Source organism: Streptomyces sp. NPDC050085 (assembly GCF_044460595.1).
Classification (GTDB): Bacteria; Actinomycetota; Actinomycetes; order Streptomycetales; family Streptomycetaceae; genus Streptomyces.
Map to the genome: position 1 here is coordinate 60,889 of NZ_JBITJZ010000018.1, position 57,092 is coordinate 117,980.

General features: G+C 71.7%; 50 protein-coding genes and 1 pseudogene (1 of these 51 running past the window's edge). 32 read left to right on the plus strand and 19 right to left on the minus strand.

The window, feature by feature from the left end; genetic code table 11:
• Window positions 1-100 precede the first annotated feature (100 nt).
• From ACIBUY_RS38075 to ACIBUY_RS38105, 7 genes are all read right to left on the minus strand, one after another.
• Window positions 101-895, minus strand: a complete 795-nt coding sequence (locus tag ACIBUY_RS38075; RefSeq protein WP_399155085.1) for an ABC transporter permease — start codon at window positions 893-895, stop codon at window positions 101-103.
• The gene (locus tag ACIBUY_RS38080; protein WP_399155086.1) at window positions 892-1,866 is read right to left on the minus strand and encodes an ATP-binding cassette domain-containing protein; all 975 of its coding nucleotides are present in this window, start codon (window positions 1,864-1,866) and stop codon (window positions 892-894) included. Before ACIBUY_RS38080 ends, ACIBUY_RS38075 begins: the two co-directional genes overlap by 4 nt.
• A gap of 48 nt (window positions 1,867-1,914) precedes the next feature.
• Window positions 1,915-2,940 carry an ABC transporter permease gene (locus tag ACIBUY_RS38085; RefSeq protein WP_399155087.1) on the minus strand — a complete coding sequence of 342 codons (1,026 nt, stop codon included), beginning with the start codon at window positions 2,938-2,940 and terminating at the stop codon, window positions 1,915-1,917.
• The gene (locus ACIBUY_RS38090) at window positions 2,937-3,899 is read right to left on the minus strand and encodes an ABC transporter permease (protein ID WP_399155088.1); all 963 of its coding nucleotides are present in this window, start codon (window positions 3,897-3,899) and stop codon (window positions 2,937-2,939) included. Before ACIBUY_RS38090 ends, ACIBUY_RS38085 begins: the two co-directional genes overlap by 4 nt.
• Window positions 3,892-5,418 carry a sugar ABC transporter ATP-binding protein gene (locus ACIBUY_RS38095; RefSeq protein ID WP_399155089.1) on the minus strand — a complete coding sequence of 509 codons (1,527 nt, stop codon included), beginning with the start codon at window positions 5,416-5,418 and terminating at the stop codon, window positions 3,892-3,894. The genes ACIBUY_RS38090 and ACIBUY_RS38095 overlap by 8 nt, the downstream gene beginning before the upstream one ends.
• Before the next feature lies 1 nt (window position 5,419).
• Entirely contained in the window at window positions 5,420-6,526 is a 1,107-nt protein-coding gene (locus tag ACIBUY_RS38100) for an ABC transporter substrate-binding protein (RefSeq protein WP_399155090.1), read from the minus strand.
• A 163-nt stretch (window positions 6,527-6,689) separates the two neighbouring features.
• Window positions 6,690-7,706, minus strand: a complete 1,017-nt coding sequence (locus ACIBUY_RS38105) for a LacI family DNA-binding transcriptional regulator (RefSeq protein WP_399155091.1) — start codon at window positions 7,704-7,706, stop codon at window positions 6,690-6,692.
• A 190-nt stretch (window positions 7,707-7,896) separates the two neighbouring features.
• On the opposite strand from ACIBUY_RS38105, the gene ACIBUY_RS38110 reads away from it, so the two are divergent.
• From ACIBUY_RS38110 to ACIBUY_RS38130, 5 genes and pseudogenes are all read left to right on the plus strand, one after another.
• A complete protein-coding gene (locus ACIBUY_RS38110) occupies window positions 7,897-10,578 on the plus strand; it encodes a PA14 domain-containing protein (RefSeq protein ID WP_399155092.1) in 2,682 nt (893 codons plus the stop codon).
• Between the two features lie 81 nt (window positions 10,579-10,659).
• Window positions 10,660-11,175, plus strand: a pseudogene (locus tag ACIBUY_RS38115) (hypothetical protein); the annotation flags it as partial.
• Entirely contained in the window at window positions 11,112-11,324 is a 213-nt protein-coding gene (locus ACIBUY_RS38120; protein ID WP_399155135.1) for an RICIN domain-containing protein, read from the plus strand. The pseudogene ACIBUY_RS38115 and the gene ACIBUY_RS38120, both read left to right, overlap by 64 nt.
• A gap of 62 nt (window positions 11,325-11,386) precedes the next feature.
• Window positions 11,387-13,747, plus strand: a complete 2,361-nt coding sequence (locus ACIBUY_RS38125) for a GH92 family glycosyl hydrolase (RefSeq protein ID WP_399155093.1) — start codon at window positions 11,387-11,389, stop codon at window positions 13,745-13,747.
• Window positions 13,748-13,903: 156 nt separating this feature from the next.
• Entirely contained in the window at window positions 13,904-15,274 is a 1,371-nt protein-coding gene (locus ACIBUY_RS38130; protein WP_399155094.1) for a wax ester/triacylglycerol synthase family O-acyltransferase, read from the plus strand.
• Window positions 15,275-15,329: 55 nt separating this feature from the next.
• Here ACIBUY_RS38130 and ACIBUY_RS38135 read toward each other — a convergent pair whose 3' ends face one another.
• Complete coding sequence (locus tag ACIBUY_RS38135; RefSeq protein ID WP_399155095.1) at window positions 15,330-15,998, minus strand: NAD(P)-binding domain-containing protein; 669 nt, start codon at window positions 15,996-15,998, stop codon at window positions 15,330-15,332.
• Window positions 15,999-16,135: 137 nt separating this feature from the next.
• Between ACIBUY_RS38135 and ACIBUY_RS38140 the strand changes: the two genes are divergently transcribed.
• A complete protein-coding gene (locus tag ACIBUY_RS38140) occupies window positions 16,136-17,641 on the plus strand; it encodes an SDR family NAD(P)-dependent oxidoreductase (protein WP_399155096.1) in 1,506 nt (501 codons plus the stop codon).
• Here ACIBUY_RS38140 and ACIBUY_RS38145 read toward each other — a convergent pair.
• Both ACIBUY_RS38145 and ACIBUY_RS38150 read right to left on the minus strand, forming a co-directional pair.
• Complete coding sequence (locus ACIBUY_RS38145) at window positions 17,620-18,462, minus strand: SDR family oxidoreductase (protein WP_365574236.1); 843 nt, start codon at window positions 18,460-18,462, stop codon at window positions 17,620-17,622. The two genes, ACIBUY_RS38140 and ACIBUY_RS38145, sit on opposite strands and share 22 nt — an antisense overlap.
• A gap of 97 nt (window positions 18,463-18,559) precedes the next feature.
• Window positions 18,560-19,123 carry an HD domain-containing protein gene (locus ACIBUY_RS38150; RefSeq protein ID WP_399155097.1) on the minus strand — a complete coding sequence of 188 codons (564 nt, stop codon included), beginning with the start codon at window positions 19,121-19,123 and terminating at the stop codon, window positions 18,560-18,562.
• A 126-nt stretch (window positions 19,124-19,249) separates the two neighbouring features.
• On the opposite strand from ACIBUY_RS38150, the gene ACIBUY_RS38155 reads away from it, so the two are divergent.
• From ACIBUY_RS38155 to ACIBUY_RS38195, 9 genes are all read left to right on the plus strand, one after another.
• Window positions 19,250-19,648, plus strand: a complete 399-nt coding sequence (locus ACIBUY_RS38155; RefSeq protein ID WP_365574241.1) for a hypothetical protein — start codon at window positions 19,250-19,252, stop codon at window positions 19,646-19,648.
• 71 nt (window positions 19,649-19,719) lie between these two features.
• Window positions 19,720-20,472, plus strand: coding sequence for a DsbA family protein (locus ACIBUY_RS38160; protein ID WP_399155098.1), 753 nt, complete (start codon window positions 19,720-19,722; stop codon window positions 20,470-20,472).
• On the plus strand, window positions 20,469-21,368 hold the full coding sequence (locus ACIBUY_RS38165) for a cytochrome c biogenesis CcdA family protein (RefSeq protein ID WP_399155099.1): 900 nt from the start codon (window positions 20,469-20,471) through the stop codon (window positions 21,366-21,368). Before ACIBUY_RS38160 ends, ACIBUY_RS38165 begins: the two co-directional genes overlap by 4 nt.
• A 52-nt stretch (window positions 21,369-21,420) precedes the next feature.
• Window positions 21,421-22,200, plus strand: a complete 780-nt coding sequence (locus tag ACIBUY_RS38170) for a DUF4142 domain-containing protein (RefSeq protein WP_365574250.1) — start codon at window positions 21,421-21,423, stop codon at window positions 22,198-22,200.
• Between the two features lie 347 nt (window positions 22,201-22,547).
• Window positions 22,548-22,721, plus strand: a complete 174-nt coding sequence (locus ACIBUY_RS38175) for a hypothetical protein (protein ID WP_399155100.1) — start codon at window positions 22,548-22,550, stop codon at window positions 22,719-22,721.
• 310 nt (window positions 22,722-23,031) lie between these two features.
• Window positions 23,032-25,392, plus strand: coding sequence for an alpha-L-fucosidase (locus tag ACIBUY_RS38180; protein ID WP_399155101.1), 2,361 nt, complete (start codon window positions 23,032-23,034; stop codon window positions 25,390-25,392).
• A gap of 88 nt (window positions 25,393-25,480) precedes the next feature.
• On the plus strand, window positions 25,481-27,346 hold the full coding sequence (locus ACIBUY_RS38185; protein WP_399155102.1) for a family 20 glycosylhydrolase: 1,866 nt from the start codon (window positions 25,481-25,483) through the stop codon (window positions 27,344-27,346).
• Between the two features lie 21 nt (window positions 27,347-27,367).
• Window positions 27,368-28,924 (plus strand): alpha-L-fucosidase, encoded by a 1,557-nt coding sequence (locus ACIBUY_RS38190; RefSeq protein ID WP_399155103.1) that lies wholly within the window; start codon window positions 27,368-27,370, stop codon window positions 28,922-28,924.
• Window positions 28,925-29,091: 167 nt separating this feature from the next.
• A complete protein-coding gene (locus ACIBUY_RS38195) occupies window positions 29,092-29,319 on the plus strand; it encodes a formylglycine-generating enzyme family protein (RefSeq protein ID WP_399155104.1) in 228 nt (75 codons plus the stop codon).
• Between the two features lie 10 nt (window positions 29,320-29,329).
• Here the strand turns inward: ACIBUY_RS38195 and ACIBUY_RS38200 are convergent, their stop codons facing one another.
• Together ACIBUY_RS38200 and ACIBUY_RS38205 are read right to left on the minus strand one after the other, a co-directional pair.
• Complete coding sequence (locus tag ACIBUY_RS38200; protein WP_399155105.1) at window positions 29,330-30,976, minus strand: amidohydrolase; 1,647 nt, start codon at window positions 30,974-30,976, stop codon at window positions 29,330-29,332.
• 46 nt (window positions 30,977-31,022) lie between these two features.
• On the minus strand, window positions 31,023-32,504 hold the full coding sequence (locus ACIBUY_RS38205; RefSeq protein ID WP_399155106.1) for an APC family permease: 1,482 nt from the start codon (window positions 32,502-32,504) through the stop codon (window positions 31,023-31,025).
• Between the two features lie 129 nt (window positions 32,505-32,633).
• Between ACIBUY_RS38205 and ACIBUY_RS38210 the strand changes: the two genes are divergently transcribed.
• Window positions 32,634-33,326, plus strand: a complete 693-nt coding sequence (locus ACIBUY_RS38210; protein WP_399155107.1) for a TetR/AcrR family transcriptional regulator — start codon at window positions 32,634-32,636, stop codon at window positions 33,324-33,326.
• A 198-nt stretch (window positions 33,327-33,524) separates the two neighbouring features.
• On the opposite strand, the gene ACIBUY_RS38215 is transcribed toward ACIBUY_RS38210, so the two are convergent.
• The gene (locus ACIBUY_RS38215; RefSeq protein WP_365574274.1) at window positions 33,525-34,241 is read right to left on the minus strand and encodes a FadR/GntR family transcriptional regulator; all 717 of its coding nucleotides are present in this window, start codon (window positions 34,239-34,241) and stop codon (window positions 33,525-33,527) included.
• A gap of 242 nt (window positions 34,242-34,483) precedes the next feature.
• Between ACIBUY_RS38215 and ACIBUY_RS38220 the strand changes: the two genes are divergently transcribed.
• From ACIBUY_RS38220 to ACIBUY_RS38255, 8 genes are read left to right on the plus strand one after another with little or no spacing between them, the layout of a single operon-like run.
• Window positions 34,484-35,563, plus strand: a complete 1,080-nt coding sequence (locus ACIBUY_RS38220) for a sugar ABC transporter substrate-binding protein (RefSeq protein WP_365574277.1) — start codon at window positions 34,484-34,486, stop codon at window positions 35,561-35,563.
• Window positions 35,560-37,089 (plus strand): sugar ABC transporter ATP-binding protein, encoded by a 1,530-nt coding sequence (locus ACIBUY_RS38225; RefSeq protein WP_399155108.1) that lies wholly within the window; start codon window positions 35,560-35,562, stop codon window positions 37,087-37,089. Before ACIBUY_RS38220 ends, ACIBUY_RS38225 begins: the two co-directional genes overlap by 4 nt.
• Before the next feature lie 25 nt (window positions 37,090-37,114).
• Window positions 37,115-38,152 (plus strand): ABC transporter permease, encoded by a 1,038-nt coding sequence (locus tag ACIBUY_RS38230; RefSeq protein ID WP_399155109.1) that lies wholly within the window; start codon window positions 37,115-37,117, stop codon window positions 38,150-38,152.
• Between the two features lie 32 nt (window positions 38,153-38,184).
• Window positions 38,185-39,540, plus strand: coding sequence for an L-fuconate dehydratase (locus tag ACIBUY_RS38235; RefSeq protein WP_399155110.1), 1,356 nt, complete (start codon window positions 38,185-38,187; stop codon window positions 39,538-39,540).
• Window positions 39,537-40,313, plus strand: coding sequence for an SDR family oxidoreductase (locus tag ACIBUY_RS38240; RefSeq protein WP_365574289.1), 777 nt, complete (start codon window positions 39,537-39,539; stop codon window positions 40,311-40,313). The genes ACIBUY_RS38235 and ACIBUY_RS38240 overlap by 4 nt, the downstream gene beginning before the upstream one ends.
• 5 nt (window positions 40,314-40,318) lie before the next feature.
• A complete protein-coding gene (locus ACIBUY_RS38245; RefSeq protein WP_399155111.1) occupies window positions 40,319-41,323 on the plus strand; it encodes an aldo/keto reductase in 1,005 nt (334 codons plus the stop codon).
• The gene (locus tag ACIBUY_RS38250) at window positions 41,320-41,634 is read left to right on the plus strand and encodes an L-rhamnose mutarotase (protein WP_365574295.1); all 315 of its coding nucleotides are present in this window, start codon (window positions 41,320-41,322) and stop codon (window positions 41,632-41,634) included. Before ACIBUY_RS38245 ends, ACIBUY_RS38250 begins: the two co-directional genes overlap by 4 nt.
• Complete coding sequence (locus tag ACIBUY_RS38255; protein WP_399155112.1) at window positions 41,631-42,503, plus strand: amidohydrolase family protein; 873 nt, start codon at window positions 41,631-41,633, stop codon at window positions 42,501-42,503. The genes ACIBUY_RS38250 and ACIBUY_RS38255 overlap by 4 nt, the downstream gene beginning before the upstream one ends.
• Here ACIBUY_RS38255 and ACIBUY_RS38260 read toward each other — a convergent pair.
• Window positions 42,464-43,870 carry a lipase maturation factor family protein gene (locus ACIBUY_RS38260; protein WP_399155113.1) on the minus strand — a complete coding sequence of 469 codons (1,407 nt, stop codon included), beginning with the start codon at window positions 43,868-43,870 and terminating at the stop codon, window positions 42,464-42,466. The two genes, ACIBUY_RS38255 and ACIBUY_RS38260, sit on opposite strands and share 40 nt — an antisense overlap.
• Before the next feature lie 105 nt (window positions 43,871-43,975).
• Between ACIBUY_RS38260 and ACIBUY_RS38265 the strand changes: the two genes are divergently transcribed.
• Both ACIBUY_RS38265 and ACIBUY_RS38270 read left to right on the plus strand, forming a co-directional pair.
• Window positions 43,976-45,217 (plus strand): DUF6777 domain-containing protein, encoded by a 1,242-nt coding sequence (locus tag ACIBUY_RS38265; protein WP_399155114.1) that lies wholly within the window; start codon window positions 43,976-43,978, stop codon window positions 45,215-45,217.
• Window positions 45,218-45,256: 39 nt separating this feature from the next.
• Entirely contained in the window at window positions 45,257-47,368 is a 2,112-nt protein-coding gene (locus tag ACIBUY_RS38270; RefSeq protein ID WP_365574308.1) for a SpoIIE family protein phosphatase, read from the plus strand.
• A gap of 14 nt (window positions 47,369-47,382) precedes the next feature.
• Here the strand turns inward: ACIBUY_RS38270 and ACIBUY_RS38275 are convergent, their stop codons facing one another.
• Window positions 47,383-48,492, minus strand: coding sequence for a ricin-type beta-trefoil lectin domain protein (locus ACIBUY_RS38275; RefSeq protein ID WP_399155115.1), 1,110 nt, complete (start codon window positions 48,490-48,492; stop codon window positions 47,383-47,385).
• 138 nt (window positions 48,493-48,630) lie between these two features.
• On the opposite strand from ACIBUY_RS38275, the gene ACIBUY_RS38280 reads away from it, so the two are divergent.
• Window positions 48,631-49,494: a DNA-formamidopyrimidine glycosylase family protein gene (locus ACIBUY_RS38280; protein WP_365574313.1), complete on the plus strand. Its 864-nt coding sequence runs from the start codon at window positions 48,631-48,633 to the stop codon at window positions 49,492-49,494.
• 15 nt (window positions 49,495-49,509) lie between these two features.
• Here ACIBUY_RS38280 and ACIBUY_RS38285 read toward each other — a convergent pair whose 3' ends face one another.
• Both ACIBUY_RS38285 and ACIBUY_RS38290 read right to left on the minus strand, forming a co-directional pair.
• The gene (locus ACIBUY_RS38285) at window positions 49,510-49,899 is read right to left on the minus strand and encodes a RidA family protein (RefSeq protein ID WP_365574453.1); all 390 of its coding nucleotides are present in this window, start codon (window positions 49,897-49,899) and stop codon (window positions 49,510-49,512) included.
• Window positions 49,900-49,995: 96 nt separating this feature from the next.
• Window positions 49,996-50,646, minus strand: coding sequence for a zf-HC2 domain-containing protein (locus ACIBUY_RS38290; RefSeq protein WP_365574316.1), 651 nt, complete (start codon window positions 50,644-50,646; stop codon window positions 49,996-49,998).
• Window positions 50,647-50,725: 79 nt separating this feature from the next.
• Between ACIBUY_RS38290 and ACIBUY_RS38295 the strand changes: the two genes are divergently transcribed.
• The 4 genes from ACIBUY_RS38295 to ACIBUY_RS38310 all read left to right on the plus strand — a co-directional run bounded on the left by ACIBUY_RS38295 (window position 50,726) and on the right by ACIBUY_RS38310 (window position 54,655).
• Window positions 50,726-51,475, plus strand: coding sequence for a LytTR family DNA-binding domain-containing protein (locus tag ACIBUY_RS38295; RefSeq protein ID WP_365574319.1), 750 nt, complete (start codon window positions 50,726-50,728; stop codon window positions 51,473-51,475).
• A gap of 86 nt (window positions 51,476-51,561) precedes the next feature.
• Complete coding sequence (locus ACIBUY_RS38300) at window positions 51,562-51,906, plus strand: hypothetical protein (RefSeq protein WP_399155136.1); 345 nt, start codon at window positions 51,562-51,564, stop codon at window positions 51,904-51,906.
• A complete protein-coding gene (locus ACIBUY_RS38305; RefSeq protein WP_399155116.1) occupies window positions 51,903-53,465 on the plus strand; it encodes a cation acetate symporter in 1,563 nt (520 codons plus the stop codon). The genes ACIBUY_RS38300 and ACIBUY_RS38305 overlap by 4 nt, the downstream gene beginning before the upstream one ends.
• Window positions 53,462-54,655: a sensor histidine kinase gene (locus ACIBUY_RS38310; RefSeq protein ID WP_399155117.1), complete on the plus strand. Its 1,194-nt coding sequence runs from the start codon at window positions 53,462-53,464 to the stop codon at window positions 54,653-54,655. The genes ACIBUY_RS38305 and ACIBUY_RS38310 overlap by 4 nt, the downstream gene beginning before the upstream one ends.
• A 5-nt stretch (window positions 54,656-54,660) precedes the next feature.
• On the opposite strand, the gene ACIBUY_RS38315 is transcribed toward ACIBUY_RS38310, so the two are convergent.
• Together ACIBUY_RS38315 and ACIBUY_RS38320 are read right to left on the minus strand one after the other, a co-directional pair.
• Window positions 54,661-55,164 carry a hypothetical protein gene (locus ACIBUY_RS38315; RefSeq protein WP_365574329.1) on the minus strand — a complete coding sequence of 168 codons (504 nt, stop codon included), beginning with the start codon at window positions 55,162-55,164 and terminating at the stop codon, window positions 54,661-54,663.
• Between the two features lie 146 nt (window positions 55,165-55,310).
• The gene (locus tag ACIBUY_RS38320; RefSeq protein ID WP_365574332.1) at window positions 55,311-55,850 is read right to left on the minus strand and encodes a sigma-70 family RNA polymerase sigma factor; all 540 of its coding nucleotides are present in this window, start codon (window positions 55,848-55,850) and stop codon (window positions 55,311-55,313) included.
• Window positions 55,851-56,099: 249 nt separating this feature from the next.
• Here ACIBUY_RS38320 and ACIBUY_RS38325 point away from each other — a divergent pair, with 249 nt between their 5' ends.
• Window positions 56,100-57,092, plus strand: the 5' portion of a protein-coding gene (locus ACIBUY_RS38325; RefSeq protein WP_365574335.1) for a CapA family protein. The gene runs 201 nt beyond the window's last position; only the first 993 of its 1,194 coding nucleotides appear in the window; its start codon is at window positions 56,100-56,102; the stop codon falls past the right edge of the window.

The window sequence follows — 57,092 nt, forward strand, 5'->3', positions numbered from 1 at the left end:
GGGGCGCGGGGGGGGGGGGGGGGGCCGGCGAGGTGAGGGCTTGTTTTCCCCCCCCGGGCCCCCGCCCGGGGGGGGGCGACGGGGGTTCAAAGACAGGCTCTCACTCCGGATCACGGTTGAACAGCGCCGACGACCAGACGTAACCGAGCACCGTCAGGCCGACGCACCAGCCGACCGCGAGCCACCCGCTGCTGCCGATCCCGCTGCCGAGCAGCAGGCCGCGCAGCGTCTCGATGGCCGGCGTGAACGGCTGGTACTCGGCGATGGGCCGGAACCAGCCGGGCATCGCGTCGACCGGCACGAACGCGCTGGAGATGAGCGGCAGGACGATCAGCGGCATCGCGTTGTTGCTCGCCGCCTCCGCGTTCGGGCTGGCCAGGCCGAGCGCCACGGCCAGCCACGTGAAGGCCACGGCGACCAGGGCCAGCAGGCCGAACGCCGCCAGCCACTCCACGGCCGTGGCGTCCGTCGACCGGAAGCCGATGCCCACCGCGACGGCGCCGACCAGCACCACGCCGATCATCGCCTGCAGCACGCTGCCCACGACGTGCCCGATGAGCACGGAGCCGCGGTGGATCGCCATCGTGCGGAAGCGGGCGATGATCCCCTCCGTCATGTCCATCGCCACGGAGATCGCGGTCCCGGCCGGAACCGCGCCGATGGTCATCAGCAGGATCCCCGGGACGAGATAGGCGATGTACGCGGAGCGGTCGGCGCCCCCGCCGCCGATCCCCGCACTCATCACGTCGCCGAAGACGTACACGAAGAGCAGCAGCAGGACGATCGGCGTCAGCAGGATGTTCAGGGTCAGCGACGGATAGCGGCGCGCGTGCAGGAGGTTGCGGCGCAGCATCGTGGACGCGTCGCGGACCGCCAGGGCGAAGGTGGCGCTCATCGGACGGCCTCCTTCGGCAGGGCCGCGCCGCCGGTCAGGGCGAAGAACACGTCGTCGAGGTCCGGGGTGTGCACGGTCAGCTCGTCGGCCTCGACGCCCGCGGCGTCCAACCAGTCGAGGAGGGACCGCAGTTCACGCTGACTGCCGTCGCTGAGGATCTGCAGCGACAGGGTCTCGTCGTCCGTGGCCGCAGGACGCAGGGCGCTCGCCGCGTGCCGGTACGCGGACGGATCGCCGAACCGCAGCCGCACGTGGCCGCCGGGGACCAGCCGCTTGAGCTCGTCGGGGCTTCCCTCGGCGGCGATCACGCCGTCGCTCAACACCGCGATGCGGTCGGCCTGTTGATCCGCCTCCTCCAGGTACTGGGTGGTGAGGAAGACGGTGACGCCGCCGCGGACCAGCTCGCGGATGATCCCCCACAGCGTGTGGCGGCTGCGCGGGTCGAGGCCGGTCGTCGGCTCGTCGAGGAAGAGGACCCACGGGTCGCCGACCAGGGTCATGGCGATGTCGAGGCGGCGCCGCATGCCTCCGGAGTAGGTGGACGCGGGCTTCTTGGCGGCCTCCGACAGGCCGAGGCGTTCGAGGAGTTCGCCAGTGGTCCGCCGTCCTTCGCGCCGCGGCAGGTGGTGCAGGTCCGCCATCAGGAGCAGGTTCTCCTCGCCGGTGATCAGACCGTCCACGGCGGAGAACTGCCCGGTCACGCCGATCAGCGCCCGCACGGCTCCCGGGTCCCTCGCGAGGTCGTGGCCGCCGACGCGCAGATCGCCGCTGTCGGCCCTGATGAGCGTGGAGAGGATCTTGACGGCGGTGGTCTTGCCCGCGCCGTTCGGCCCGAGCAGGCAGAAGACGGTCCCGGCCGGCACCGCGAGATCGATGCCGTCGAGGACCGTCTTCGCCCCGTAGGCCTTGCGCAGCCCCGACGCCTGGACGGCGTAGGGGAGCGGGGTCGATGCAGCTGTGGATGTGGTCATGCCGCGAAGGCTGCGGCACGGCGCACTCAGCGCGGTTTCAGTCCGGTTTCACAGCACCCTGCGGCGCCGCCCGAGCCACGTCTGCGCGATCACCACGACCGCCAGGAACGCCCCGCTGACCACCTGCTGGTACGCGGAGTCCAGCGACCCGATCTGATTGATCACGTTCTGGATGACCTTCAGCAGCAGCACCCCCACCAGCGACCCGCTGATGAACCCGAAGCCGCCCGTCAGGAGCGTGCCGCCGATGACGACCGCCGAGATCGCCTCCAGCTCCATGCCGGAGCCGAGGATCGTCACGCCCGACACCAGCCAGGCCGCGTTCAGCGCACCGGCCAGGCCCGCGCACAGGCCGGACAGCGTGTAGACGCCGATCTTCGTGCGGGCCACGGGCGCCCCCATCAGGGCCGCCGCGTCCTCGTTCCCGCCGACCGCGTACACGTACTGTCCGAAACGGCTGCGGCGCAGCACCAGCGCGCCGAGCACGAACAGGACCAGCGTGATCCACACGGGGAGGCCGACGCCGAGCAGCTTGTCCTGGCCCAGGTCCGCGAAGAACGTGGACTTGTCGACGAGATACGTGTTCGCGCCCTCGTCGGTGATGGCGAGGAGGATGCCGCGCGCGCCGAGCATCGCCGCGAGCGTCACGATGAAGGGCGCCAGGCGGGAGCGGGCGATCAGCAGGCCGTTGACGAAGCCGATCAGGCCGCACGCCGCGAGCGGGAGCAGCAGCGCGACCGCGGTCCCGTACTGCGAGCCCCAGGCGGCGAGCACACCGCCGAGCGCGAACAGCGAACCGACCGACAGGTCGATGCCGCCCGTCACGATGACGAACGTCATCCCGAGCGCGACGACCGCGAGGAACGCGGACGACAGCGCCATGTTCTCCATGTTGGCGCTCGTCAGGAACGTGTCGAAGGAGAACGACGCGGCGATCACCGCGATCACCAACGTGACCAGGGCGCCGTGCTGTTGGGCCAGGGCGCTCAGCCGTTCCGCGCGCGTCGCGCCGAGCGGCTCGTCCTCCTGGGCGGGTCCGGCCGGCTGTACGGCTTCGACGTCGGTCATCGTCATCGCTTCCCCCGTTCGCGTGCCGCGTAGACGGCGAGGACGATCACCACGGCCTGGGCGATCTGCGTCCACGACGGCGGCAGGTCGTGCTTGATGAGCGTGGCCGTGAGCAGCTGGATGAGGACGGCGCCGGCGACCGTGCCGCCGATGCGCACGCGGCCGCCGGTGAGCGGGGTGCCGCCGACGACGACCGCGGTGATCGCGGACAGCTCCATCAGATTGCCGAGCGAGGTCGGGTCGCTCGCGGTGAGGCGCGCGGTGGCCAACACCCCTGCCACGGCGGCCAGTACACCCGACAGGACGTAGACGAGGATGAGGACGCGCCTCACCGGAAGGCCCGCGAGCTGTGCGGCCGGACGGCTGTCGCCGATGGCGAGCAGCCTGCGGCCGAACGTCGTGCGCCGGATGACGAACGCGACCAGGACCGCGAGGGCCGCGGCGATCAGCACCAGGTACGGGACGCCGAGCACGTCGCCGGTGCCGAGGGACCGCAGACCCGGGTCCCGTACGTCCTTCAGCTGCGGCAGCAGCACGAGGGCGAGGCCGCGGCCCGCGACCATCAACGCCAGGGTGGCGACGATGGGCTGGACGCCGATGAACGCGACCAGGGCCCCGTTCGCCACACCCACCAGGGCGCCGCCGATCAGCGCGGCGACCAGCGCGATCCACACCCCGTAGCCGAGGTAGAGGGAGATCAGGGACGTGGCGAGCGCCATCACGGAGCCGACCGACAGATCGACGCCCTCGGTGCCGATGGCCAGCGCCATGCCCAGCGCCACGATGAGGACGGGGGCGACCTGCACGGCCTGCGTACGGAAGTTCTCCGTGGACAGGAAGTGCGGGGTGAAGGCGATGTTCGCGAGGAGGAGGACGGCGACGCCGAGGTAGACGCCGTAGTCCTGGAGCAGGCGCAGCAGCCGGTCGCGGTCGATACCGGCCCTGCCCACAGTCAGGTCAATCAACGGACGTCCCCTCTACGGGAGTTGCGGCGATCGCGCGCATCAGTCGGTCCTCCGTGACCGCGTCTCCGGTGAGCTCCGCGACCACCGCGCCGTCCTTGAGGACGACGACCCGGTCCGAGCCCTCGATCAGCTCCTCCATGTCGGAGGAGATCAGCAGCACGCCGAGCCCGTCGTCCGCCAACTCGTCGATGAGCTTCTGGACCTCGGCCTTCGCGCCGACGTCGATGCCGCGCGTCGGCTCGTCCAGGAGCAGCACCTTCGGGTTCATCGCGAGCCAGCGGGCGAGCAGCACCTTCTGCTGGTTGCCGCCCGACAGCTCGCCGACCTTCTGGTGCGGCCCGGACGCCTTGATGCGCAGCCGCTTCACGAACGTGTCCACGATCCGGTCGATCCGCGCCTCGTCGACGAGGCCGAACCGGGACAGGCCGGGCAGCGCCGCGAGCGCGATGTTCTCCCGCACCGACAGGCCCGGCACGATCCCCTCCGCCTTCCGGTCCTCGGGCAGGAGGCTGATGCCCGCACGGATCGCCGCCGGGGTCGAGCCCGTACGCACCCGGGAACCGGCCACGACGACCCGCCCACCGTCCGTGGGCAGCGCGCCCGCGATCGCCTTCGCGGTCTCGCTGCGCCCCGACCCGAGCAGTCCGCCGAGACCGACGACCTCCCCGGGCCGGATGTCGAGCGACACCCCGTGCAACTGGTGGCGGACCGTCAACTCCTGTGCCCGCAAAACGGGTTCGGCGCCGGTGTCGTGTTCACCGGAGAACTTGGTGAGCCCTTCGTCCTGTACGTCGCCGATCGCGCGGCCCAGCATCAGCGAGACGAGGTCCAGCCGGTTCAGGTCCGCGAGGCGCCCCGTGTGCACGACCTTGCCGTCGCGCAGCACGGTGACCGCGTCGCAGACCTCGTACAGCTCGTCGAGGCGGTGGCTGACGTACACGACGGCGATGCCGCGCTCGCGCAGCATGCGGATCACACCGAAGAGCGTGCGCACCTCGCGCGGCTCCAGCGACGACGTCGGCTCGTCCATGATGACGACCTTCGCGTCGACCGAGACCGCGCGGGCCAGCGCCACCATCTGCTGGGCGCCGACGCCGAGTTCGCGCAGCGGGCGCTGCACGTCGACGCGCATTCCGAGCTCGCGCAGGGCCGCGTCCGCTTCCCGGTGCATCCGCCGGAAGTCGATCAGGCCGAGCCTTCCGCGGGGCTCGCGGCCCAGGAACAGATTGCGGGCCACGCTCATCAGGGGGACGAGATTGACCTCCTGGTAGATCGTGGAGATGCCCGCGTGCTGAGCCTCAAGTGGCGTGGAGAAGCTGACTGGTTGACCGTCGTACGCGATCTCTCCGGCGTCCGGGTCCGGCTGGTACACCCCGGTGAGCACCTTGATCAGGGTGGACTTGCCGGCGCCGTTCTCCCCGATGAGGGCGTGCACTTCCCCGGCGCGCGCGGTGAAGTCGACAGCGTCGAGGGCGCGCACGCCGGGGAACGACTTGCTGAGACTCGTGACGGAGAGCATGTCAGAACGCCTTGTTGAGATCCGACGCAGCGTTGTCCTTGGTGTACGCACTGTCCTTGATAACGATGTCCTGGCCGACCTTGTCGCCCTTGGTGAACGCGTCCAGGGTCTGGAACGCGAGCGGCCCGAAGCGCGGGTTGGACTCGATGACGCCGGAGATCCAGCCGTCGACGATGCCCTGCACGGCGTTGCGCGTGCCGTCGACCGTCACGATCTTCACGGCGCCGGCCTTCTTGCCCGCGCTCTTGAGGGCGTTGACCGCGCCGAGGCCCATCTCGTCGTTCTCGGCGTAGATCCCCGTGATGTCCGGCTTGGACTGGATGAGCTGCTCGGTGACCTGCTGGCCCTTCTCACGGGCGAAGTCGCCGGTCTGCTTGAAGACGACCTTCAGGCCGGGGGCCTTCGCCTTGAGCTGGTCCTCGAAGCCCTTGGTGCGCTCGGTCGTGACGTTGTTGCCCGCCGAGCCGAGCAGGATCGCGATCGTGCCCTTGCCCCCGGTCGCCTCGATCATCCGGTCCGCGGCGCGCTTGCCCTGCTCGACGAAGTCCGAGCCGATGAACGACACGTAGTCCTTGCAGGCCGTCGCGTTGATCTTGCGGTCGACGGTGACGATCGGGATGTGCTTGGCGCCGGCCGCGCGCAGCACGGGCTCCCAGCCGTCGGAGTTGAGCGGCGCGATGACCAACAGGTCCGCGCCCTTGGCCATCAGGTCCTGCACGTCGCTGATCTGCTTGGAGAACTGCGACTGGGCATTGGCGGTGAGCAGCTTGATGCCCCGCTTGCTCGCCTCGGCCTTGAGGGAGGCGGTCTCCGCGATGCGGAACGGGTTGGCCTCCTTCTCGGACTGGGAGAACCCGACGGTGGCGCCCTTCAGATCGAGCTTCTTGCCGCCGTACGCCGAGACGTCGCAGGTCTGGCCGGTCCCGGAGGAGGCCACCTCCTGCCCGGCGTTCGCGTCCGTCGCGCTCGAACTGCCCTTGTCGGTGCTTGAGTTGTCGTCCTCGGACTTGGCGCATCCGGTGGCGAGCGCGAGGCCCGCGACGAGACCGGCGGCGAGCAGGGCCCGGGCGGAGGTACGACTGCGGTGGCGGAGTGCGATCTGCGTCATGTTCAGGTCCCCAAAACGGCACGGCCCGGCGCGTGAACGCGCTGACGGGGTGGATGTGTTCGACCAGTCGGATCGGCGCTACAGGGGAGGTTTTTACATCGTTGGAAGAGGCCTGTAAACCCTTTGCGCAGCGACGGGTCGGCGGGGGAGGACTGACGGGGTGTCACCGGCGGCCCAGCGTGCTCTCCCGCTCGATCAGCCGGTACTCCGCGGTGAGTTCACGCCCCGTGCGCACCTCGGGGTGTTCCAGGCGGTCGAGGAGGGACTGCACCGCCAGGCGCGCGATGGCCTGTTTGTCCGGGGAGATCGTGGTCAGGGTGACCGCGCCGAAGCGGCCCTCGGCTATGTCGTCGAAGCCGACCACCGCCACGTCCCACGGCACCCTGAGCCCCCGCTCGTGCAGCACCCGCATCGCCCCGATCGCGACCAGGTCGTTGTACGCGAACACGGCGTCGGGCCGCACCCCAGCGTCCAGCATCCGCGCCATCGCCTCGGCCCCGTCCCCCCGGTCCCAGCCCCCGGTCGAGCCGACCAGCGTGTCCGGCGAAGGCAGCCCCGCGGCCGTCAACTCCGCACGCCAGCCCGCCAGTCGAAGGTGCGCGGGCTGGTTCGCCGAGTCGGTGCGCGCGCCCAGGTAGGCGATCTGGGTGCGCCCGCGGCCCAGCAGATGGCGCACCGCCGCACGGGCCGCCGCGACGTTGTCGATGGCGATGTGGTCGTAGGGCACGTCGTACTCGCGCTCACCGAGCAGCACCAGCGGGACGTCGTCGTCGTCCCGGCCCCGCAGGTCCTCCGCCTCCAGCTCCAGCGGGCTCAGGATCAGCCCGTCGATCACCCGGGCCGGGAAGCCCTGACTGACCAGGATCTCCTGCTGCCGATCGCCCCGCGTGTGGTCGAGCAGCACCGTGACGTCGTGCTCGGCGGCCGCGTCGATCACGGCCCCCGCGAGCTCCGCGAAGTACGGGTTGCCGAGCTCGGGCAGGGCGAGCGCGATGATGCCCGTACGTCCTTTGCGCAGGTGGCGGGCGGTGAGATTGGGTCGGTAGCCGAGCTCGTCGATCGCCTCCTGCACCCGGGCGCGCATCGCCGGAGTGACGTGCTGGTAGTTGTTCACGACATTCGACACGGTCTTGATCGAGACGCCCGCGCGCTCCGCGACATCCTTGAGGCTCACCCGCACGGAATCTCCTTCGGCTCTGCGTACCCGGTCGCCGGGTGCGTTTGTCATGCCCCTGGACAGCGCGCCGGAAGGCGTGCTGTCATGCCAACTGCCGTTCCTTCCAACGTTGTACAGACGAGTTGTACCGACTCGAGCGGCGAGCCGCCACCCTTCCTCGACGCGTTCCCCGCGTTCCACTCCAGGAGGATCCGTGCGCACCAGACCCACCAGACTCAGCGCAGCCGTCCGTCACCGTGGCCGTCCGCTGGCCCTGCTCCTCACCGCGGCCTTGGGGCTCACCGCGCTCACCGTGGCACCGCACGCCACGGCCGGCACGGCCGATGCCGCCGGGAAGGCCACCGCGAAGACCACCGGCGGGGCCGCGGACGAGCCCGTCGTCCCGCAGGGGCTCAAGGGCGAGTACTACACCCAATCCGCCCCGGGAGCCTTCGACTTCGACCAGTTGAGGGCGACCGGATTCGACCCGAAGATCGACTTCGGCAGCCTGGAGTCCCGGCTGCAGTCCGCGACCGGCAGCGCCGACGACGCCAGCGTGCGCTGGACCGGCAAACTGGTCCCGGAGAAGACCGGCGCGACAACGTTTTCCCTCATCGGCGACAACGGCTTCCGCCTCTGGGTCGACGGGAAGCTGGTGATCGACCACTGGGTCGACGACTGGGACAGGGAACAGACCTCGGCCCCCGTCGAGTTGACCGCGGACAAGGCCGTCGACATCAAGGTCGAGTACTTCGAGCACTTCGGCGGCTCCAACCTCCATCTGCGCTGGACCGAGCCGGGTCAGCAGAAGGAGGCGATCCCGTCGTCGGCGTTCCGGCTGCCCGACGACTGGACGTACGACGGGGCGATCGGCACGACCGTCCTCGGCGACGGCCGCACCCTCAAGCTCGACTTCGCCCAGAAGCTCTCGGCCGTGCCCGCCGAGGTCGACGACCACCTCGCGGCAGTGATCGGCGGGGCCAAGTGGCCGCTGAACAGCGTCACGTCCGACCCGAAGGACCCGCGCGCGCTGCTCGTCGGCCTGAAGGAGCCGGTCGTCGGGAACAAGGCCGGTGACGCCCCCGGCCTCGCCGACGTGACGTACGACGGCAAGGGCGGACTCACCGGCGACGACGGGACGCCCGTCGGCGCCTTCTGGTCCAGTGGCCCGAACCACTCGACGTACCGGCTGAGCACCGAGTGGGGCGACGAGGTCACGCCGGGCAACGCGCACCGCGAGTACCCGAGGCCCCAGCTGACCCGGTCGAACTGGCGGAACCTCAACGGCAGTTGGGAGTTCGCGGCCGCGGACGCCGGCGATCCCGCGCCCGTCGGCAAGAAGCTCGGCGAGAAGATCCTCGTGCCCTACCCGGTCGAGTCCCGGCTCTCCGGGATCGAGCGCCACGAGGACCGCATGTGGTACCGCCGCACCTTCACGGTCCCCGCGGACTGGAAGGTCGGCAAGGGGCAGCGCCTCCAGCTGAACTTCGGCGCCGTCGACTGGCAGTCCGAGGTCTACGTCAACGGCAAGAAGGTCGCCGACCACAAGGGCGGCTACGACAAGTTCGGCGCCGACATCACCGACGCGCTCGAGCCCGGCCGCACCCAGGAGCTGATCGTCGGCGTCTACGACCCGACGGACGCCGCGAACGGCGAGAACCCGCCGATGGGCAAGCAGCGCCTCGACCCCAGCGGCATCTGGTACACCCCGTCCTCCGGCATCTGGCAGACGGTGTGGATGGAGCCGGTCGCCCCCGACCACGTGACCGACCTCAAGCTCACGCCCGACGTCGACAAGGGCCAACTGGCCGTGGAGACCACGGGAGTTCGCGACGGCCTGCCCGTGACCGCGACCGCGTACGCGGGCAAGCGCAAGGTCGCCACCGCGACCGGCACCTCCGGCAAGCCGCTCACGGTCCGGATCACCGACCCGCACCTGTGGACCGCGGACGACCCGTACCTCTACGACCTCAAGGTCACCGTCGGCCAGGACCGGGTCGGCAGCTACTTCGGGATGCGCTCCATCAAGGTCGAGAACGTGAACGGCACCCCGCGCACCGTCCTCAACGGCAAGCCGGTCTTCATGATGGCCACCCTCGACCAGGGCTTCTGGCCCGACGGCCTGCACACGGCCCCGAGCGACGAGGCGCTGGCGTACGACCTGAAGATGCACAAGCAGATGGGCTTCAACTCCGTCCGCAAGCACATCAAGGTCGAACCCGACCGCTGGTTCTACTGGGCCGACAGGCTGGGCCTGCTGGTCTGGCAGGACATGCCGGCGATGACGGCCGGGGTGAACCCGTCCACGGCCGCCCGCGCCGAGTTCGAGCGCGAGATGAAGACCATGATCGACCAGCACTACAACCACCCGTCGGTCGTCATGTGGGTCACGCTCAACGAGGGCTGGGGCCAGTACGACGAGGGGCGCCTCGCCGACCAGGCCAAGTCCTGGGACCCGACCCGCCTCGTCAACGGCATGTCGGGGCTCAACCTCGGCCGTGACGGCGGCGCCGGCGACATCATGGACGAGCACGGCTACCCGAGCCCGGCGCTGCCGCCGCACCCGGACGGCAAGCGGGCCCTGGTCGCGGGCGAGTACGGCGGCCTCGGCCTGGCCGTCCCGGGGCACGCGTGGTCCGTCCAGCAGTCGTACGTCGATGTGGACCCGGCGACGTACACGGACGACTACCTCACCAAGCTCACCGAGGTGCACGCCCTGGCCTGCAAGGGCGGCAACGGCGCCGTCTACACGCAGATCTCCGACGTCGAGGGCGAGTTGAACGGTCTGCTCACCTACGACCGCAGGGTCGTCAAGCCGGACGTGCGGCGTGTGCACGACGCCCAGCAGGCCCTGATCCGCGACGCGTCGCAGGCGACCGTGCAGAACTGTTCCTGATCCCGTACGCCCCTGGGGCGGGCCCGCAACGCCGGGCCCGCCCCGCTCTTTCACGGCCGACGACTTCATGGGGGACAGCTCATGACAGTGACACCACGCGGCGTGCTGCAGGCCGCCACGGTGGTCTCCGCGGCCACCGCGTCCGCCGGTGCGACGGGCACGACGGCCCGGGCGGCAGCCGCACCGGGCCCGGCCGCCGACGCCTTCACCCGCATGCCCGTCGGCAGCATCACCGCCCGCGGCTGGCTCGCCGGGCAGCTGAGGCTCCAACTCGCCGGACTCTGCGGCCGCTACGAGGAGAAGTCCCACTTCCTGGCCATGGCCACCAGCGGCTGGGTCCACCCCGAACTCGGCGGCTGGGAGGAACTCCCTTACTGACTAAGGGGGTTCGTACCGCTGGCGATCGCCACCCGGGACCCCGACGCCCTCGCCACCTGCGAGCGCTGGATCGACGCGATCCTCGCCACGCAGGAGCCCGACGGCTACTTCGGCCCGCGCGCCCTGCGCACCTCCCTGAACGGCGGCCCCGACTTCTGGCCGTTCCTGCCGCTCCTGATGGCGCTGCGCACCTACGAGGAGTACCCGACGGCCACCCGTGGACACCCGAACCCGCCTACCGCCGCATCGCGAACAAGCACAGCGGCAAGGTCCTCGCCGTCGACGGGATGTCCACGGCGAACAGCGCCCAAGTGGTGCAGTTCACCGACAACGGGACGGAGGACCACCTGTGGCGCCTGACGTCTTGACGGGCCATCGGGACGCACGAAGAATGAGCGCGCTTGCTGACAACGTTGTCGAAAGGGTTCCGATGACACCACGCACCCGCCGCTCGTGGCCGCGCTCCTGGGGGGTGCTCGCGGTCGCCGCCCTGCTCGGCACGGGACTCGCGGCGCCCGCGGCCCAGGCCGCCCCGGCCGGATCCGGTCAACTCACCGATCTGGTCAACCCGTTCATCGGCACGGAGAACGAGGGCAACACCTACCCCGGCGCCGCGGTGCCGTTCGGCATGGTGCAGTTCTCGCCCGACACCGGCCACAACACCGGCTACGACTACTCCGAGAACCACATCCGCGGCTTCTCCACCGTCCATCTCTCGGGCGTGGGCTGCGGATTGGGCGGTGATCTGCCGGTGCTGCCGACGACCGGCGACATCACCAGCACCGACTACGCCAAGTACGCGGCGGAGTTCAGCCACGACGACGAATCGGCGTCGCCCGGCTACTACAAGGTCGGCCTGAAGACCGGTATCGAGGCCGAGTTGAGCGCCACCAGGCGCACCGGCGTGCAGCGCTACACCTTCCCGGACAAGGACACCGACAAGGCCAACGTCCTCATCAACGCGGGGCAGTCGCTGCACAAGACCCTGCACACCAAGGTCGAGATCCTCGACAGCCGGACGGTGCGCACCGCCATCACGGGCAGCGGCTTCTGCCAGGACACCAAGCCGTACACGGTCTACACGATCACGAAGTTCGACCGCCCCTTCACCGCGTCCGGCACCTGGAAGGGCGACACCGTCACCGCGGGCTCGACGACCTCGGACGCCGACGCCGAACGCAACGGTGCCTACGTCCGGTTCGACACGAGCAAGGACCGCACCGTCGAGGCGACGACGGCGATCTCGTACGTCGACGCCAAGGGTGCGGCGCTCAACCTCCGTGCGGAGGGCGGCCGTTCCTTCGACGCGGTGCACCGCGCCGCCACGGCCGCGTGGGAGGACCGCCTCGACGACGTGCGCGCCCAGGGCGGCAGCGACACCCTGCGCCGCACCTTCTACTCGTCGCTGTACCGCTCGTTCCTCGCGCCGAACATCGGCAGCGACGTCGACGGCCGCTACACCGGCTGGGACCAGAAGACCCACCGCGCCAAGGGATTCACGTACTACCAGAACTGGTCCCTGTGGGACACCTATCGCACCCAGGCGCAGCTCCTGTCGCTGCTCGCGCCGCGCGAGTCGCGGGACATGGCGCTGTCGGTGATCCAGATCGACAAGGACAGCGGCTGGCTGCCCAAGTGGGGCTACGGCACGGTCGAGACGAACATCATGACCGGCGACCCCGTCACCCCGTTCCTCACCAACGCCTACCAGCAAGGGCTGTTGAAGGGACCCGGCGAGGCTGAGGACGCGTACCGCGCGCTGAAGAAGAACGCGGACGGCGTGCCGCCCGCCGACTCCGCGCCGGTGGGCCGCGAGGCCAACAAGGAGTACATCGCCGAGGGGTTCGCGCCCTACATCAAGGACCGGGCGCACGTGAAGCCCGGTGACTCGGACTACGACCACGGCGCTTCGGCCACGCTCGAGTACGCCCTGTCCGACGCGATGCTCGGCCGGATGGCGAAGGAGCTCGGCCACGCGGACGACGCGAAGCGCTATGCCGAGCGGGCGCAGAACTACCGGAAGATCTTCGACAGTTCGACCGGCTTCTTCCGGGCGCGCGACGCCGCAGGGGACTTCACCGGGCCCGCCGACCCCGCGCAGAGCGAGGGCTTCCACGAGGGCACGTCCTGGCAGTACCAGTGGCTCGTGCCGCAGGACCTGCCGGGGATGGTCTCGCTGATCGGCGGCGAGGACGCGGCCAACCAGCGCCTCGACTCCTTCTTCGCGTACGACCGGCTGGTCGCGGACCCGGCGAGGACGGCGCGCGAGGTGTGGGTCAACGGGCCGTACGACTACTACAACGCGGACAAGTACAACCCGCAGAACGAGCCCGACCTGATCGCGCCGTACACGTACCTGTCGACCGGGCAGCCGTGGAAGACGACCGACGTGGTGCACGCCGCGCTGACCCTGTTCACCGACACGCCGACCGGCATGACCGGCAACGACGACCTGGGCACCATGTCCGCCTGGAACGTCCTGTCGTCCATCGGGATCTTCCCGGTGCAGCCGGGCACGGACACCTGGGGCCTGTCGACGCCGGTCTTCGAGAAGGTCGACGTGACGCTGGACCGCCGGTACTACCCGACGGGCGGACTCACCGTGCGGGCCCCCGGCACCTCGGACTCGGCGCGCTACATCCAGTCGGCGCGGACGAACGGTGCCGCGTACGACAAGACGTACCTGACCACCGACGACCTGCGCGGCCTTCGCGACCTGAGCTTCACGGTGGGCGGCGAGCCCTCGCGGTGGGGGACCGGGGCCGACGCGGCGCCGCCCGCGGTGAAGTGACGTAACCGACAGGTCAGTTGAGTCACACGAGACCCGCCTCTCCCAGAGGGGCGGGTCTTAATCTGTTGTTAACTGTCCGTGCCTAGATCGTACTTGACCGTAATCGGCCGGGGGCGATTGACTGCGGGTTCCCCGTCGTCGACGCGAGAGCACTCCATGACTGCCACTGGCTCGGACCTGCTCGCCCCACTCGACCTTGCGTTCTGGAACATCGAGACCGCCGAACACCCCATGCACCTGGGCGCGTTGGGCGTCTTCGAGGCCGACGGCCCGGGCGCCGCGCAGCACGCGTACGAACTGCTCGCCGCCCGCGCCGCCGGTGTGCCGGGCCTGCGCATGCGGATAGCCGGGGTGCTCGTGCCCGTCGGCGGAGCCGCGCGGGTGCCGGTCGTGCACTTCGACCCGGAGGACCACGTGCGGCTCGCGGAGCCCGTCACGGACTTCCATGGTGCGGCCGGGGCGTTGATGGAGCGGCCGCTGGACCGGGCGCGGCCGCCGTGGGAGGCGCACGTCCTGCCCTCGGCGGACGGCGCCTCGTTCGCGGTGCTGTTCAAGTTCCACCACGCCCTCGCCGACGGGCTGCGCGCCCTGACGCTGGCCGCCGGGGTGATGGACCCCATGGACCTGCCGGCCGCGCGCACCCCGAAGGAGGAGGAACCGGCCCCGCGGCGCGGCCTGCGGCTCCCGTTCCCCGGGATGCGCGAGATCACCCTCGGTGACCTCGACCCGCGGCGCTACCCCGGCCATGTGCGCACCCTGGCGAGCAGCACCACCCGGGCCGTCGCCATCGGCGCCTCCGTGGCCCGCGCCACCTGGGGCGTGCGCACCTCGCCCGCGCTGAGCTCCCGGGCCTCCGGCACGCGCCGCACCGCGGGCGTCGTCCTCGACCTCGACGACGTGCACCGCATCCGCAAGACCGCGGGCGGCACCGTCAACGACGTACTGATCGCCGTCGTCGCCGGGGCCGTGCGACGCTGGCTCGACGAGCGCGGCGACGGCAGCGCCGGGGTCGAGCCGCGCGCCCTGATCCCCGTCTCGCGCCGCCGCCCGCGCACCGCCCACCCGCAGGGCAACCGGCTCTCGGGCTACCTGGTGCGGCTGCCGGTCGCCGAACCGGACCCCACGGAACGACTCCGCGTGGTCCGCGCCGCCATGAACCGGCGCAAGGACCAGGGCCCGAACCGCGGCGCGGGCGCCGTCGCCCTGCTCGCCGACCACGTCCCGCCGCTCGGCCACCGGCTCGGCGGCTCCCTCGTCGGCCAGAACGCGCGGCTCCTGTTCGACCTCCTGGTCACCAGCGTGCCGCTGCCGAGTCTCGGCCTCCGCCTCGGCGGCTGCCCCCTCACCGAGGTCTTCCCGCTGGCGCCGCTCGCCCAGGGCCAGTCCCTCGCGGTCGCCGTCTCCACGTACCGGGGGCGCGTGCACTACGGCCTGGTCGCCGATGCCGAGGCGGTACCGGACCTGGAGCGGCTGGCCCGCGCGCTCACCGGCGAACTGGCGGAACTGCTGGCCGCCTGCGCGCCCTAGACCGGGTCGACCCCGGGCCGTCCGAGGTCCGCGAGGAGGCCGTCGGGCGCCCGCGTCAGGGAAGCGGTGTCGTCCGGGGTGAACCAGGTGGTGCGGATGCGCTCATTGGTTCCTCCCGGCGTCTCGTGGCCGCCCGCGAGCTGCTCGACGGAGCGGGTGTCGTCGGCCAGCGACCGGCCGACGGCGCCGAAGAGGCCGCGGACGTACCGGTCCGCGTCGTCGGGCTGGACGCCGTGGCCCGCCGCCCCTGCGTGAGCGTCGCCAGGTACCGGTAGTGCGAGGCCAGCGTGGACGTCAGCGTCTGGAAGGCGTCGAGCGTCGCCTCGTCCGGGACGGGCAGCGCCCCGCCGAGGCGGTCGAAGAGCGCGTCGACGCCGGGGTGGCCGGGGCAGGTCACGGTGACGGCACGGCGCTCGCGCACGGCGGGCAGCGGGATCGCCCGCACCACGGGCGCACCGGTACCCAGCAGGGCGCGCACCTCGCCGATGCCGACGCCCGCCATGGCGCTGACCACGACCTTGCCGCCCTCCACCCGCAGTCCGGCGAGCGCCTCGGCCCGGTCCTGGGGGCGGACCGCGATGATCACGACGGAGGCGCGGTCGGCGACCTCCTGGTCGTCGGCGCAGACCCGCGCGTTCGCGAAGCGCCGCGACAGCTCGGCGGCCGCCCGGGCGCCACGCGGCGACAGGAAGACGTCCGGCGGCCCCTCGACGCCCTCGCTCACGGCGTGACAACGGCCACTGATCCGGGGTGCGCGACGGAACGGGTTTGGAGAGTTGACCCGCCGCTCCGTAAAATTGCGCCTTTGTGAGCGGGCGCGGTTCGGGCGCGACGCGCGAAACCCAAGGAACGGCTACGGCGATGACGGTGACAGACGACAACCAGGCCCCTGAGGCCTCCGCGGACACGGAGGTCGTGTACGGGCCCGGCATCGACCCCGAGCGCCTCGCCGTCTGCCTCGCCGTCCTGGAGGAGCTCGACAAGCTCGACGTCGACCACCCCGACGCGATCACGGTCCGGCGGGCCACCGCCGGCATCTACCGGACCGTGAAGCAGCGCCGCCGCCAGGACCGCCGCGCCGCCAAGACCGCCCACGACAAGGCCGTCACCGAGGCGACCGCGACCGGGTCCGCGCAGCGCATCGACGACGAGACCGAGGGCCTGCTGCCGTCGTCGCAGACCGAGGAGGGCCGGATCGCCGGGATCCTCCAGCGGCCGCGCTCCTGCTACACCTGCAAGACCCGGTACGTGGAAGTCGACTACTTCTACCACCAGCTCTGTCCCGACTGCGCCCGCCTGAACCGGGACAAGCGCGACGCCCGCGCCGACCTCACCGGCAAGCGCGCCCTGCTCACCGGCGGCCGCGCCAAGATCGGCATGTACATCGCGCTGCGCCTGCTGCGCGACGGCGCCCACACCACCATCACCACGCGCTTCCCGAAGGACGCCATCCGCCGCTTCAAGGCGATGGACGACTCCGCGGACTGGATCCACCGCCTCGAGGTCGTCGGCATCGACCTGCGCGACCCGGCGCAGTCCGTCGCGCTCGCCGAGCAGGTCGCCGCGGCGGGCCCGCTCGACATCCTGATCAACAACGCGACGCAGACCGTGCGCCGCCTGCCCTCCGCCTACGCCGCCCTGGTCGACGGCGAGAGCGCGCCGCTGCCCGCCGGTGAGATCCCCGCGCACTCCGTCATCGGCGCGTTCAACTCGGGCGCGGTCGACGGCATCGCCGCGCTGCCCATCGGCACCAGCGGCCTGGACGCGCAGAAGGTCGCCGACCTCGCGCTCGTCGCGGGCAACGCGAGCATCGAGCGGCACCTCGACGGCACCGCCATCGACGCGGGCGGCCTCGTCCCGGACGTTGTCGACACCAACACCTGGGTGCAGACCATCGACCAGATCTCCCCGGTGGAGCTGCTCGAGACCCAACTGTGCAACTACACCTCGCCGTTCATCCTCATCAGCGCCCTGCGCCCGAGCATGGCCGAGGCCGCTAAGAAGGCGTCGAGCGGACGCGCGTACGTCGTGAACGTCTCGGCGATGGAGGGCGTCTTCGGCCGCGGCTACAAGGGCGCGGGCCACCCGAACACGAACGCCGCCAAGGCCGCGATGAACATGGTGACGCGCACCAGCGCCCAGGAGATGTTCCAGGCCGACGGCATCCTCATGACCTCCGTCGACACCGGCTGGATCACCGACGAGCGCCCGCACTACGACAAGCTGCGCCTCGCCGAGGAGGGCTTCCACGCCCCGCTCGACCTGATCGACGGCGCCGCCCGCGTCTACGACCCGGTCGTGCTCGGCGAGTCCGGCGAGGACGTGTACGGCGTCTTCCTGAAGGACTACGCGCCCGGCAAGTGGTAGCCGTCCGGGCCGGGCGCCCGCGTCCGCAGCTGCCGCTGCACGGCGCCCGCGTCACCCGTCGGTGAGGCGGCACGCACCCGCGTGCCGCCGTCCACCAGCAGGTCGGCGCCGGTGATCCACGACGCCTCGTCCGACACCAGCCAGCGCACCGCCCGCGCCACGTCATCGGGCTCGCCGATCCGCCCGCTCGGCAGCCCGGCCGCCACCGCCTCCTCCGCGCGCTCCCACACGAACCGCGCCATCTCGGTGCGCACGAGGCCGGGGGAGACGGAGTTGACCCGCACCAACGGGCCCAGTTCGCCCGCCAGTTGAGCCGTCAGGTGCAGCAGCGCCGCCTTGCTCGTGCCGTACGCGCCGACGTGCGGGCCGACATGGGCGGCGCCCTCGGTGCACACGTTGACCACGGCGCCGCCGTGCTCGCTCATCCAGGCCCGCCAGGCGCACTGGACCAGCCGCAGCGGCGCCTCCACGTTCACGGTGAACGCCGTGCGCCACGCGTCCGGGTCGGCGTCCATGAGCGGCCCGTACGGCTGGTTCGTCGCGGCGTTGTTCACGACGACGTCGACCCGGCCGTACGCGGCCATCGTGCGCTCGGTGACCTCCCACAGATGCGCCGGATCGGCGACGGAACCCGCCACGCCCACCGCGTCCGCGCCCTGTGCGCGCAGCGCCGCGACGGCCTCGCGCACGCCGTCCGCGTCCCGGGCCGTCACGCACAACCGGGCGCCCGCGCGGGCCAGTTCCTCGGCGATCGCCCGACCGATGCCGCGCGAGGCACCGGTCACGACGGCCGCCCTGCCGGTGAGCGGGCGTGAAGTCATGCGCGTACGGTCTCATGACCCGAGGCGGCATGACGATGTGTCAGCCGTGCGGCAGTCGTGGACAGTTGGTGTGCCGCCGGTGCAGAGCCGCCCGAAGTCAGCGGGCGGAGAAGGCCGTCGCCCCCGCCACCAGCTCGAGCACCGGGCGCCAGTCCTCCATGACCCCCGCGTCCAGGCCCACGACCTTGCCCGCGTCGTCCGCCTGCCGCAGCGCCACCGCGTCCTCGGCCAGCGGGTCGGCCTCGAACGCGGCGACCTCCGCCGGGGTCATCGGACCGCCCTGCACGCCGAGCGTCAGCGCGCTCTGCGCCGACAGGCCACGGCCCGGTTCGACCGCCGCGAGGTAGCGCTTGGCCGGCACGTGCAGCCGCACCAGGTGCGCCACCCGCGGCCCGAGCAGCGGGCGCACCGCGTCCGCGGCACGGTTCGCGTGCCCCGCGTCGTCGCCCGGGCGCAGCAGATGCCCGAGATCGTGCACGAGCCCCGCGACCTGCAACTCCTTGTCGCTGGGCCGCCCGCGCCGCAGCAGCGCCGCGGTCTGCAGCGCGTGGTCGTGCAGATCGACCGGATCACCGCTGCGGTCCGGGGCGTCCCACGCGCCCCGGCAGGCGTGCAGCACCGCCATCAGTTCCTCGACGGTGCGCAGCTCGACACGTTCCATGGACGACTCCTCCCGGGGACCCTGCGCTGCCTGTCCCGAAGCAGACCATGGGGACGGGACCGGCATCTGACCGATCGGTCAACAGGGCGTTAACGCTCATTCCTGTGTGTGGTGCAGAATTGCCGCATGTTCCGCCCCACCCGCCTCCTCCGTACGCGCGCCGTCGCGCCCGGGGCACGGCTGATGTGGGGCGCGTTGCTGGTGGCGCTGCTCGTCTCCGTCCTCGGAGTGCCGCGCTGCGCCGCCGCGACCGAGCCCGCCGGGCACGTCGACGTCCGCGCGAGCGCCCAGCTCGCACCCGGGGTCCCCGGCTGCGACCCCGCACAGCGGCAGGCCCCCGACAGCCGGCAGGGCGTGCCCGCGCGCGGCAGCTCGGCACACGAACTCCTCGCGCCGCTCCTGTACGAACACGGCCACGGCGCGACCGAAGCGTTCACCGGCGTCGTGCCGCCGACCCCGGCCGGGCGCGGCCCGCCCCCGCACGACGCGCCCTCACCCGTCGAACTGTCCGTCCTGCGCGTGTAGATGACGCCCCGGGCCCCATTGGAACCCGGCCCCGTCATCTCCCCTTCCCTGCGTACAAGGACGACTTCGTCATGCCCAAGAAGCCTCAGGCTCCCCAGAATTCCCACAGCGACGCGGCCGCCAAGCGCCGCCCCTTCGTCATCGGCGCCGCCGTCGCGGTCGCCGCCGCCCTGCTCGGCACCGTCTCCTACACCGCGACCCGGCCCGAGCCCCGCACCGACGCCGCTCAGGACAGCACCGCCGGACAGCGGATCGACGAGACCACCGCCGCACTGATGAAGCTGGCGCGGCGCGACGCGCGCGACCCGCTCGCACAGGGCCGGGCGGACGCGCCCGTGGTCCTCATCGAGTACGCCGACTTCAAGTGCGGCTTCTGCGGGAAGTTCGCCCGCGACACCGAGCCCGGCCTCGTCAAGAAGTACGTCGACGACGGCACCCTGCGGATCGAGTGGCGCAACTTCCCGATCTTCGGCTCCGAGTCGGAGGCGGCCGCCCGCGCCGCCTGGGCCGCCGGACAGCAGGGCCGCTTCTGGCAGTTCCACCGGGCGGCCTACGCCGACGGAGCCAAGGAGAAGGGCTTCGGCGCCGACCGCCTCGACACGCTCGCCCGCGAGGCCGGGGTGCAGGACCTCGACCGGTTCCGCACCGACCGCGACAGCGCGCAGGCGCGTACGGCCGTGAAGAAGGACCAGGACGAGGCATACAGCCTGGGCGCCACCTCCACGCCGTCCTTCCTCGTCAACGGGCAGCCGCTCGCGGGCGCCCAACCCGCCGCCACCTTCGAGCAGGCCGTCGAGACGGCGAAGGCGCAGGCCGCGAAGTGAGCGACATCGGCTACCTCGCGGCGTTCCTCGGCGGTCTGCTCGCCCTGCTCAGCCCGTGCAGCGCCCTGCTCCTGCCCGCGTTCTTCGCGTACTCGATCGACAGCCCCACCCGGCTCGTCGCCCGCACCGGGATCTTCTACCTCGGCCTCGCGACGACCCTCGTGCCGCTGGGCGCCGCGGGCTCGTACGCCGGACGCTTCTTCTACGGCAACCGGGACCTGCTCGTCACCGTCGGCGGCTGGCTGATCATCGCGCTCGGCGTCCTGCAGATCGCGGGCCGCGGCTTCGCCTCGCGCCGGATGACCGAACTGTCCGGCCGGATCCGGCCCACGAGCGCCCTGTCCGTGTACGCGCTCGGCGCCGTCTACGGCCTCGCCGGTTTCTGCGCGGGCCCCATCCTCGGCAGCGTTCTGACCGTCGCCGCGCTCGGCGGACACCCGGTCTACGGCGGCGCCCTGCTCGCGGTCTACGCGCTCGGCATGGCCGTACCGCTGTTCCTGCTGGCGCTGCTGTGGGAGCGGTTCGACCTCGGGCACCGGCGCCGGCTGCGCGGCAGGCCGCTGCGCGTCGGACGGTTCGAGACCCATACGACCTCGCTCGTTTCGGGCCTGTTCTTCCTCGTGCTCGGGACGCTGTTCCTGGTCTTCGACGGGACCACGGCGCTGCCCGGACTGCTCGACGTGGACGACTCGTTCGCCGCCGAACAGTGGGCCCGCGGCATCGGCGACCACGTGCCGGACGCGGCGCTGCTCGTCGCGGCCGTCGGCGTCGCGGGCGTGGTGCTCGTCGCGCGGGCCTGGCGCGGGCGCGCACGCACGGTGACGGAACAGGGCGATCCCCGCGAGGAGTTGAACACCACGGAGGCCACGCCCGTATCTTCCCGTACCACCAAGTAGCTCGCCGCAGCGGCGAGTTGCCGTCGGTCCGTTCGGTACACGGGAGGCCTGCTTGCGTCGCGTCAACGGCACCACCCTCATCCTCGCCGCCCTGATCGCCACGCTCGGTGCCCTGGCGTTCCCGATCTGGTCGTACGCCGACCGGTCGGGAACCGGCCAGGCGAACCTGAACGCGGGCACCGTCGCCACCCAGTGGGGGCCGCTCTCGGCGGCGGACCGCGACCTGGTCGTGAAGGTCAGGCTCGCCGGGCTGTGGGAGATCCCGGCGGGCCAGCAGGCCATGGAGCGGGCCCCGACCCGGGCCATCAGGGACGCGGGTGACCACCTGGTCGTCGGCCACACCGATCTGGACCAGCGGGTGCGCGCGGTCGCGGCGAAGCTCGGCGTGGAGCTCCCGAACCAGCCGAACCCGCAGCAGCAGGGCTGGCTGAGGGAGCTGTCGGCGGCGACCGGCAAGGACTACGAGCGGAAGTTCGCCAATCTGCTGCGCAACGCCCACGGCAAGGTGTTCGCAGCCATCGCCCAGGTCCGGCACACCACCCGCAACTCCCTCGTGCGCGAGCTCGCGACCGACGCCAACCAGACGGTGCTCGACCACATCACCATGCTGGAGAACACCGGTGACGTGGACTTCGACGCCCTCGCCGACGAGGCGGCGGGCACCGCGACCGCCAGCCCGACGGGCCCGCCACCGCCCGGCGGGCAGGTCCCGCCGGCGGCTCCGCCCGCGCAGCCCACGGGCTCGCCGGACGCGACCTCGCGCCCCTCCGCCGCCCCGCTCGACGAGCCCGGCCGCACCATCAACACGGACCGGCCCGCACCGACGTCTTGAAGTAGCCCGCCAGGAGGGAAAACCGGTCGCCTCCCGTCGGCCGCCCGTGGCTGAATGAACACCCGGCGGCCCCCAGCGGGCCTACGGGTTTCAGCCCCATCGAGCGGACCCCCGCTCATTTGGTTACTCTGTAGCCGGACGGTTACTCAGCAAGGGGTTCCACCCATACCCATGGGTTGCCGTCCGTCCGGGAGAGGTCGATCACCACGGCCGATCCCACCAGCGACAACCGGCGCCACCGCGCCCGAACTGGCCCTCTACTGAAGCCCGATCGGGCGTCCGGTGCCCCGCGCGACGCTGGGCCCGGTCACGCCGGAGCGGGTTACCCGACACACAAGGAGTGCGCGGTGACACCAGAGAAGACGAATCTCGAGCAGCGCCCGAAGGAATGTACGGAGCGGGCCGGTCGCAGGCCGGAGAAGCTCGGCAGTCTCGACGTCTGGGCCCGGTCGGCCCCGATCCGCCTGGCCGGATACGAAGAGGACCTCGCCGAGCCGCACATCCTGCAGAGCGTCGACTGAGTCCCGAGTTCCGAGTCCTGAGTTCTGAGTTCTGAGTTCTGAGTCTGCGGTAACGCCTCGATCGTCTGCCCGCGTCCCTCCTGCACGGTGAGGGATGCGGGCTCAGGTGCGTTCGGGGCCGCGTCAGTTCCTCAAGGGGGCAACTCCCCGAGTGGTCAGCTCCCTTGGTGGCTCACCCCGTCATCCGATCACTCGCCACGCACTTTCTCAACTCCGTTGTCTGCACGGCCCATTGACGGCTTCTGTGCGCCACAGCATCATCAGACCTCCGATGAATGCAAGCCGAGCCGCCCTTCAGGGAGTGCTGTGCATGAGTGCGTACCCAAGACGTCAGGTCCTCGGAGCGGCGGCGGTCGTGGCCGCCGCGACCGCGCTGCCCTTGACGGCCGCGGGACCGGCCGCCGCCACACCGGGGAGCATCACGGGCGGGGGTGACGGAGGCGACTGGGGCACCGTCCCCGCGCCCGTCCCGGTGCCGCTCGACGCGTACTTCGACAACGACGGCCTCGACACCGCCGCCGCCCGCGGCGGCAGCTTCGACGGCAGCGGCTACACCTTCCCCGGCGAGGAACTGCCCGCCGGGCGGCTCGAAGTCGACGGCGTGCCCTACGCGTTCCCGTCGAGCGCGGCGGGTGCCAAGAACAACGTCGTCGCCCTCGGGCAACGCATCGACCTGCCCGAGGGCCGCTATCTGTCCGCCCTGTTCCTCGCCGCGGGCAGCTACGGCAACGCCTCGGGGCAGGCCACCGTCCACTACGCCGACGGCTCGACACAGAGCGCCGGGCTCAGCGCCCCCGACTGGTACTCCGGCAGCGGGAGCGTCGGCGCCTCCTTCCGCTACAAGCCCGACGGCACGAAGGACGAGCACCGCGTCGGCATGGGCGTCAGCGAGATCGCGCTCGACGCGTCGCGCGCGGCCGTCGCGATCACGCTGCCGAAGCTGGACCCGGCGGAGGGGAACAAGACCGCCCTGCACGTCTTCGCGCTGTCGCTGCAGCCGGCCGCCGAGGGGCGCGCGCTGGCCCTGCGCGACGCGCACTCCACCTTCTCCCTCCTGGAGGGCTCCGGCGCACAGAGTGTCGAGGCCACCGTCGTCAACGCGGGCACGGTCGCCGTCCTCGCCTCCGACGCGCTGACCGTCAGCGTCGACGTACCGGGCGCGCGCACCGTGGAACCCGCGCGCGTGCAGTGGTTGGCCCCCGGTGAGCAGGCCCGCGTCCGCGTCGGCATCCGCAACCGGGTCGGCACCGCACCTGGCACGGTCCAGGACGGCACGGTGCTCGCCACGGGACGCGGACAGCGTGCCGCGAGCGCCGGGCGGAAGCTGACCCTCGGCGTGCCCGACTACCAGCCCACCGAGGAGTCACTGTCCGGACACCAGGCGCCGTACTGGTTCCACGCCGCCAAGTTCGGCATCTTCATCCACTGGGGCGTCTACTCCGTGCCCGCGTGGGCGCCGGTCGGCAAGCAGTACGCCGAGTGGTACTGGGACCAGATGCAGGACCCGAACAACCCGACGTACGCGCACCACAAGGAGGTCTACGGCGAGGACTTCGCCTACGACGACTTCATCCCGCGGTTCACGGCGGAGAAGTTCGACCCGCGCGCGTGGGTGGAGCTGTTCCGCGACGCGGGCGCCCAGTACCACGTCCTCACGTCCAAGCACCACGAGGGCTTCGCGCTGTGGGACACCAAGCTGTCCGACCGCAACGCGGTCAAGATGGGCCCCAAGAAGGACCTCGTCAAGGCGCTCTTCGACGCCTCCAAGACGTACACGCCCGAACTCCACCGGTGCCTGTACTTCTCGATGCCCGAGTGGTTCAACCCGGACAGCCCGTGGATGGGGCACGCCCCGCGCAATCCGTACACGCTCGAGCCTGTCCCGTACACCGGCTACACCGCCGGCAAGGACTACGTGAAGGACTTCCAGGCCCAGCAGATGCTGGAACTGATCCACAACTACGACCTGCAGATGATGTGGTGCGACATCGGCGGCGCCAACGACTCCCTGCACGTCCTCGCCGAATACTTCAACCACGGCAAGAACCGGCCGAAGCCTCTCGAAGTGGCCGTCAACAACCGCTCCGGGATCGGCTTCCACGACTTCACGACGCCCGAGTACACGACGTACGACAACACCGTCATCGCCAAGTGGGAGTCCAGCCGCGGCCTCGACCCGTTCAGCTACGGCTACAACGCGCAGACCCCCGACGACAAGTACATGACCACCGAGCAGGTCGTGCACAGCCTCGTCGACATCGTCTCCAAGAACGGCAACTTCCTCCTCGACATCGGGCCGCGCGCCGACGGCACCATCCCCGAGATCATGCAGACGCGGCTGCGCGAGACCGGGCAGTGGCTGAAGACCAACGGCGAGGCCATCTACGACACCACGTACTGGTCCCGCATGGCGGAGCTCGGCGACGACCTGCGCTTCACGGTCCGGCCGAACCACGCCTTCTACATCCACTCGCTCGCCGAACCCGGCGCGAAGCTCACCATCGAGGCCCCGGTACCCGTCCGTCCCGGCGACAAGGTCACGCTCCTCGGCTACCCCAGGCCGCTCAACTGGACCGTGCGCGACGGCGCGTTCGTGGTCGACGTGCCCGCCGCCGCGCGCAAGGCGGGCGAGCACGTCTGGGTGTTCAAGGTGGAGTGGCACGGACGCTAGAAGCTCCGATGTACCCGGGCGGATGTCCAAGCGTCCGCCCGGGATGTCCATGGACCGATCCCGTGCAGCCCCCCAATCCTCGGATGTCATGTTGAGAATCACCCGCACCATTGGCGCCGCGCTCGCGCTGGTGCTGACCGCGGTGCCGGCCGCCGTCGCGCAGGCCGCCGCACCCGAGGCACCCGAAGCCGCTCCGCGCACCGTCCCCGCACTCACCAACTGGACGGCACGGCAAGGCAGTTACACGTTCGAGAGCCGGCACACGCGCCTCGTCGCCCATGACGCCGCCTCCCGGCGTGTGGCCCGCACCCTCGCCGACGACCTGCGGGCCGCGGGCAAGGGCGTCGTGCCCGTCACCGGCGGGCCGGCCCGTACCGGTGACGTCGTCGTCGACGTCGACACCCGGGCGAAGCAGCAACTGGGCGCCGAGGGATACGAGTTGACCGCGGGCAAGCGCCTGGAGATCACCGGCGCCGCCGAGACCGGCGCCTTCTACGGCACCCGCACCGCCCTCCAACTCCTCACCCAGGACGACGAGATCGCCGCGGGCCGCACCGTCGACGCGCCGCAATACCAGGAGCGCGGCGTCGGCGTCTGCGCCTGCTACGTGCACATCTCCACCGACTGGCTGGAGAACCTGGTCCGCGACATGGCGTACCACAAGCTCAACCAGCTCCTCCTCGAGATCAAGGTCAAGAGCGACGCCCATCCCGAGGCCAACACCTGGGGCTACTACACCAAGAGCGAGATCCGCCGCCTCGTCGCCCTCGGCGAGCAGTACCACGTCACGATCGTCCCGGAGATCAACTCCCCGGGCCACATGGACCCGTGGATCCAGGACCGCCCCGACCTCCAGCTCGTCGACACCGACGGCAAGGCACAGGCGTCCCGCCTCGACATCACCAAGCCCGAGGCGTTCACGTACTACAAGAGCCTCATCGACGAGTACGGCGAAGTCTTCCCCGGCCAGTGGTGGCACATGGGCGCCGACGAATACATGCTCGGCTCCGACTTCGCCAAGTACCCGCAGGTGCTGGCGTACGCGCGGGCCACGTACGGGGCGAACGCCACGCCGCAGGACGCGTTCATCGACTTCGTCAACCGCGTCGAGGCGTACGCCGCGAGCAAGGGCAAGAAGCTGCGGATCTGGAACGACGGCCTCACCGGCGCCAACACCGTGCCCGTCACCGCGGGGACGACCGTCGAGCACTGGCTGAGCGTGCAGGAGAAGCCCAGCCAACTCCTCGCCCAGGGCTACCCGTTGATGAACGCCGCCTACTCGCTCTACCTCGTGCGCGGCGGCTTCCACACCGACACGAAGAAGCTGTACGACCAGCAGTGGGACCCGCGCAGCTTCGAGGGCGAGAAGCTCGCCACGCGGGACGGCATCACCGGCGCGAAGATCAGCCTGTGGCCGGACAACGGACGCGGCGAGACCGAGAACGAGGTGGCCGCGGCTGCCTTCATGCCGCTCAACCACATCGCGCAGGCCACCTGGGGCACGCCCCACCCGGACGCCACCTACGACGGGTTCACCGCACGCGCCGACGCCGTCGGGCACGCCCCGGGCGTCCGCGACCTGACGCGGGTGCCGCTCGCCGACGGCACGTACACGCTCACCGACCGCGGCCACCGCACGCAGCCCGCACGGATCACCCTCGCCCGTACCGCCGACGGCTACGCCACCCTCACGAACACGGACGGCGCCTGCCTGGAGACCCGCAGCGGCAAGCTCACCCTCAACGTGCCGCTGGAGCCCGGCTCCGCCGCCACCTGGGAGACCTGCGACGCGAAGAACACCCTCCAGCGCTGGCAGTTGACGCGCACCGGCAGCGGCTTCCGCCTCACCAACGCGATCACGCGGATGACGCTCGACGCGACCGACGACGGACGCCTCGCGCAGTACCCGCCGGACCAGAAGACCCCCACCACCTGGACGCTGACCCCCGCCTGAGCCGAAGGGACCCACCCGCACATGCCCCTGACCCGACGCCACTTCCTGGCCGCGGCGACCGCCACCGCGGCCGTCGCCGCCACCGGCGTACCCGCGTTCGCGGCCCCGGCCGCCGCCCCCACCGAGCCGGACTTCCGGATCCCCGTCAGCCCCGACGACACCCCCCAGCAGCTCGTCGCCAAGGCGGCCCGCGTCCGCCCGACGCAGCGTCAACTCGCCTGGCAGGCACTGGAGAAGACGGCCTTCCTGCACTTCGGCGTCAACACGTTCACCGGCCTCGAATGGGGCACGGGCGACGAGGACCCGAACGTCTTCCAGCCCACCGGGCTCGACACCGACCAGTGGGCGCGCGCCCTGCGCGACGGCGGCTTCAAGCTCGCCATCCTCACCGTCAAGCACCACGACGGCTTCGTCCTCTACCCGTCGCGCTACACCAACCACAGCGTGGCGAGCAGCAGTTGGCGCGGCGGCGCGGGCGACGTGCTGCGCTCCTTCGCCGACTCGATGCGCACGTACGGCATCAAGGTCGGCGTGTACATCTCGCCCGCCGACGAGAACCAGTACCTCGACGGCGTCTACGCCAACGGCAGCGCCCGCACCACCCGCACGATCCCCACCCTCGTCGACGGCGACGGCCGCACGGGCCGGGACCTCCCTTCGTACGCGCTCGATGCCACCGACTACGGCGCCCACATGCTCAACCAGCTCTACGAGGTCCTCACCGAGTACGGGCCGGTCGACGAGGTGTGGTTCGACGGGGCGCAGGGCCGCATCCCGCCGGACAAGGTCGAGAAGTACGACTGGGACAGCTGGTACGCGCTCGTGCGCGCCCTCGCCCCCAACGCCTCCATCGCCGTGTCGGGCCCCGACGTGCGCTGGGTGGGCAACGAGGGCGGCATGGCGCGCGAGAACGAGTGGAGCGTCATCCCCGTCAAGGACACCGGCAACGGCAAGTACGACTACGTCCTGCCGTACGACGCGGAGGACAACGGCAGCCGCGAGGCCCTGGTCGAGGCGCAGCCGAACGCCGCCGCGCTGCAGTGGTGGCCCGCGGAGTGCGACGTGTCCATCAGGCCGGGCTGGTTCTACCACGCGGACCAACAACCCAAGACCGTCGAGCAGTTGACGGACATCTGGTACCGGTCGGTGGGCCGCGGCGCCGTGCTGCTGCTCAACGTCCCGCCGGACACGGACGGCCTGCTGCCCGCCGCCGACGTCGCCCGCCTCAAGGAGTTCCGCGAGCGCACCGACCGGGAACTGCCGCGGGACCTGGCACGCGGCGCCCGCGTCCGGGACGACGGCGCGGGCACGCGCACGCTCGACCTGGGCCGGGCCACGGCCGTCGACCGGATCCGGATCGCCGAGGACATCCGGCACGGCCAGCAGGTCGAACACGTCGTCGTCGAGGCACAGGTGAACGGGGCCTGGACGACCGTCACCGAAGCGGGCACCGTCGGCGCGGCCCGCATCCTGGTGCTGCCGGCGCCGGTCACCGCCCGGCGCTGGCGGCTGCGCGTCACCCAGGCGCGATCGGCCGTGTACATAGGGGAGTTCGGGCTGTACAAGTCCCAGGTGTAGCGGGCGCGGGCGGGGCCTGCCCGGGTCCCGCCCGCACCCTCCCGTGCGGAGATCGGCCGCATGAGCAGCGAGGCCGCGGCGGCCTGGAACAGGCCCGCCACCCGTGGGGCGACGGACTGACGCCGCGCGGCCGCCGGCGCTGCAACATCTGGCAGGGCGAGTTGCCCGTGGTGAACGTGTGGGAGTGGGGCGCCGACCGCTTCACGGCCACCCACTGCGCGGCCCAGACCACCGATCCGCGGGGACCGGACACGGGCGAGAACCGCGTCATGCGCGGCGGCTCCCACCTGTGCCACGCCTCGTACGGCAACCGCTACCGCGTCGCCGCCCGCACGTCCGACACACCGGAGTCCAGCAGCGGCAACTGCGGATTCCGGTGTGCGGCGGACGCCTGAGCGGGCGGGCTCAGCCGAACACGCGCCGGCCCCCGACGAACGTCTGCTCCACCCGCGTCGCACCGATCTCCTCGGCCGGACCCGCGAACGGGTCGCGGTCCAGGACGACCAGGTCCGCCAGATGTCCGGCGGCGATCGTCCCGGTCTCGTCGTCGAGGTGGTTCACGTACGCGCTGCCCGCCGTGTACGCGGTCAACGCGTCCAGCAGCCCGATGCGCTGCTCCGGCAGGAACACGGGCGTGCCGTCGGGGGCCTCGGGCGCGATCCGGTTGACGGCCACATGGATGCCCTGCAGCGGGTCGGGGCTGCTGACCGGCCAGTCGCTGCCCGCCGCGAGCGTCGCGCCCGAGCGCAGCAGCGCGCCGAAGGGGTACTGCCACCCGGCCCGCTCCTCGCCGAGGAACGGGATCGTCAGCTCGTCCATCTGCGGCTCGTGCGCGGCCCACAGCGGCTGCATGTTCGCCGTCGCGCCCAGGGCCCGGAAGCGGGGGACGTCGTCGGGGTGCACGACCTGGAGGTGGGCGAGGTGCGGCCGGGTGTCCGTCCAGCCGTTGGCCGCGCGCGCCGCCTCCACCGCGTCGAGCGCCTCGCGCACGGCCCGGTCGCCGAGTGCGTGGAAGTGCACCTGGAACTCCTGGGCGTCCAGCGCGGCGACGTACTTCTTCAGGTCCTCGGGCGGGACGAAACTGATGCCGCTGTTGTCCGTGCGGCAGCCGCAGCCGTCCAAGTACGGGCCGAGCAGGGCCGCCGTGCCGTTCTCGGCGACACCGTCCTGCATGATCTTCACCGTGGTCGAGCGCAGCCTGCCGCGGGTGCCCGCCGCCCGGCGCGCGACCAGCTCCTCGATCTGCTCGGTGCCGCGCGCCCGGTCCCACCACAGGGCGCCCACGACGCGGGCCGTGAGCGTGCCGTCGTCCGCGCAGGCGAGATACGCGTCGGTCGGGTCCGTGAGATTGGCGTGCGAGCCGAGCAGTGCGTCCTGCCAGGTGGTGATGCCGAGGGAGTGCAGCAGCTCCTGGGCGCGCAGCAGCCCGGCGATCCGCTCCTGCCGGGTCACCGGCGGCAGCAGCGCGCCGACCAGGTTCGCGGCGCCCTCCTGCAGCATGCCGGTGGGGGAGCCGTGGGCGTCCCGCTCGATGCGGCCGTCCGCCGGGTCGGGGGTGCGGGCGTCGACGCCTGCGCGTTCCAGGGCGCGGGAGTTGACCCACGCCCCGTGGTGGTCCCGGTTCACGAGGTACACCGGCCGGTCCGGCACGAGGGCGTCGAGCTCGGCGGCCGTGGGCAGACCGCCGGGGAACGCCTCCATCGACCAGCCGCCCCCGGTGATCCACTCCAGGTCCGGATTCCGGCGCGCGTAGTCGGAGATCAGCTCCCGGTAGACGGCGAGCGTCGTCGCCCCGCTCAGATCGCACTGGCCCAGCTCCATGCCACCGCCGACCGGGTGCGCGTGCGCGTCCTGGAACCCGGGGACCAGCAACCTGCCCGCCAGGTCGACGACTTCGGTCCGCGGGCCGATCAGCTCGCGCACCTCGTCGTGTCCGACGGCGACGATCCGTTCGCCGCGCACGGCCACGGAGGTCGCGCGGGAACGGGCGGCGGAGCCGGTGTGGACCGGGCCGCCGGTGAGGACGAGATCGGCAGGTGCGGTGTCGGACATGCGGGGCAACTCCTTGTGCGTGTACGGGTGTTACGGATCTTCCGTCCTACGGGACCTGCACCGCGGCCGGCGGTGCGGCGTCGGCGTCGGTGCCGCGCCGGGTGGTGAAGTAGGGCGAGCGGCGGCGGTACTTGGCGACGGCCGCCATCACGAGCCCGGAGACGACGGTCAGGACCGGGATCGACAGCATGAACCAGCCGTTGTCCGGGCCGAGTTCGAAGTGGTCGCTCATCGTGGCGTAGTCCTTGCCGAGGTAGACCCCGACGCCGAGCAGGGCCACCGCGCTGACCGCGGGCGCGACGACCGAGCGCAGCGCCTGCGCGGGCGAGGTGCGCAGCGCCGAACGGAACCGGACGGCGCAGGCGAGCGCCGTGAGGCCGTAGTACAGGGCCACGGTCAGGCCGATCGAGTTCACGGCCGCGAGGATCATCTCGTTCAGCTTGGGGATGGCGAGCGCGAGCAGCGCGACCACCGCGGCGACGGCCATGACGAGGACCGTGCCGATCGCGGGGGAGCCGTAGCGCGGGCTGATCCGCGTCCACACCCGGCCCATCGTGCGGTCCCGGCCCATCGCGTACAGGCCGCGCGCCGTCGGGATCACGCTGGACTGCAGCGAGGCCACCGCGGAGAACAGCAGCGCGAGCAGCGGCAGGCTGGCGAGCGGCTCGTCGGCCAGCTTCGCCCCGAGGTACGTGAGCGCCTGCGGCCCCTGCTCGATCAGCTCGGGCAGCGACATCTCACGCTGGAAGGCCACGGACCCGTACAGGAACAGCGCGAGCATCGTGAACAGGGCGATGAAGCCGCCGCGGCCCACGTCCCGTACGTCCTTCGTCTCCTCGGTGACGCTGAACGCGGCGTCCCAGCCCCAGAAGAAGAACACCGCGAGCACCAGGCCCTGCGCGAACGCCGTCCCGTTGTGGATCGCGAAGGGGTTCAGCCACGACCACGCGAAACCGTGCGAGCCGGTGACCAGCGCCCATCCGCAGAACCCGAGCAGGACGGCGTACTCGAAGACGAGGAGCCAGGCCTGGAGCCGGGTCGCCTTGCGGACGCCGGTGACCGCGGTGACCGTGACCACGGCGAGGACGAGCAGGCCGACGACCGTGCTCAGCGCCGTCGAGTTCGGATCGAGGTCGAGGCCGAGGAGCGTGTGCAGATGCGCCTTGTTGGCGAACTGCAGGAAGACCGAGCCGGTCACCGCGCTCGTGTACGCCATGAAGATCACGGTGCCGACGAGCGTGACCCAGCCGGTGAGGTAGCCGAGCCAGGGGCCGAGCGACTGGGCGACCCAGACGTACCCGCTGCCCATGTTCGGCTCGTCGCGGTTGAGCCGGGCGTACGCCGTCGCGATGCCGAGGATCGGCAGGAACGCGACGAGCAGCACGGCCGGCGCCTGCAGGCCCACCGTCGCGGCCAGGGACCCCATTCCGATGCCGATGCTCGTGGTGGCGGCGGTACTGGAGGCGGCGATGGCCACGCCGTCGACGACACCGAGGGAACGGCGCAGACCTGGAGGTTCGCTTCTCATGGGCAGACTCCTGGGACCGGGGAGGGAGGGGGCCGAGGCGGAGGCTGCGATCAAACCGGCCTTGTCAACGTTGCGTCAATGGTGTTGACATAAGGGGGAAGCGGGCCGGCCGGAGGAAGGGGTGGACGGATGGCCGAAGGGCGCATTCCGGCGGAGCGACGGCGCCGGAAGCCGACCAAGTCGGGTGTGGTGCTGTCCGAGGACGTGATCGTCGACTGCGCGCTGCGCCTGGTCGGGCAGCACGGGCCCGACGCGCTGAGCGTGCGCAGGCTCGGAGCGGCCCTCGGGTGCGACCCGAGCGCGCTGTACCGCTACTTCCACAACACGGACGACCTGCTGCTCGCGCTCGCCGACCGGATCATCGGCGAGGCGCAGGCCGGATTCGACCCGGACGGGATGCCGTGGGCGGACGGACTGCGCGAGATGGGGCTGCGGATCCACCGCTGCTACCGGGAGCATCCGCGGGTCGCCGCGATGGCCGCGTATCGCGTGACGCGGCGGCTCCATGAGTTCCGGGCCGTCGACACGGGCATCGGGTTGCTGCGGCGGGGCGGGTTCGACGACGCGACGGCCGTGCGGTACTACGCGGCTTTCGTGGACACGGTGCTGGGGCACGCCGCGTTGGACGCGGCGCATCTGGCTCTGCCGGACGGGAAGCGGGCGGCGGACGATTCGGCGTGGGCCGGGGTGTATGCGGGGTTGCCGGCGGGGGAGTATCCGCAACTGGCCGCTGTGCGGGGGCACTTGCCGTTGATGGGCGGGAGTTCGTTCGGGGCCGCGTTGGAATTGCTGCTGGCTGCTTTGGTCGCGGCGGCGCCGTAGCTTCGACGGTTCGGTCGGCGAGTGCGGTTTCGTCGTGGCTGGTCGCGCAGTTCCCCGCGCCCCTGAAGGCATGCGCTGCGCGCAGCCTTCCCCGGTACACGCGCCCCTGAAGATCGCGCACGAAGTGCGCATCTCCAGGGGCGCGGGGAAGTGCGCGACCAGCCACGACGGCGCCGCGGTCGGGCACTCGCAGAAGCCCTACGGCGCGTAGCCGGGGTCAGCAAGCTGAGCCCGGAGCCATTGCTCGACCTCGCCGACGTGCGCCGCGGCAGCGGCCCGCGCCGCCTCCGGGTCGTGGGCGACCAACGCCCGGTGGATGCGGGCGTGTTCGCGCCGGGTGCGCTCGAACGCACCCTCCTCCTGATAGCCCCGCCAGACCCGCGCCCGGAAGGTGCGGGAGGAGAGGCCCTCCAGGATCGCCGCCATCGTGTCGTTCCCGGCCGCGGCCACGATCGCCCGGTGGAAGGCCAGGTCGTGGGAGAGGATCTCCTCCGGGTCGTCCGTGGCCTCCATCGCCGCCAAGTGCTCCTCGACCTCGGCGAGTTGAGCGCGCGTGATGCGCGCCGCGGCGAGCGCCGTGGCCGTCGACTCCAGGATGCGGCGCACCTCGAGGAGTTCGACGAGACGCGGCCCGCGCGAGAGGTCGGCGACCACGCCGAACGTCTCCAGCAGATCACCCGCCTCCAGCTGCGTGACGTAGATGCCGGAGCCGTGGCGCGCCTCCAGGACGCCGAGCACGGTCAGCGCCCGGATCGCCTCGCGCATCGAGGAGCGGGAGATGCCGAGCTGGGCGGCCAGGTCCCGCTCCGTGGGCAGGCGTTGACCCGGCTCCAGACTGCCGCCGCCGATCATCGCCTTGAGCTGCTCGATCGCCCGCTCCGTGACGGTGCCCTTCTGGGGGGCGGTCTGCTCCACGATGACATCCTCCTGCCGCTCGATGCGGCGCAGTCTAACCAGCAATGTGGTCCGACCACTACCGAGGTGGTCGGACCTTTTTGATGTCGGGAAGGGTCTCAGAGGCGTAAAACCCGAGAAAATTTGGCGCCGGAGGGTGTTGGCGCAGCGAAGTGGTCTGATAAATATCTCGGCGCGGCCGGTGCTAGGACGGCATGACCCGGCCGCGTCCCCCATGACTTCCGGAGCCGAGGAGCGGTCCGATGACTGGCACCACGAAGCGCACGAAGAGTTCGAGAGCGGGAGCGCTGCGCACGGCGGCCCTGCTGGGGTGCGCCGCCCTCGCCCTCAGCGCATGCGGCAGCACCAAGGACGACACCGCCGGATCCGGTGGTGGAGGTGGTGACGGCAAGGGCAAGGTCGGCGTCATCCTGCCCCTGCTGACCTCCCCGTTCTGGCAGTCGTACAACGACTACGTGCCGAAGATGGCGAAGTCCGAGGGCGTCGACGCGCTGAAGACGGTGAACTCCAACAGCGACCCGTCGCAGCAGATCACCGACATCAACAACCAGCTCAACCAGGGCGTGAAGGGCCTCGTCGTGGCCCCGCTGGACAGCGCCGCGATCGCCGCGGGCCTCGACCAGGCCGAGCGCAAGGGCGTCCCCGTCGTCGCCGTGGACGTCGCGCCCGAGAAGGGCAAGGTCGCCATGGTCGTGCGCGCGAACAACGTCGCGTACGGCGAGAAGGCCTGCGAGTACCTGGGCAAGACCGTGAAGTCCGGCAAGGTCGTGCAGATCATGGGCGACCTCGCGTCGGTCAACGGCCGTGAGCGCTCCGAGGCGTTCAGGAACTGCATCAAGTCCAAGTACCCCGAGCTGAAGGTCCTGGAGATCCCCGCCAAGTGGGAGTCGGACACCGCCGCCTCCAAGCTGGACACGCTCCTCAACGCCAACCCCGACCTCAAGGGCATCTACATGCAGGCGGGCGGCGTGTACCTCGCGCCGACGCTGCAGACCCTCAAGTCCAAGGGCATGTTGAAGACCGCGGGCCAGGCCGGGCACATCGCCATCGTCTCGAACGACGGCATCCCGCAGGAGTTCGACGCCATCCGCAAGGGCCAGATCGACGCGACCGTCTCGCAGCCCGCCGACTCGTACGCCAAGTACGGCATGTACTACATCAAGGCGGCGATGCAGGGGAAGACGTTCAAGCCGGGCCCGACCGACCACGACTCGGAGATCGTCAAACTGCCCAGCGGCATCCTCGAGGACCAGCTGCCCGCTCCGCTGGTCACCAAGGACAACGTCGACGACCCCAAGCTCTGGGGAAACACGGTCAAATGACGGACACCACGCACCAGTTGGCGCCACCGTTGGTGGAAGCCACCGGCATCGCCAAGCGGTACGGGCCCACGGTCGCCCTCGCCGACGGCCGGCTGACCGTGCGCGCGGGCGAGTCCCACGCGCTGGTCGGCCGCAACGGCGCGGGCAAGTCGACGCTCGTCACCGTCCTCACCGGTCTCCAGGCACCGGACGCGGGCACGCTGCTCTTCGACGGCGAGCCCGCGCCGGCCCTCGGCGACCGGGAGGCCTGGCGGTCCAAGGTGGCCTGTGTCTACCAGAAGCCCACGGTCGTCCCGGAGTTGACGGTCGCCGAGAACCTCTTCATCAACCGGCAGCCCGAGGCCCGCCGCGGCTTCTTCAGCTGGAAGAAGCTCCGCACGCAGGCAGCCCAGCTCCTCGATACCTGGGACATCCACGTCGACCCCGACGCGCGCACCGCCGACCTCAAGGTCGAGGACCGCCAAATGGTCGAGATCGCCCGGGCGTTGAGCGGCGGTGCCCGCTTCATCGTCCTCGACGAGCCGACCGCGCAGCTCGACAACCGCGAGATCGAGCGGCTCTTCGCCCGCATGCGCGGCCTGCAGGAATCCGGCGTCACCTTCCTGTTCATCTCGCACCACCTCCAGGAGGTGTACGAGGTCTGCCAGACGGTCACCGTGCTGCGCGACGCCCGCTGGATCACCACCGCGCCGGTCGCCGAACTCCCGCGCCCCGCACTGGTGGAGGCGATGGCGGGCGAGGCGATCGCCGAGCAGGCGGCGGCCGCGGCCGAGGCCGTCGTGGAGCAGGACGGTGTCGACGCGCCGGTCGTGCTCGACGTACGCGGGCTGACCTCGGACACGTACAGCGGCATCGACCTGACCGTGCGCCGCGGCGAGGTCGTCGGCCTCGCCGGATCCAGCGCCAGCGGCAAGATCGCCCTCGCGGAGTCGCTGGCCGGACTGCACACGCCGACCTCAGGGACCGCCCAACTCGACGGCAGGCAGCTCCCGTTCGGGGACGTGTCGGCAGCTCTGAAGGCGGGCGTCGGCTGCGTGCCGCGCGACCGCCACGACCAGGGCCTCGTCACCGGCATGTCCATCGGCGACAACGCCACCATGACCGTCCTCGGGCGCCTCGGCCGCTACGGCTTCGTCGGCACCGACCGCAAGCGCGGCTTCGCCCGCGACCTCATCCAGCGCCTAGACATCCACGCCGAGGGTCCCGACCAACCCGTCTCCGACCTCTCCGGAGGCAACGCCCAAAAGGTCGTCATGGCACGGGCGTTGGCTTCCGACCCGCACCTGCTCGTCCTCATCAACCCCACGGCCGGCGTCGACGTGAAGTCCAAGGAGTCCCTCCTGCGCCGCGTCGACAGCGCCCGCGACGACGGCACCGCCGTCCTCGTCGTCTCCGACGAACTCGACGACCTGCGCCGCTGCGACCGGGTCCTGGTCCTCTTCCACGGCCGGGTCGTCGCGGAGCACGCCGCGGGGTGGACGGACCACGACCTGATCGCCTCCATCGAGGGCGTGGCCCGTGACTGACCTCAAGGCAATGAAGGAGCCCACCATGGCTGAGACCCGGGCCCCGTCGGCCCCGGCCGCCAAGACCCCCGCCCCCACCACAGGCACCGGCACGGCCAAGACGGTCCTGTTGCGCAGGGCCCGTGAACTCGCCCTGGTTCCGGCCCTGGTGCTGCTCCTGATCCTCGGCGCGATCGTCAACGACTCGTTCCTCACCGAGCGGAACCTGATCTCCATCCTCGGCGCGTCCGCCGCCCTCGCGATGGTCGTCCTCGCCGAGTCGCTGGTCCTGATCACCGGCAAGTTCGACCTGTCCCTGGAGTCGGTCGTCGGCATCGCGCCCGCCGTGGGCGCACTGCTCGTCCTTCCCGTCTCCCAGTCGGGCTGGGGCACCGAGTTCCCCGCCGCGCTCGCCCTGCTCGCGACCCTCGTCGTCGGCGGAGTGATCGGCGCCTTCAACGGGATCCTGGTCGTCAAGTTCAAGCTGAACGCCTTCATCGTCACGCTGGCCATGCTGATCGTGCTGCGCGGCCTGCTCGTCGGCTCCACCAAGGGCAAGACGCTGTTCGGCATGCCGGACTCGTTCTTCTCCCTCGCCACCACCACGTTCCTGCGGATCCCCATGTCGGTGTGGCTCGCCGCCGTGGCGTTCGGCGTCGCCGGACTCGTCCTCAAGTACCACCGCGTGGGCCGTGCCCTGTACGCGATCGGCGGCAACGCCGACGCGGCCCGCGCCGCCGGCATCCGCGTCGAACGCGTCATGCTCGGCGTCTTCGTCGTGGCCGGAGTGCTCGCCTCCGTCGGCGGCATCATGCAGACCGGCTACGTCGGCGCCATCAGCGCCAACCAGGGCAACAACATGATCTTCACGGTGTTCGCCGCGGCGGTCATCGGCGGCATCAGCCTCGACGGCGGCAAGGGCACCATGTTCGGCGCGCTCACCGGCGTCCTGCTGCTCGGCGTCGTACAGAACCTGCTCACCCTCGCCCAGGTGCCGTCGTTCTGGATCCAGGCCATCTACGGCGGAATCATCCTGCTCGCCCTGATGATCGCCCGCGTCACCACCGGCCGCGCCCAGGACTGACCCGAGCCCCACACCTGCCCGAAAGGCAACACGTGTCCGCAACCACCCCACGCGTCACCGCGGTCGACACCTACGACATCCGGTTCCCGACCTCCCGGGAGCTGGACGGCTCCGACGCCATGAACCCCGACCCCGACTACTCGGCCGCATACGTCGTCCTGCGCACGGACGCCGCCGACGGACACGAGGGGCACGGCTTCACGTTCACCATCGGCCGCGGCAACGACGTCCAGGTCGCCGCGATCCGGGCGCTCACCCACCACGTCGTCGGCCGGCCGCTCGACGAGCTGTGCGCCGACCCGGGCAGCCTCAACCGCGACCTGATCGGCGACAGTCAACTCCGGTGGCTGGGGCCCGAGAAGGGCGTGATGCACATGGCGATAGGTGCCGTCGTGAACGCGGTGTGGGACCTCGCCGCCAAGCGCGCGGGCCGGCCGCTGTGGCAGCTGCTCGCCGACGCGGAACCCGAGTGGCTCGTGCGGCAGGTCGACTTCCGGTACATCGCGGACGCGCTCACCCCTCAGGAGGCCCTCGGCCTGCTGCGGGCCGGGCGCGAGGGGGCGGGGGAGCGCACCGCCCGCCTCAAGGAGCACGGCTACCCGGGGTACACCACCTCGCCCGGCTGGCTCGGCTACTCCGACGAGAAGCTGACCCGCCTCGCCCGGCAGGCCGTCGCCGACGGCTTCACCCAGATCAAGCTGAAGGTCGGCGCCGACCTCGACGACGACATCCGCAGATGCCGCACCGCCCGCGAGGTCATCGGCCCGGACATCCGCATGGCCATCGACGCCAACCAGCGCTGGAACGTCGACGAGGCGGTCCAATGGACGCGCGCCCTCGCCGAGTTCGATCCCTACTGGGTCGAGGAGCCCACCAGCCCCGACGACATCCTCGGCCACGCCGCGATCCGCAAGGCGGTGGCCCCCGTGAAGGTCGCCACCGGCGAACACGTCCAGAACCGCATCGTCTTCAAGCAGTTGCTCCAGGCCGGGGCGATCGACGTCCTGCAGATCGACGCGGCCCGCGTCGGCGGCGTCAACGAGAACCTCGCGATCCTGCTGCTCGCCGCCAAGTTCGGCGTCCCCGTCTGCCCGCACGCCGGCGGCGTCGGCCTGTGCGAGCTCGTCCAGCACCTGTCGATGTTCGACTACGTCGCGCTGACCGGCACCACCGAGAACCGCGTCATCGAGTACGTCGACCATCTGCACGACCACTTCCTCGACCCGGTCGTCATGCGCGAGGGTCACTACACAGCGCCGACCGCACCCGGGTTCTCCGCCACGATGCGGCCGGAGTCCATCGCCGAATTCACCTATCCCGACGGGGAGTTCTGGGCCAAGGACCTCGCCCCGCACGACGCACCCCACACGAACGGAGCCGCAGCATGACCGACAGCGCCGCCCGCCCGAACGACTTCGCCGGACTCAAGGCCCTCGTCACCGGCGGCGCCTCCGGCATCGGCCGCGCCACCGCCGAACTGCTCGCCGCGCGCGGAGCCGAGGTCGCCGTCCTCGACCGCGACATCACCGCCGTCGACAAGCCCCTGCGCGGGTACGCCGCTGATGTCACCGATGACGTCACCGTCCGCGCCGCCGTCGCCGCCGCCGTCGCCGACCTCGGCGGACTCGACGTCGTGGTCAACAACGCGGGCATAGGCGCCCAGGGCACCGTCGCCGACAACGACGACGCCGAGTGGCACCGCGTCCTCGACGTGAACGTCATCGGCATGGTGCGCGTCGCCCGCGCCGCGCTGCCCGCCCTGCGGGAATCGGACCACGCCGCGATCGTCAACACCTGCTCCATCGCCGCCACCGCGGGCCTGCCGCAGCGCGCCCTGTACTCGGCGTCCAAGGGCGCCGTGTACTCCCTCACCCTCGCCATGGCCGCCGACCACGTCCGCGAAGGCATCCGCGTCAACTGCGTCAACCCCGGCACCGCGGACACCCCGTGGATCGGCCGCCTCCTCGACAGGGCCGACGACCCGGCCGCCGAACGCGCCGCGCTCGAAGCCCGCCAGCCCACCGGACGCCTCGTCTCCGCCGACGAAGTCGCGGGCGCCGTCGCCTACTTGGCGAGCCCCCTGTCGGGCGCGACCACCGGCACCTCCCTCGCCGTCGACGGCGGCATGCAGGGCCTGCGCCTGCGGCCCGCGGGCCAGTGACCGCGATGCGGACCCGCAAACTGGGCCGGGGCGGCGTCCCGGTCACCGAGCTCGGCTTCGGCGCGGCGGGCATCGGCAACCTGTTCACGCCGGTCCGCGACGACGAGGCGTACGTGGCCCTCGACGCCGCCTGGGACGCGGGAATCCGGTACTTCGACACGGCCCCGCACTACGGCATCGGCCTGTCCGAGCGCCGCGTCGGCGAGTACCTGCGGACCCGGCCCACGACCGCGTACACCCTGTCCACGAAGGCCGGCCGCCTCCTCGAGCCGTACGACGGCGTCGCCTCCGGTGAGGACGACCTCGCGCACGGCTTCGCGGTGCCCGCCACGCACCGCCGCGTCTGGGACTTCAGTGCGGCGGGCGTGCGCCGCTCCGTCGAGGACAGCCTCGGCCGGCTCGGCGTCGACAAGATCGACGTGGTGTACCTCCACGACCCCGACGACCACGGCGAGCAGGCCTTCCGCGAGGCGTACCCGGAGCTCGAACGGCTGCGTGGCGAAGGTCTCGTGGACGCCATCGGCGCGGGCATGAACCAGGCGGCGATGCTCACCCGGTTCGTCCGCGACACCGACGTCGACGCCGTCCTCTGTGCCGGGCGCTACACCCTGCTCGACCAGCGGGCCCTGCACGCACTGCTGCCCGAGGCCTCGGCCCGCGGCGTGTCCGTCGTCATCGGCGGCGTCTTCAACTCGGGCCTGCTGGCAGACCCGAAGCAGGGCGCCACCTTCGACTACGCCCTCGCCTCGCCGGACGTCGTCTCCCGCGCCCTGAGGTTCAAGGCCGTCGCCGAGCGGCACGGCACCACCCTGCGGGCCGCCGCACTCGCCTTCCCCTTCGGGCACCCGGCCGTCACCAGCGTGCTCGTCGGCACCCGCTCGGTCGCCGAAGTCACCGACACCGTCGAGCAGTTCGCGACCTCGGTACCGGCGGAGTTCTGGGCCGAGGCCCGCGCCCGCAACCTGCTCGCCGCCGACGTCCCCACCCCCGAACAGGAGCCGCGCGCGTGAGAGTCGCCCTGCACACCACAGTCCGCGCCGACCGGGTCGAGGAGTACGAGGCCGCGCACCGCGAGGTCCCCGCCGAGCTCGTCGCCGCCATCCGCGCGGCCGGGGCGACGCAGTGGACGATCTGGCGCAGCGGCACGGACCTCTTCCACGTCCTGGAGTGCGAGGACTACGCCCGGATGCTCGCCGAGCTGGAGAAGCTGCCCGTGAACATTGCCTGGCAGGCCCGCATGGGCGAGCTCCTCGACGTCAGCCACGACTATTCGTCCGACGGTGCCGGGGCCGGACTGCCGGTCGTCTGGGAGCTGCCGTGACCTCGACGGCAGGGGGGATCATCGACGCCCACCACCACGTCTGGGACCTCTCCGTACGCGACCAGGACTGGATCACCGGACCCGAACTCGCCCCGATCCGCCGTGACTTCACCCTCGACGACCTCGCACCGGACGCACGGGCGGCGGGCGTCGAGGCCACCGTCCTCGTGCAGACCGTCACCGTCGCCGAGGAGACCCCGGAGTTCCTCGCCCTCGCCGCGCGCAGCGACCTCGTCGCCGGTGTCGTCGGCTGGACCGACCTGACCCGCCCCGACGTGGCCGAGACGCTCGCCGCACTGCGTCAACTCCCGGGCGGAGAGCACCTGGTGGGCATCCGGCACCAGGTGCAGGGGGAGCCGGACCCCGAGTGGCTGCTCCGCCCCGACGTGCGGCGCGGCCTCGCGGCGGTCGCCGACGCGGGGCTCGTGTACGACCTCGTGGTCCTCCCGCACCAGCTGCCCGCCTGCACCAAGGCGGCCGCCGACAACCCCGAACTCACCTTCGTCCTCGACCACTTGGGCAAGCCGCCCATCGCCTCCGGCGAGCTCGACCCGTGGCGCTCCCAGGTGCGCGCGCTCGCGGAACGGTCCAACACCGTCTGCAAACTCTCCGGCATGGTGACCGAGGCCGACCGGGCCACGTGGACCGTCGAGACACTGCGCCCGTACGCGGACACGGTCCTGGACGCCTTCGGACCCCGTCGCGTGATGTTCGGCTCCGACTGGCCGGTGAGCACCCTCGCGGCGACGTACCGGCAAGTCGTCGATGCCGCCGTCGAGTTGGTCGGCGGCACGGACGAGGACGTCTTCGCCGGGACGGCCCGCCGCGTCTACCTCAGCCGCGTCGGCGGCAGCAGCTCGCGCACATAGGTCCGCTCCCACCAGGCCCCCGTCGCGCGCAGCTCGCGCCACGTCGTGTACCGGTAGCGGTACACGTGCGCCCGGACGTACACCGGCGGCGCGTCGGGGAACGGGCAGTGGCGCAGCAGCCGCAGCGTGTCGCGGTCGCCCGCGAGGAGCCGCTCGATCAGCCCCGCGAACCAGCCGCGGGCGTACGCGGGCGACAGCGCGGCGAACCACATCATCCAGTCGAGCCGCAGATGGTAGGGCGCGAACTGCCGCGGCAGGCGGCGCGGGTCGCCGGGCTTGCCCTTGAACTCGTAGGCCCGCCAGTCGGATTCGGGCCGCGGCGTGCTGTCCGCCGTGCCCTCGATCACGATCTCCTGCCGGATCCGGCCGACCGTGCCGAAGGCCCCGTACGTGTTGACCAGATGCAGACAGTCGTAGGACCGGTTCATGGACTGGCGCCGGGAAAGCAGATTGCGCACCGGACGCACGCTCAGGACGACGACCAGTGCAGTGAGGGCCGAGACCACGACCTCGTACCACAGGGGCGCCGCGGGCAGCGCAGGAGAGGTGTGCAGCGGCGACAGGTCGAGCACGGAGGCGGCGAGCACGACGGCGAGCCAGTTCAGCCACGCGAAGTTGCCCGACAGGATCAGCCACAGCTGGGTGACGATCATCAGCGCGGCCGCCGCCGAGGCGACCGGCTGCGGGGTGAACAGGAGGAAGGGCACGGCGAGTTGGGTCACGTGGTTGGCCGCCGCCTCCGCCCGGTGCAGCGGCCGCGGCAGCCGGTGGAAGAACCAGCTCAGCGGGCCCGGCATCGGCTGCGTCTCGTGATGGAAGTACAGGCAGGTCAGCTTCCGCCAGCAGGTGTCGCCGCGCATCTTGATCAGCCCGGCGCCGAACTCCAGGCGGAACAGCACCCAGCGCAGCAGGAACAGCACGAGGACCGGCGGCGCCACCTGGTCGTTGCCGAGGAACACCGCGAGGAAGCCGACTTCCAGGAGCAGTGACTCCCAGCCGAAGCCGTACCAGGTCTGGCCGACGTTCACGATCGACAGGTACAGCGCCCACGGCACCAGCCACAGCAGCATCGCGCCCCAGAGCGGGAGCAGCCCGTCCACGCCCGCGAGCAGGGCCGCGGCGACCGCCGCACCCGTCCACGCGCACCCCGCGAAGAAGCGGTCCGAATAGTGCAGACGGAACAACGTCGGCGCGCGGCGCCACGGCACGCGCGCGAGGAACCCCGGCACCGGCAGCATCCCGCGCTCTCCGATCAGCGCCCGGAACTGCAGCGCCGCCCCGGCGAACGCCACCAGGTACAGCGCCGCCAGACCGCGCTGGAACACCAGGCGGCTCAGCCAGAGATCGGGGGCGCAGAACCAGTCCACGTCCTCAGTGTGGGCCCGCCCGCGCGCCACGGTCACGACTTGCGGGCCCGTACGGCCCACTCCAGACAATGGGGACATCTTGCTGGTGCACGGTTGGGAGAACAGGTGCGCACACGGACCAGGGCCAGAACGTACGTCACCGCACTCGGGATATCCGCGGCGCTGCTGCTCGCCGGATGCTCGGGCGGCGGCGACAAGAACTCCGCCGACGGCAAGGGCGAGCTGTTCCTGCAGCCCGTCGCCGCACAGGGCCCCGACCCCTTCACCGACTCCACCGCCGCCTCCGACGCGAGCGCCCCGCCCGTCACCCGAACGCCGCAACCGTCGCCGACCGGCAGCGCCTCCGCCACCGTCCAGGGGGAACGCACCATCTCCGGTGCGACTCCCGGCCTGTACGGCGGCACCCACGCGATCGGCAGCTGCGACGTCGAACAGCAGATCCGCTTCCTCACGTCCGATCAGGCGAAGGCGGGCGCGTTCGCCGAGGCCTCCGGCATCGAGCGGGCCGACATCCCGGGCTTCCTGCGCGGTCTGACGCCCGTCGTGCTGCGCGCCGACACCCGCGTCACCAACCACGGCTACCGCGACGGCAGCGCCACCACGTTCCAGTCCGTCCTGCAGTCCGGCACGGCCGTGCTCGTCGACGGATACGGGATGCCGCGCGTGCGCTGCGCCTGCGGCAACCCGCTGAAGCCGCCGGTCGCCTTCAGCGGTACGCCCAGCCACCAGGGGCAGCAGTGGAGCGGCTACCGGCCGGCGCAGGTCGTGGTGGTGACCCCGGCGCCGCAGATCATCCAGAACATCACCATCATCAACGTCGTCAACAACACCTGGATCGAGCGGAAGATCGGCGACGAGGGCGATCACGACCGCGTGGTCCCGCCGCCCACGCCGACCCCGGTCACCCCCACCCCGACGCCCACGCCGGACGACAGCACCACCTCGCCCGCGCCGACGGACTCCGACTCCGACAGCGCGACCCCGGACGAGGACGCGTCCAGCACGGACTGCCCGACGCCCACGCCGAGCGGCACCTCCACCACCGGCACGCCCACGGACACCCCGTCCCCCTGGCCGTCCGGCTGCCCCACGCCGACCCCCGTCCCGGCGACCCCGACCACCCCGGACAGTCCGGACGCGGACAGCGCCGCCCCCGACTCCGTCGTCCCTGACACGCCCACCGAGGACGCCCCGGACCAGGACGTCCCCTCCGAGGAGACGCTCCCCGAGGACGTCCCCTCCGACGACACGGGCGCGACGGGCGAGGACACCGGCCCCGACCTGGTTCCCGAGAACCCGGACCAGTCCGACAGCGCAGGCCTGGTCCCGGACGCGACCGACACATGACCACATGCGGCCCCGTGGAGCTCGGCCTAGCGTGGGCGTATGGCAGCGGGCAGCGGGGGCGGTGAGGAGGCCGGGGACTCCCCGGTCGGGGAGAGCCCGGAGGACTCGTCGCGCGGATTTCTGGAGGCCTACGGGGCCGGCCTGCGCATGGGCAGCTTCGACTGGGACCTCGACTCCGGCCTGATGCACATGGACGCCAGCGCCCACGACGTCTTCGACATCCTCCCCGAGGAGTACGACGGCCACCCCGAGACCCTCGGCCTGCGCGTGCCGCCCGGCGAGGGCGGCCGCCTCGACACCCTCGTCTCGCAGGCCCTCAAGAGCGGCGAGGAGAACTACGGCGCGTACTTCCGCATCCGCACCCGCCGGGGCGAGATGCGCTGGACCCACACCCGCGGCTACATCCGCCGCGACGAGAGCGGCCGGCCGCGCCGCATCGTCGGCATCGTGCGCGACGCCACCGACGAGCTCAACGACGCCGCGGTGCAGCACGAGCGCGCCGCACGCGAGGCCATCAGGCGCCGCGAGACCAGCGTCGTGCAGAACACCACCGCCGCCCTCGCGCACGCCCGCACCGTCAAGGAAGTCATCGACGTGCTGCGCGAGACGCACGGCATCGAGCACCTCGGCGCGACCAGCTTCGTCATGGGCCTGGTCCGCGCGGGCCGCATACACCTGGTCGCCGAGGGCCCCTCGGGCAGTTTCGTGCCCGGCACGCACGTCACCCGCATCGACGACCCGTACCCGATGGGTGAGGTCGTGCGCACGCTCAGGCCCCGCTTCATCGAGTCACCGGAGGACTTCGCGGACTCGTACCCGCTGCTGTGGCCGCACATCACCCACCTCGGCATCCGCTCGGCCGCGTATCTGCCGCTCATCGCCCAGGCCCGGCCCATCGGCGCGGTCGGCCTGCTCTACCACGACCGCAAGGGCTTCACGGAGTCCGAGCGCAACGTGCTCGTCGCCCTCGGCAGCAGCATCGCGCAGAGCCTGCAGCGCGCCATGTTCTACGAGCAGGAGAAGGACCTCGCCCAGGGGCTGCAGCAGGCGATGCTGCCGCGCACCATCCCGAACGTGCCGGGCGCCGACATCGCCGTGCGCTACCGCGCCGCGTCCGGCCAGTCCATGGGCCGCGACATCGGCGGCGACTGGTACGACGTGATCCCGCTGCCCGGCGGCCGCGTCGGCGCCGTCATCGGCGACGTCCAGGGCCACGACACGCACGCCGCCGCCGTCATGGGCCAGCTGCGCATCGTGCTGCGCGCGTACGCGGCGGAGGGGCACACCCCGGCCACGGTCATGGCCCGCGCCTCCGTGTTCCTGCACGAGCTCGACACCGAACGCTTCGCGACCTGCCTGTACGCGGAGGCCGACCTGTCGACCGGCGTCGTGCAGATGGTGCGCGCGGGCCACCTGGACCCGCTGCTGCGCCGCACCGACGGCACCTGCCGCAAGGTGCCCGTGGACGGCGGTCTGCCGCTGGGCCTGTCCGCCGAGTTCGGGCGGCTCGAATACCCCGTGACCACGGTCGAACTCGACCCGGGCGAGATGCTGTTGCTGTGCACCGACGGCCTCGTCGAACAGCCCGGCGCCGACCTCGACGACGGCCTGCACGCCCTCACCGCGATGATCGGTGCGGGCCCGGTCGACATCGACCGGCTCGCCGACCGGCTGTGCGAGTCCGTCGACGAGCGCGGCGGCGAGGACGACGTGGCGCTGCTCCTGCTGCGCCGCCGCGGCGTGGGCGCCTCGCAGAGCGGCGGCCGCCTCACCGAACACGTGCCGCCCGGTGACCCGGACGCGCTCAGCGCCGCCCGGCACATGATCCGCGCCGCCGTCCGCGCCTGGGGCGCGGGGGAGCGCGCCGACGAGATCGAGCTGGTCGCCGACGAGCTCGTCACCAACGCCCTGATGCACACCGACGGCCCGGCCATCGTCACCCTGCGCGTGCTCACCGGACCCGACCGAAGACTCAGGGTCGACGTGGAGGACTCCTCCAGCGCCCTGCCGCGCCGCCGGGAAGCGGGCGACGACGGCGTCTCGGGACGCGGCCTGCTCCTCGTCGACCGGCTCGCCGACGTCTGGGGAGTGGAGGCGCGCGGCGGCGGCAAGTGCGTCTGGTGCGAGTTCGTCGTCCCCGCGCGCCCCTGAGGTCCGTCAGCCGCTCAACCCGGCGTCGTCCAGCGCTGGTTCGCCCCGCCCGAGCACGTGTAGACGATGAGCCGCGTGCCGTCCGCGCTCGCTCCGCCCTCCGCGTCCAGGCACTTCCCCTGGTTCACCAGCGTCTGGCCGGAGCGGGTCCACTTCTGCCCGGCCGAGCCGTCGCAGGTCCGCAGCTGCACCGAACTCCCGCTCACCGCGACGCACTTGAACAGGGCCCGCACCGAACCGTCGTGCGCGAGAACGAAGTTCTGGTGGTTGCCGCCCCCGCACGACCACAGCTCGAGCGGCGTCCCGTCCGTGCTGGAACCGCCCGTCACGTCCGCGCACTTCCCGTCGATCCCGGTGACGGAGCCCGACGCCGAGTTCCCGATCGCGTCCTCCTGCACGCTGCCGCCCGACACCTTCGTCACCTTCGCGTACGCGGCACACGTACTGCTCACGGAGGTGCCGCCGACGGTCGCGGTGACGCCCGAAGGGCCCTGCGGCAGATCGAACCCGGCCCGCGAGTACGGCTCGTCCTCGCAGGTCGCCGCGTTGTTGTTCCAGTCGAAGTATTCGACCCAGTCCACCATCCCGGACGCGCTGACCTGCGCACCCGCCCCCACCTGCAGACTGCCCAGCACGAACGACGTCCCGGCCGTGGCATCGGTGATCGTCGCCCGGTACCAGCCCGCGTCCGTGTCGGGAGCGATCCGGAACGTGTAGTGGTGCCCGGCCGCGAACGCCTGGTTGAAGCGGCAGGTGTAGCCCGAGCCCGTCTCGTCGAAGGTCTGGCAGTACGTGCCCGACGACCCGGGCCGCGCGGCCGTCGAGTCCCACAGGGAGAACAGGAACATGCCCGTGCCGGTGCGCCAGCGCTGCTGCCCGATGTAGCCGCCGACGCCGTTCGTGAAGCCGAACTGATGGGCCCAGTAGACGTTCCCGCGCCCCGGGTCCGCCTCCACCGTCGTACCGAAGGTGACCTCCGACAGGGCCGAAGTGCCGGACGGGAACGCGTAGTTGGTGTACGTGCCGGGCGTCTGACCCGCGGCCTGCGCGGGCGCGGCGGACAGGCCGAGACAGGCGGCGACGGCGACCACGGCCGCCGCGCACAGGGATCTCCAGCGGAACACGATGCCTCCAGGAGGGTGGGGGAGTATGGCATGTGCACGTTCAATGGGGGTGTGGTGTCGAGGGTGCGCCCCGCGTCGCCCCCTGGGGATGGACTTTCCGGAGCGGCTCCATGGACTCTTCGATGGCACCCTGGACGTATGCCGGAACTGCCCGAGGTCGAAGCGCTGAAGGACTTCCTCACCGAGCACCTGGTGGGGCACGACATCATGCGCGTCCTGCCGGTCGCCATCAGCGTCCTGAAGACGTACGACCCGCCGCTCACCGCCCTCGAAGGCCGCACGGTGACGGCGGTGGCCCGGCACGGCAAGTTCCTCGACCTCGCCACCGACGGCGGCCCTCACCTCGTCACCCACCTGGCCCGCGCGGGCTGGCTGCACTGGAAGGACCGCCTCCCCGACGGCCCGCCCAAACCGGGCAAGGGCCCCCTCGCCCTGCGCGTCGCCCTCGAGACCGGCGCGGGCTTCGACCTCACCGAGGCGGGCACCACGAAGAAGCTCGCGGTGTACGTCGTCCAGGACCCCGGCGACGTCCCGGGCGTCGCCCGGCTCGGCCCCGACCCCCTCGCCGACGACTTCGACGAGGCGGCCTTCGCGAAACTCCTCGCCGGGGAGCGGCGTCAGATCAAGGGCGCACTGCGCGACCAGTCACTGATCGCCGGGATCGGGAACGCGTACAGCGACGAGATCCTGCACGTGGCCCGCATGTCCCCGTTCAAGCTGGCCGCGAGCTTGACGCCCGACGACCTCCACACGCTCTACGAGGCCGTGCGCGCGACCCTGACGGACGCCGTGGAGCGCTCGCGCGGGGTCGCCGCCGGGCGGCTGAAGGCCGAGAAGAAGAGCGGGCTCCGCGTCCACGGCAGGACCGGCGAGGCGTGCCCGGTGTGCGGCGACACGATCCTGGAAGTCAGCTTCAGCGACAGCTCGCTGCAGTACTGCCCGACCTGCCAGACCGGCGGCAAGCCGCTCGCGGACCGCCGGATGTCACGCCTGCTCAAGTAGCACGGGCGGCCGAGGTCACCAGGGCAGGATCGCCATGGCCTCCACTTCGAGCAGCAGATCGGGCCGGAACAGCGCCGCCACCTGCACCGCCGAACTCGCCGGGGGCCGCTTGGTGTCGATGTGCGCGTCCCGCGCCTCCCGCACCTGCGGCAGGATCCCGATGTCCGTCACGAAGTACGTCAGCTTCACGACGTCGGTGAACGTCGCCCCGGCCGCCGCCAGACAGCGGCGCAGATTCTCGAAGACCTGCCGGGCCTGCGCCGCGGCGTCCCCGGCTCCCACCAGCTCGCCGTTCCCGTCCAGGGCGATCTGCCCGGACACGACGACGAGCCGCCCCTCGCCGACGACCACGTGGCTGTAGCCGTTGCCCGGCACCACGCCGTCGACCGGCGGCATCTCGAACATGGACCCGTCGTCGTCTGCTTCGTTCACTTCGGTCACTTTGTCCTGCACGGGAACCCCCTCCGTCCGTGTGCGAAGGGCCCACCCTAAACGAGCCGATCACCGCACCGGCAACACGAGCAGCCGTCCCCCGCCCGCGTCCCGCACCTCGAACCGCCCGATCTCGCCCGGCTGTTCCGCGGCCCCGCCCTGCACCTCGACCCGCTCGCCCCGCACCGCCCAGCTCGCCACCGTCTCCTCGCTCCCGTCCCGGCCCACCGCGACCAGTTCGCAGACCCGCGGCCCGCCCGAGTCCCGTACGTCGAGGGCGACTTGCGTGCCCCACATCCGCTCGTCCGCGGTGAGTGTCGCGGCGACCCCGGACGCCGGGTCCCGGCCGCGCAGCGTGAAGGCCTGCGCGGGGCCGCCGGTCCTGGCCAGTGCCGCCGCACCGACCCCCGCCGACGCCAGGAGCAGCGCCAGGGCGGCCGCGCTCACCCACAGCCGTCTCCGGGCTGCCCCGTGCACCGCCGCGAGCCGGTCCACGATCCGCTCCACCAGGGTCGGGGCGGGCCGCGCGAACCACTCCACGCAGCGCGGAGTCGCCCGCGCGTACACGCTCAACACGCCTGTCGCGGGCCCGAGTTCACGGACCTGCTCGGTGCACACCGCGCACTCCAGGAGATGGTCCTCGAAGCGGAACCGGTCCGCCGCGTCCAGGACCCCCAGTGCGTAGGCGCCGGCGTCGCGATGCCGTTCCAGGGACCTCATGCGTTCCTCCTGCTCTCGCCCACCGGTACGCACCAGGCGCCCGATTCACTCAAGCGAGCAGCCCATTACACTCCGCCGCATGCTGCGCGTACTGGCCGTCGACGACGAGGAACCCGCCCTCGCCGAACTCCTCTACCTGCTGCGCTCCGACTCCCGCATACGTTCGGCGGAGGGCGCCACCGACGCCACCGAGGCGCTGCGCCGCATCGGCCGCGCCCTGGAGGAGGGGCCCGGCGGCGAGGGCGCGATCGACGTGCTCTTCCTCGACATCCAGATGGCGGGGCTCACCGGGCTCGACGTGGCGCGGCTGCTCGCCGGGTTCGCCCGCCCGCCGCTGGTCGTCTTCGTCACCGCCCACGAGGACTTCGCCGTGCAGGCCTTCGACCTCAAGGCCGTCGACTACCTCCTCAAGCCGGTCCGCCGCGAACGCCTCGCGGAGGCCGTGCGCCGCGTCTGCGAACGCGTGGCGGTGGCCCCGCCGCCGGAGACCGTCGCCGACCGCATACCCGTCGAACTCGGCGGCGTCACCCGCCTGTTGGCAATCGCCGACATCACGTACGCCGAGGCACAGGGCGACTACGCCCGCCTGCACACCGCGGACGGCACCAGTCACCTGGTCCGCATCCCGCTGACCACCCTCGAAGAACGCTGGCAGCCCCTCGGCTTCGTCCGCGTCCACCGCAGCCACCTCGTCTCCCTGCACCGCATCGACGAACTCCGCCTCGACGGCGGCGGCATGTCCGTCCGCGTCGGCGCCGCCGAGATCGCGGTCAGCCGCCGCCACGCCAGCCGCGTACGCGAACTGCTGATGCGCCGGACCGGTGGCTGACCAGCTCCTTCCCTCTTCCTGGGGCCTTCCTAGGGCGGCCCGCACCTGCCTACACTCCGCCCGTGTCCGAACCCCGTCGCGAGGTGGTGACCGGCGAGCCGCGCACGATGCACGGCGCGACCGGTCTGCCGGGCCTGCGCACCCAGGGCGAGATCGACGAACAGACCACGCTCGGCGCCGCCTACGTCCGCTCGCTCATGCGCAGCCAACTGCGCGCGGGAGCAGCCGCGTTCGCGGTCCTGGCCCTGCCCGTCGCCGTCCTCCCGCTGTTCTTCGGCGCCCTGCGCAACGCGGCCGTGGAATGGCTCGTCCTCGGCTTCGGCTGCTACCCGTTCCTCGTCCTCATCGCCTGGTGGTACGTGCGTCGCGCCGAGCGCAACGAACGCGACTTCGCCGATCTGGTGCGCGGCCGCGACACCGGAGCACAGTGAACGAGGCGTACGCGATCCCCGCGGTGGCCGTCGTCGTCCTCGCCACGGTCCTCATCGGCGGCTTCGGCCTGCGGATCTCCCGCACCACCTCCGACTTCTACGTCGCCTCGCGCACCGTCGGACCCCGCCTCAACGCGGCGGCGATCAGCGGCGAATACCTCTCCGCGGCGTCCTTCCTCGGCATCGCGGGCCTGCTCCTCGTCCACGGCCCCGACATGCTCTGGTACCCCGTCGGCTACACGGCGGGCTACCTCGTCCTCCTCGTCTTCGTCGCCGCCCCCCTGCGCCGCTCGGGCGCGTACACGCTGCCCGACTTCGCCGAGGGCCGCCTGGAGTCGCGCCAGGTGCGCCGCGTGGTCAGCATGTTCGTCGTCGGCGCGGGCTGGCTCTACCTGGTGCCCCAACTCCAGGGAGCCGGGCTCACGTTGCAGATCCTGACCGGAGCGCCCCGCTGGTTCGGCGGCACGCTCGTCGCCGCCGTCGTGGTCCTCGCCGTCGCCGCGGGCGGCATGCGCTCCATCACCTTCGTCCAGGCCTTCCAGTACTGGCTGAAGCTGACGGCGCTCCTCGTCCCCGCGTTCTTCCTGCTGCTCGCCTGGCACGGCGCGGGCGGCTCCCCGGCCGACGCGCTCCCGGACGCCCTGTCCCCGGCCGGTGCCGGCGCGGACCAACCGCTGGCCACCAGCCGCGCCGACCATCCGCTGTACGCCACGTACGGGCTGATCGTCGCCACGTTCCTCGGCACCATGGGCCTGCCGCACGTCGTCGTCCGCTTCTACACGAGCCCGAACGGCCGCGCCGCCCGCCGCACCACGGTCGTCGTCCTCGCCCTGATCGGCGCGTTCTACTACCTCCCGCCGCTCTACGGCTGGCTCGGCCGCCTCTACGCTCCCGAACTCACCGCCACGCACGACGCCGACGCCACGGTCCTGCTCCTGCCGGGCCGCGTCGTCGACGGGGTGGCCGGCGACCTGCTGGGCGCGCTCGTGGCGGGCGGGGCGTTCGCCGCGTTCCTCTCGACGGCGTCCGGCCTCACGATGGCCGTGGCCGGGGTCGTCAGCCAGGACGTCCTGCCCGCGCGCGGCGTACGCCACTTCCGCCTCGGCGTGGTCCTGGCGATGGCGGTACCGCTGGCCGGAGCGCTCCTGGTCGACGGCGTGCCGGTCGCCGACGCGGTGGGCATGGCCTTCGCGGTGTCGGCCTCCTCCTTCTGCCCGCTGCTCCTCCTGGGCATCTGGTGGCGCCGCCTGACCCCGCCGGGCGCCCTCGCGGGCCTGTTCCTCGGCGGCGGTTCGGCGCTGATCGCGGTGACGTCCACGGTGGCCGGAGTCGCCACCGACGGGTGGCTCCACACCCTGCTGGCCTGGCCCGCCCTCTGGTCGGTCCCGGTCGGCTTCCTGACGATGATCCTGGTCTCCCTGGCGACGCCGAACGCCATCCCGCCGCACACGACGGCCACGATGACGCGCCTCCACCTCCCGGAGGCCCTTTGGGGGCGTGGGGCCGTGTCGATCAGCGGCTCCGCCGCGGCGCGCGAGAGCAATGGTGACGCCGAATGACCGGCACGGTGACAGCAATCCTCCTCGCCCTCTGCCCCGTACTCCTGGCCGCCGGTTTCGCCGTAGGCAGGCGTACCGCCCACCCCGCGGGCCGCAGTGACGTGGGCACCCCGGTGGAACGCGCCACCTTCGAGACCCTGCACACGGCCTCGCTCGCCGCCCCGGCCCTGCGCGCGGGCCTCACCGAGGAGACGGCCCGCAAATCGGCCCGCCGCCTGCGCAGCCTCCTCGGCACGGACGCCCTCGCCCTCACCAACCGCTCCACGGTCCTGGCCTGGGACGGCGCGGCCGAGCACCCGCACGCCAAGCACGTCATGGCCGAGGTCGAACCCGTCCTCGCGGCGGGCCGCTCCGTCGCGTTCGACTGCGGCTGCGACACCGTCGACTGCCCACTGCGCTGGGCCGTGGCGGCACCGGTGGTCGCCGACGGCCGCGTCCGCGGAGCCGTCGTCGCCTACGCGCCCCACGAGTCCGCGGTCCTGGCCCGCGCCACGGACGAGGTGGCCCGCTGGGTCTCGGTCCAGCTCGAACTCGCCGAACTCGACCGCTCCCGCACCCGCCTGATCGAGGCCGAGATCAAGGCCCTGCGCGCCCAGATCTCACCGCACTTCATCTTCAACTCCCTCGCGGCGATCGCCTCGTTCGTCCGTACCGACCCCGAGCGGGCTCGTGAACTCCTGCTGGAATTCGCCGACTTCACCCGCTACTCGTTCCGCCGCCACGGCGAGTTCACGACCCTGGCCGACGAACTCCACTCCATCGACCAGTACTTGGCCCTGGTCCGCGCCCGCTTCGGCGACCGCCTCTCCGTCACCCTGCAGATCGCCCCCGAGGTCCTCCCCGTCACTCTCCCCTTCCTCTGCCTGCAGCCCCTGGTCGAGAACGCGGTGAAGCACGGTCTGGAGGGCGCGGTCACCCGCAGCCGCATCTCCATCGGCGCGACGGACGCGGGCGCCGAGGCCGAAGTGGTCATTGAGGACGACGGCGTCGGCATGGACCCGGACGAACTCCGCGCGATCCTGCGCGGAGAGTCGGGCACGTCCCACGGCATCGGCCTGTCGAACGTCGACGAACGCCTGCGCCAGGTCTTCGGCGACGCGTACGGCCTCGTCATCGAGACCGGTGTCGGCGCGGGCATGAAGATAACGATCCGCATCCCGAAGTACCGGGCGGGCGTGTACGCGCCCTGAGCGGCTCAGAACAGATGAATCGCCAAGTGCCCCAGCGGAAGGCCGAGTTGCCACGCCGGCGTCCACACCTGCGGGCCCTCCTCCTCGTCCGGCACGGGCACGGCGTCGAGATCGGGAGCGAGCAGTTCGGTCTCCTCCAGCCATCTCCACGCCGCCGTGGCGAGGTCCAGATCGGGCGAGGGGCGCCCGGCGCCGCGCGCCCGGCCCTCGCGCTCCGCGAAGCGCGCCCGCACCCAGGCCTGCCACGGCTGGTCGTACGCCGTCAGCGACGACCACGTGTCCAGCTGCGACACCACCCGGATCCCGGACAGCTCGTCGTCCGAGTCGGACAGGAAGATCGTCAGGGCGAGCGCGTCGCGCCCCGCCCGGAACTCGAAGGACGTGGGGGGCATCAGATCCCCGGTACGCAGCAGCTCGTCCGCGATGTACTCGGCGTACAACCACGCCATGGGAACGACGAGTTCACCGCCGTCGGCGCCCGAGGCACCGCCCTGGCTCTCGTGCAACATCCTTTCCTGCCTTCCTCCGGTCCGTGCGCTTCGCCGGCCCCCGGGCCCCACCCGTCCAACTCGCCGGGGAGGACAGCGGATTACTCAACCGAGGAAACAGCACACTGAGCAAGGCGCTTTACCGATGCTTGACTTGGACCCCGGTTTCACCGCAGGTCAGGCGCATAGCCCGGAAGTACCCGCCGCAACGCCCGCAACGCGTAGTACGCACGGGACTTCACAGTACCCGGGGGGATGCCGAGTGTTCGTGCGGCCTCCGCCACACTGGCGCCCTTGAAGTACACCTCGAGCAGCACCGCCCGGTGCTCGGGGCTGAGCGTCGCCACCGCCTCGCGCACGTCGAGGGCGGCCGCGGACCGCTCGGCGTGGTCGGCGCACACCCGCGCACTCTCCAGGACCGCGTCGCCCACCTCCGCGGGCCGGGCGAGCCGGGCCCGCCGCGCGTCGATGGCGAGGCGCCGGCCGACCGTGAACAGCCACGGGCGCACCGACTCGTGCGACGACGAGCCGAGCGCCTCGGGATGCTGCCAGGCCCGCATGTAGGTCTCCTGGAGCAGGTCCTCGGCCCGCTGCCGGTCCCCGTCACACAGCCGCAGCAGGAACGAGAACAGCGGCCCGCCGTGCTCCCGCTGGACCTGGGCGAGGTCCTGTTCGGGTGTCGTGGGTGTCGTGAGCGCCGTCGTCATGCGCGTATGGCAGCGCACGGTCCCGGGCCCGCCCAGGGGCCGCGCGAGGCTCTGCGGCAGGCGGTCGAAGCCGTCGACGAGCGGTGCGGTGAACGGGCCGAGTGGAGCAGCGACGTGACGCTTATTCAGGGACGTACCCGGTATGGGGACTTGACTCCCTCTTGTACTCGTACATGGATGCGTAAGGCGAAAATCACCCCGAAATCCACGTCACCCGCATGTCGAGTCGCACTTTCAGGAGCCTGGTCGATGACACGCAGCACGCGCCGGACGCGCCGGAGAACGGTGGTCCTCGTGGCCGCCCTGATCACCCTGGGCGCGGGCTGCTCCGGGCCTGACCACGCGCCCGCGCGCACCCCCGGTTCACCCACGAAGGCAGGGGCCGCCACCGGCCGCCCCGCGCCCGCCGCGCCCCGCGGCTTCACGCTCGTGGCCTCCGGTGACGTGCTGCCGCACACCTCGATCATCAACAAGGCCAACGCCGACGCGGGCGGCGACGGCTACGACTTCCGCCCCATGCTCTCCGGCGCCAAATCGGTCGTCTCCAAGGCCGACGTGGCGATCTGCCACATGGAGACGGTGTACGGGGCGGACGGCGACTACAGCGGCTACCCGGCGTTCAAGTCCCCGCCGCAGGTCGCCGCCGGACTGAAGGCCACCGGCTACGACTCCTGCTCCACCGCCTCCAACCACACCCTCGACGACGGCGCCGACGGCATCGCCCGCACCCTGGGCGCCCTCGACCGCGCCGGGGTCAAGCACGCCGGCTCGGGCCGCACGAAGGCCGAGGGCCGCGGCCCCGCCTGGCTGCGCGCGGGCGGTGCCAAGGTCGCCCAACTCGCCTACACCTACGACACGAACGGCTACCCGCTGCCCCAAGGCCGCCCCTGGGCCGTGAACCTGATGCAGCGTCAGCAGATCGTCGCCGACGCCCGCGCCGCCCGCAGGGCAGGCGCGGACGTGGTCGTCGTCTCGCTGCACTGGGGCACCGAGTGGCAGGACGAGCCGGACGAGCGGCAGTTGAGCCTCGGCAGGGAACTCACCGCGTCGCGCACGAACGGCCGCCCCGACATCGACCTGATCCTCGGCACCCACGCGCACATCCCGCAGGCGTACGAGAAGGTCAACGGGACCTGGATCATCTACGGCATGGGCGACCAGATCGCCGGCGAGATGTTCAACTACGAGGGTGCGCAGGACGCCCGCGGCAACATGGGCACGATCGGCCGCTTCACCTTCGCC

What these genes read in the sequence shown, in the direction of transcription:
- ACIBUY_RS38075 (WP_399155085.1), bottom strand. Translation starts at nt 895, where the DNA reads ATGAGCGCCACCTTCGCCCTGGCGGTCCGCGACGCGTCCACGATGCTG.
- ACIBUY_RS38080 (WP_399155086.1), bottom strand. Translation starts at nt 1,866, where the DNA reads ATGACCACATCCACAGCTGCATCGACCCCGCTCCCCTACGCCGTCCAG.
- ACIBUY_RS38085 (WP_399155087.1), bottom strand. Translation starts at nt 2,940, where the DNA reads ATGACGATGACCGACGTCGAAGCCGTACAGCCGGCCGGACCCGCCCAG.
- ACIBUY_RS38095 (WP_399155089.1), bottom strand. Translation starts at nt 5,418, where the DNA reads ATGCTCTCCGTCACGAGTCTCAGCAAGTCGTTCCCCGGCGTGCGCGCC.
- ACIBUY_RS38100 (WP_399155090.1), bottom strand. Translation starts at nt 6,526, where the DNA reads ATGACGCAGATCGCACTCCGCCACCGCAGTCGTACCTCCGCCCGGGCC.
- ACIBUY_RS38125 (WP_399155093.1), top strand. Translation starts at nt 11,387, where the DNA reads ATGACACCACGCACCCGCCGCTCGTGGCCGCGCTCCTGGGGGGTGCTC.
- ACIBUY_RS38130 (WP_399155094.1), top strand. Translation starts at nt 13,904, where the DNA reads ATGACTGCCACTGGCTCGGACCTGCTCGCCCCACTCGACCTTGCGTTC.
- ACIBUY_RS38140 (WP_399155096.1), top strand. Translation starts at nt 16,136, where the DNA reads ATGACGGTGACAGACGACAACCAGGCCCCTGAGGCCTCCGCGGACACG.
- ACIBUY_RS38145 (WP_365574236.1), bottom strand. Translation starts at nt 18,462, where the DNA reads ATGACTTCACGCCCGCTCACCGGCAGGGCGGCCGTCGTGACCGGTGCC.
- ACIBUY_RS38150 (WP_399155097.1), bottom strand. Translation starts at nt 19,123, where the DNA reads ATGGAACGTGTCGAGCTGCGCACCGTCGAGGAACTGATGGCGGTGCTG.
- ACIBUY_RS38155 (WP_365574241.1), top strand. Translation starts at nt 19,250, where the DNA reads ATGTTCCGCCCCACCCGCCTCCTCCGTACGCGCGCCGTCGCGCCCGGG.
- ACIBUY_RS38160 (WP_399155098.1), top strand. Translation starts at nt 19,720, where the DNA reads ATGCCCAAGAAGCCTCAGGCTCCCCAGAATTCCCACAGCGACGCGGCC.
- ACIBUY_RS38180 (WP_399155101.1), top strand. Translation starts at nt 23,032, where the DNA reads ATGAGTGCGTACCCAAGACGTCAGGTCCTCGGAGCGGCGGCGGTCGTG.
- ACIBUY_RS38185 (WP_399155102.1), top strand. Translation starts at nt 25,481, where the DNA reads ATGTTGAGAATCACCCGCACCATTGGCGCCGCGCTCGCGCTGGTGCTG.
- ACIBUY_RS38190 (WP_399155103.1), top strand. Translation starts at nt 27,368, where the DNA reads ATGCCCCTGACCCGACGCCACTTCCTGGCCGCGGCGACCGCCACCGCG.
- ACIBUY_RS38200 (WP_399155105.1), bottom strand. Translation starts at nt 30,976, where the DNA reads ATGTCCGACACCGCACCTGCCGATCTCGTCCTCACCGGCGGCCCGGTC.
- ACIBUY_RS38205 (WP_399155106.1), bottom strand. Translation starts at nt 32,504, where the DNA reads ATGAGAAGCGAACCTCCAGGTCTGCGCCGTTCCCTCGGTGTCGTCGAC.
- ACIBUY_RS38210 (WP_399155107.1), top strand. Translation starts at nt 32,634, where the DNA reads ATGGCCGAAGGGCGCATTCCGGCGGAGCGACGGCGCCGGAAGCCGACC.
- ACIBUY_RS38220 (WP_365574277.1), top strand. Translation starts at nt 34,484, where the DNA reads ATGACTGGCACCACGAAGCGCACGAAGAGTTCGAGAGCGGGAGCGCTG.
- ACIBUY_RS38225 (WP_399155108.1), top strand. Translation starts at nt 35,560, where the DNA reads ATGACGGACACCACGCACCAGTTGGCGCCACCGTTGGTGGAAGCCACC.
- ACIBUY_RS38230 (WP_399155109.1), top strand. Translation starts at nt 37,115, where the DNA reads ATGGCTGAGACCCGGGCCCCGTCGGCCCCGGCCGCCAAGACCCCCGCC.
- ACIBUY_RS38240 (WP_365574289.1), top strand. Translation starts at nt 39,537, where the DNA reads ATGACCGACAGCGCCGCCCGCCCGAACGACTTCGCCGGACTCAAGGCC.
- ACIBUY_RS38245 (WP_399155111.1), top strand. Translation starts at nt 40,319, where the DNA reads ATGCGGACCCGCAAACTGGGCCGGGGCGGCGTCCCGGTCACCGAGCTC.
- ACIBUY_RS38270 (WP_365574308.1), top strand. Translation starts at nt 45,257, where the DNA reads ATGGCAGCGGGCAGCGGGGGCGGTGAGGAGGCCGGGGACTCCCCGGTC.
- ACIBUY_RS38280 (WP_365574313.1), top strand. Translation starts at nt 48,631, where the DNA reads ATGCCGGAACTGCCCGAGGTCGAAGCGCTGAAGGACTTCCTCACCGAG.
- ACIBUY_RS38285 (WP_365574453.1), bottom strand. Translation starts at nt 49,899, where the DNA reads ATGTTCGAGATGCCGCCGGTCGACGGCGTGGTGCCGGGCAACGGCTAC.
- ACIBUY_RS38290 (WP_365574316.1), bottom strand. Translation starts at nt 50,646, where the DNA reads ATGAGGTCCCTGGAACGGCATCGCGACGCCGGCGCCTACGCACTGGGG.
- ACIBUY_RS38295 (WP_365574319.1), top strand. Translation starts at nt 50,726, where the DNA reads ATGCTGCGCGTACTGGCCGTCGACGACGAGGAACCCGCCCTCGCCGAA.
- ACIBUY_RS38310 (WP_399155117.1), top strand. Translation starts at nt 53,462, where the DNA reads ATGACCGGCACGGTGACAGCAATCCTCCTCGCCCTCTGCCCCGTACTC.
- ACIBUY_RS38315 (WP_365574329.1), bottom strand. Translation starts at nt 55,164, where the DNA reads ATGTTGCACGAGAGCCAGGGCGGTGCCTCGGGCGCCGACGGCGGTGAA.
- ACIBUY_RS38320 (WP_365574332.1), bottom strand. Translation starts at nt 55,850, where the DNA reads ATGACGACGGCGCTCACGACACCCACGACACCCGAACAGGACCTCGCC.